The 57,671-nt window shown below is 72.0% G+C and carries 44 protein-coding genes and 2 tRNA genes (2 of these 46 cut by a window edge); 17 read left to right on the forward strand and 29 right to left on the reverse strand.

All coding sequences use genetic code 11. The annotated features are described in order from the left end of the window. Both hisN and OG432_RS09835 read left to right on the forward strand, forming a co-directional pair. Positions 1-323: the 3' portion of a histidinol-phosphatase gene (hisN, locus tag OG432_RS09830; protein ID WP_328309827.1), read on the forward strand. It extends 484 nt beyond the left edge of the window; only the last 323 of its 807 coding nucleotides appear in the window; its start codon lies beyond the left edge, outside the window; the stop codon is at positions 321-323. 291 nt (positions 324-614) lie between these two features. Next, the gene (locus OG432_RS09835) at positions 615-1,013 is read left to right on the forward strand and encodes a CBS domain-containing protein (RefSeq protein WP_328309829.1); all 399 of its coding nucleotides are present in this window, start codon (positions 615-617) and stop codon (positions 1,011-1,013) included. Between the two features lie 100 nt (positions 1,014-1,113). On the opposite strand, the gene OG432_RS09840 is transcribed toward OG432_RS09835, so the two are convergent. Then, positions 1,114-2,565 (reverse strand): catalase, encoded by a 1,452-nt coding sequence (locus OG432_RS09840; protein WP_328309831.1) that lies wholly within the window; start codon positions 2,563-2,565, stop codon positions 1,114-1,116. Between the two features lie 144 nt (positions 2,566-2,709). Here OG432_RS09840 and OG432_RS09845 point away from each other — a divergent pair, with 144 nt between their 5' ends. Continuing rightward, complete coding sequence (locus tag OG432_RS09845) at positions 2,710-3,126, forward strand: Fur family transcriptional regulator (RefSeq protein WP_328309832.1); 417 nt, start codon at positions 2,710-2,712, stop codon at positions 3,124-3,126. 206 nt (positions 3,127-3,332) lie between these two features. Here the strand turns inward: OG432_RS09845 and OG432_RS09850 are convergent. From OG432_RS09850 to OG432_RS09865, 4 genes are all read right to left on the reverse strand, one after another. Continuing rightward, positions 3,333-3,406: transfer RNA gene (locus OG432_RS09850), tRNA-Met, on the reverse strand. A gap of 123 nt (positions 3,407-3,529) precedes the next feature. Beyond that, positions 3,530-5,362, reverse strand: a complete 1,833-nt coding sequence (locus OG432_RS09855) for a tetratricopeptide repeat protein (RefSeq protein WP_328309834.1) — start codon at positions 5,360-5,362, stop codon at positions 3,530-3,532. A 266-nt stretch (positions 5,363-5,628) separates the two neighbouring features. Beyond that, a tRNA-Met gene (locus tag OG432_RS09860) sits at positions 5,629-5,702 on the reverse strand. 87 nt (positions 5,703-5,789) lie between these two features. Next, positions 5,790-8,663, reverse strand: a complete 2,874-nt coding sequence (locus OG432_RS09865; protein WP_328315055.1) for a UPF0182 family membrane protein — start codon at positions 8,661-8,663, stop codon at positions 5,790-5,792. 135 nt (positions 8,664-8,798) lie between these two features. Between OG432_RS09865 and OG432_RS09870 the strand changes: the two genes are divergently transcribed. Then, positions 8,799-9,344, forward strand: coding sequence for a PPA1309 family protein (locus tag OG432_RS09870; protein WP_328309836.1), 546 nt, complete (start codon positions 8,799-8,801; stop codon positions 9,342-9,344). A gap of 52 nt (positions 9,345-9,396) precedes the next feature. On the opposite strand, the gene OG432_RS09875 is transcribed toward OG432_RS09870, so the two are convergent. The 4 genes from OG432_RS09875 to OG432_RS09890 all read right to left on the reverse strand — a co-directional run bounded on the left by OG432_RS09875 (position 9,397) and on the right by OG432_RS09890 (position 12,589). Further along, positions 9,397-10,485 carry a YlbL family protein gene (locus OG432_RS09875; RefSeq protein WP_328309838.1) on the reverse strand — a complete coding sequence of 363 codons (1,089 nt, stop codon included), beginning with the start codon at positions 10,483-10,485 and terminating at the stop codon, positions 9,397-9,399. Positions 10,486-10,557: 72 nt separating this feature from the next. Beyond that, positions 10,558-10,779, reverse strand: a complete 222-nt coding sequence (locus tag OG432_RS09880; RefSeq protein ID WP_328309840.1) for a hypothetical protein — start codon at positions 10,777-10,779, stop codon at positions 10,558-10,560. A gap of 160 nt (positions 10,780-10,939) precedes the next feature. After that, positions 10,940-11,404: a molybdenum cofactor biosynthesis protein MoaE gene (locus OG432_RS09885; RefSeq protein WP_328309842.1), complete on the reverse strand. Its 465-nt coding sequence runs from the start codon at positions 11,402-11,404 to the stop codon at positions 10,940-10,942. Between the two features lie 78 nt (positions 11,405-11,482). Continuing rightward, on the reverse strand, positions 11,483-12,589 hold the full coding sequence (locus OG432_RS09890) for an SDR family oxidoreductase (protein WP_328309844.1): 1,107 nt from the start codon (positions 12,587-12,589) through the stop codon (positions 11,483-11,485). A 189-nt stretch (positions 12,590-12,778) separates the two neighbouring features. On the opposite strand from OG432_RS09890, the gene OG432_RS09895 reads away from it, so the two are divergent. After that, entirely contained in the window at positions 12,779-14,245 is a 1,467-nt protein-coding gene (locus OG432_RS09895; RefSeq protein WP_328309846.1) for a zinc-dependent metalloprotease, read from the forward strand. Next, on the forward strand, positions 14,242-14,763 hold the full coding sequence (locus tag OG432_RS09900) for an NUDIX hydrolase (protein WP_328309848.1): 522 nt from the start codon (positions 14,242-14,244) through the stop codon (positions 14,761-14,763). Before OG432_RS09895 ends, OG432_RS09900 begins: the two co-directional genes overlap by 4 nt. 198 nt (positions 14,764-14,961) lie before the next feature. On the opposite strand, the gene OG432_RS09905 is transcribed toward OG432_RS09900, so the two are convergent. The 4 genes from OG432_RS09905 to OG432_RS09920 all read right to left on the reverse strand — a co-directional run bounded on the left by OG432_RS09905 (position 14,962) and on the right by OG432_RS09920 (position 18,830). Further along, a complete protein-coding gene (locus OG432_RS09905; RefSeq protein ID WP_328309850.1) occupies positions 14,962-15,717 on the reverse strand; it encodes an AIM24 family protein in 756 nt (251 codons plus the stop codon). Positions 15,718-15,731: 14 nt separating this feature from the next. Beyond that, entirely contained in the window at positions 15,732-16,412 is a 681-nt protein-coding gene (locus OG432_RS09910) for an AIM24 family protein (RefSeq protein WP_328309851.1), read from the reverse strand. 14 nt (positions 16,413-16,426) lie between these two features. Beyond that, entirely contained in the window at positions 16,427-18,127 is a 1,701-nt protein-coding gene (locus tag OG432_RS09915; RefSeq protein WP_328309853.1) for a TerD family protein, read from the reverse strand. A 106-nt stretch (positions 18,128-18,233) separates the two neighbouring features. Then, positions 18,234-18,830, reverse strand: a complete 597-nt coding sequence (locus OG432_RS09920) for a M48 metallopeptidase family protein (RefSeq protein WP_328309855.1) — start codon at positions 18,828-18,830, stop codon at positions 18,234-18,236. A gap of 225 nt (positions 18,831-19,055) precedes the next feature. On the opposite strand from OG432_RS09920, the gene OG432_RS09925 reads away from it, so the two are divergent. Further along, on the forward strand, positions 19,056-20,189 hold the full coding sequence (locus OG432_RS09925) for a ThiF family adenylyltransferase (protein WP_328309857.1): 1,134 nt from the start codon (positions 19,056-19,058) through the stop codon (positions 20,187-20,189). A gap of 40 nt (positions 20,190-20,229) precedes the next feature. Next, a complete protein-coding gene (locus OG432_RS09930) occupies positions 20,230-21,666 on the forward strand; it encodes an ABC1 kinase family protein (protein WP_328309859.1) in 1,437 nt (478 codons plus the stop codon). 219 nt (positions 21,667-21,885) lie between these two features. Here the strand turns inward: OG432_RS09930 and OG432_RS09935 are convergent, their stop codons facing one another. The 5 genes from OG432_RS09935 to OG432_RS09955 form a co-directional block, all read right to left on the reverse strand. Then, positions 21,886-22,077: a hypothetical protein gene (locus tag OG432_RS09935; RefSeq protein ID WP_328315373.1), complete on the reverse strand. Its 192-nt coding sequence runs from the start codon at positions 22,075-22,077 to the stop codon at positions 21,886-21,888. Positions 22,078-22,200: 123 nt separating this feature from the next. After that, positions 22,201-22,524, reverse strand: a complete 324-nt coding sequence (locus OG432_RS09940; protein WP_328309861.1) for a hypothetical protein — start codon at positions 22,522-22,524, stop codon at positions 22,201-22,203. Beyond that, the gene (locus OG432_RS09945) at positions 22,521-22,889 is read right to left on the reverse strand and encodes a WhiB family transcriptional regulator (RefSeq protein WP_053729898.1); all 369 of its coding nucleotides are present in this window, start codon (positions 22,887-22,889) and stop codon (positions 22,521-22,523) included. The genes OG432_RS09940 and OG432_RS09945 overlap by 4 nt, the downstream gene beginning before the upstream one ends. A gap of 176 nt (positions 22,890-23,065) precedes the next feature. Beyond that, complete coding sequence (locus OG432_RS09950; protein WP_328309867.1) at positions 23,066-23,425, reverse strand: hypothetical protein; 360 nt, start codon at positions 23,423-23,425, stop codon at positions 23,066-23,068. 181 nt (positions 23,426-23,606) lie between these two features. Then, entirely contained in the window at positions 23,607-25,790 is a 2,184-nt protein-coding gene (locus OG432_RS09955) for an ATP-dependent DNA helicase UvrD2 (RefSeq protein WP_328309869.1), read from the reverse strand. Positions 25,791-25,995: 205 nt separating this feature from the next. Here OG432_RS09955 and OG432_RS09960 point away from each other — a divergent pair, with 205 nt between their 5' ends. Then, complete coding sequence (locus OG432_RS09960) at positions 25,996-26,238, forward strand: mycoredoxin (RefSeq protein ID WP_328309871.1); 243 nt, start codon at positions 25,996-25,998, stop codon at positions 26,236-26,238. A gap of 186 nt (positions 26,239-26,424) precedes the next feature. Here the strand turns inward: OG432_RS09960 and nudC are convergent, their stop codons facing one another. The 5 genes from nudC to OG432_RS09985 form a co-directional block, all read right to left on the reverse strand. Further along, positions 26,425-27,405 carry an NAD(+) diphosphatase gene (gene nudC / locus OG432_RS09965; RefSeq protein WP_328309873.1) on the reverse strand — a complete coding sequence of 327 codons (981 nt, stop codon included), beginning with the start codon at positions 27,403-27,405 and terminating at the stop codon, positions 26,425-26,427. Positions 27,406-27,504: 99 nt separating this feature from the next. Then, positions 27,505-28,965, reverse strand: a complete 1,461-nt coding sequence (locus tag OG432_RS09970; protein ID WP_328309875.1) for a dipeptidase — start codon at positions 28,963-28,965, stop codon at positions 27,505-27,507. A gap of 10 nt (positions 28,966-28,975) precedes the next feature. Then, positions 28,976-32,476 carry a UvrD-helicase domain-containing protein gene (locus OG432_RS09975; protein WP_328309877.1) on the reverse strand — a complete coding sequence of 1,167 codons (3,501 nt, stop codon included), beginning with the start codon at positions 32,474-32,476 and terminating at the stop codon, positions 28,976-28,978. 468 nt (positions 32,477-32,944) lie between these two features. Continuing rightward, positions 32,945-36,298: an ATP-dependent helicase gene (locus tag OG432_RS09980; RefSeq protein ID WP_328309879.1), complete on the reverse strand. Its 3,354-nt coding sequence runs from the start codon at positions 36,296-36,298 to the stop codon at positions 32,945-32,947. A gap of 161 nt (positions 36,299-36,459) precedes the next feature. Then, complete coding sequence (locus OG432_RS09985) at positions 36,460-36,873, reverse strand: MGMT family protein (RefSeq protein ID WP_443058360.1); 414 nt, start codon at positions 36,871-36,873, stop codon at positions 36,460-36,462. A gap of 209 nt (positions 36,874-37,082) precedes the next feature. On the opposite strand from OG432_RS09985, the gene OG432_RS09990 reads away from it, so the two are divergent. Then, positions 37,083-40,103, forward strand: a complete 3,021-nt coding sequence (locus OG432_RS09990; protein WP_328309882.1) for a lysylphosphatidylglycerol synthase domain-containing protein — start codon at positions 37,083-37,085, stop codon at positions 40,101-40,103. 398 nt (positions 40,104-40,501) lie between these two features. Here the strand turns inward: OG432_RS09990 and OG432_RS09995 are convergent, their stop codons facing one another. Next, positions 40,502-41,236 (reverse strand): YwiC-like family protein, encoded by a 735-nt coding sequence (locus OG432_RS09995; protein WP_328309884.1) that lies wholly within the window; start codon positions 41,234-41,236, stop codon positions 40,502-40,504. A 394-nt stretch (positions 41,237-41,630) separates the two neighbouring features. Between OG432_RS09995 and OG432_RS10000 the strand changes: the two genes are divergently transcribed. The 7 genes from OG432_RS10000 (at position 41,631) to OG432_RS10030 (ending at position 52,348) form a co-directional block, all read left to right on the forward strand. Next, on the forward strand, positions 41,631-45,248 hold the full coding sequence (locus tag OG432_RS10000) for a nitrate reductase subunit alpha (protein ID WP_328315056.1): 3,618 nt from the start codon (positions 41,631-41,633) through the stop codon (positions 45,246-45,248). Position 45,249: 1 nt separating this feature from the next. Continuing rightward, the gene (gene narH, locus OG432_RS10005) at positions 45,250-46,770 is read left to right on the forward strand and encodes a nitrate reductase subunit beta (RefSeq protein ID WP_328309886.1); all 1,521 of its coding nucleotides are present in this window, start codon (positions 45,250-45,252) and stop codon (positions 46,768-46,770) included. Beyond that, complete coding sequence (gene narJ, locus OG432_RS10010; RefSeq protein WP_328309888.1) at positions 46,767-47,408, forward strand: nitrate reductase molybdenum cofactor assembly chaperone; 642 nt, start codon at positions 46,767-46,769, stop codon at positions 47,406-47,408. Before narH ends, narJ begins: the two co-directional genes overlap by 4 nt. Then, entirely contained in the window at positions 47,408-48,133 is a 726-nt protein-coding gene (gene narI / locus OG432_RS10015; protein ID WP_328309890.1) for a respiratory nitrate reductase subunit gamma, read from the forward strand. The genes narJ and narI overlap by 1 nt, the downstream gene beginning before the upstream one ends. Next, entirely contained in the window at positions 48,130-49,308 is a 1,179-nt protein-coding gene (locus OG432_RS10020) for a TIGR04053 family radical SAM/SPASM domain-containing protein (RefSeq protein WP_328309892.1), read from the forward strand. The genes narI and OG432_RS10020 overlap by 4 nt, the downstream gene beginning before the upstream one ends. Then, positions 49,305-50,681, forward strand: a complete 1,377-nt coding sequence (hemG, locus tag OG432_RS10025; protein ID WP_328309894.1) for a protoporphyrinogen oxidase — start codon at positions 49,305-49,307, stop codon at positions 50,679-50,681. Before OG432_RS10020 ends, hemG begins: the two co-directional genes overlap by 4 nt. 80 nt (positions 50,682-50,761) lie before the next feature. Continuing rightward, positions 50,762-52,348: an alpha/beta hydrolase gene (locus OG432_RS10030; RefSeq protein ID WP_328309896.1), complete on the forward strand. Its 1,587-nt coding sequence runs from the start codon at positions 50,762-50,764 to the stop codon at positions 52,346-52,348. 143 nt (positions 52,349-52,491) lie between these two features. Here the strand turns inward: OG432_RS10030 and moeZ are convergent, their stop codons facing one another. From moeZ to OG432_RS10055, 5 genes are all read right to left on the reverse strand, one after another. Next, positions 52,492-53,670, reverse strand: coding sequence for an adenylyltransferase/sulfurtransferase MoeZ (gene moeZ, locus OG432_RS10035; protein ID WP_328309898.1), 1,179 nt, complete (start codon positions 53,668-53,670; stop codon positions 52,492-52,494). Positions 53,671-53,733: 63 nt separating this feature from the next. Next, positions 53,734-54,510, reverse strand: a complete 777-nt coding sequence (locus OG432_RS10040; protein ID WP_328309900.1) for a spherulation-specific family 4 protein — start codon at positions 54,508-54,510, stop codon at positions 53,734-53,736. Further along, positions 54,498-55,463, reverse strand: a complete 966-nt coding sequence (locus tag OG432_RS10045) for an NAD-dependent epimerase/dehydratase family protein (protein WP_328309902.1) — start codon at positions 55,461-55,463, stop codon at positions 54,498-54,500. Before OG432_RS10045 ends, OG432_RS10040 begins: the two co-directional genes overlap by 13 nt. Positions 55,464-55,608: 145 nt before the next feature. Next, positions 55,609-56,778 carry a hypothetical protein gene (locus OG432_RS10050; protein WP_328309904.1) on the reverse strand — a complete coding sequence of 390 codons (1,170 nt, stop codon included), beginning with the start codon at positions 56,776-56,778 and terminating at the stop codon, positions 55,609-55,611. Further along, a protein-coding gene (locus OG432_RS10055) for a DUF3492 domain-containing protein (protein WP_328309906.1) crosses the window boundary here: on the reverse strand, positions 56,775-57,671 show its 3' portion. Its footprint extends 870 nt past the window's final position; 897 of the gene's 1,767 nt are visible here — the last part of the coding sequence; its start codon lies beyond the right edge, outside the window — the gene reads right to left on this strand; the stop codon is at positions 56,775-56,777. Before OG432_RS10055 ends, OG432_RS10050 begins: the two co-directional genes overlap by 4 nt.

The raw sequence follows: 57,671 nt of genomic DNA on the forward strand, positions 1-57,671 counted from the left end.
TCTCGTACTCCTCGCTGAGCGGCTGGGAGGAGCGGGGCAAGCTCGACGACTTCCTCGACCTGACCCGGGAGTGCTGGCGCACCCGGGCGTACGGCGACTTCTGGCCGTACATGATGGTCGCCGAGGGCTCGGTGGACTTCTGCGCGGAGCCCGAGCTGTCGATGTGGGACATGGCGGCCAATGTGATCGTGGTGCAGGAGGCCGGGGGCGTCTTCACCGGCCTCGACGGTCGGGCCGGCCCGCACAGCGGCAACGCGGCGGCGTCCAACGGCCTGCTCCACGAGGAGCTGCTCGGCTACCTGGGCGACGCGCCGCAGTCCTGACGGAGGACGGCACGGGAGCGGCCGTGGGTGGAGCGGCCGTGGGTGGAGCGGCTGTGGGTGGAGCCGACGGAAGCCGTCGGGAGCGGGCGGGCGCGTGTCACGGCTGAGGTCCCGGAGGGGCGTGAGTCGTACTTTTACGCGCCCCTCAACTGACCTCTACTCAGCCCTTGTTGACGGCCGGTCGTGATGCGACTCTAGGAGTTCCCCCACTTGTGAACGTGTGAATTCCTTTCGGAGCGGGCTCCGTTCGCCGCGCCGGAAGTCGAATCCACCCAGGAGGTGGCTCCTTTCATGCTCGTCCGTGACGCCATGAGCACGATGGTCCTCACCATCGGTCCCGCCCACTCTCTCCGCCAGGCGGCCCGCCTGATGTCCGCGCGCCGGGTCGGCGCGGCCATCGTCCTCGACCCCGACACCAGCGGCCTCGGCATCCTCACCGAACGCGACATCCTCAACTCCGTCGGTCTGGGGCAGGACCCCGACCACGAGACGGCCGGCACGCACACCACCACCGACGTCGTCTTCGCGGCGCCGGCCTGGACGCTGATCGAGGCGGCCGAGGCCATGACGCACGGCGGTTTCCGTCATCTCATCGTCCTCGACGGTCACGGCCCGGTCGGCATCGTCTCGGTCCGCGACATCATCCGCTGCTGGGCCCCGGCACGCCGCGAGAGCGCGCTGACCGGCTGAGACCCCTCCACTCGGCCCAGGCAGCGCGCCGGCGTACGCCAGAAGGCCGGACCCCCAAGGGAATCCGGCCTTCTGTTCACCCTCGGCAGGCGAGCGCGAATCAGCCGCGAAGGGCCTGGACCGCGGCTTCGAGCCGCTTGCCGAAGTCGGCGTCCGCCTGGCGGAAGTTGTTGATCGCGCGCTCGGCGATGTCGTCGCGCGACACCTTGGCGATGAATCCGGCCAGGTTGTCGATCAGCCGGGCCTTCTCGTCCTCGGAGTAGAGCCGGTAGAGGTTTCCGGCCTGCACGAAGTCGTTGTCCTCGGCGTGCACCGGCGCGACCGTACTGCCGGTGACACCGGTGACCTGGCTGCCCTGCCACAGCGGGCGGTCGGTCTGGAAGGGGCCGCCGAAGCTGTTGGGCTCGTAGTTCTTCGCGCCCTTGTGGCGGCCGTCGTACAGGTGGCCGTCACGGGAGTTGGTGCGCGCCTCGGTGGCGTGCGGGCGGTTCACCGGCAGGTGGTCGGCGTTGATGCCGACGCGGTAGCGGTGGGCGTCTCCGTAGGCGAAGAGCCGGCCCTGGAGCATCTTGTCCGGCGAGGGGCCGATGCCGGGCACGAAGTGCGCGGGGCTGAAGACCGACTGCTCGACCTCGGCGAAGATGTTCTCCGGGTTGCGGTTGAGCTCCAGCTTGCCGATCTCGATCAGCGGATAGTCCGCGTGCGGCCACACCTTGGTGAGGTCGAACGGGTTGAAGCGGTACGTCGCCGCGTCCGCCTCCGGCATGATCTGCACCTGCACGGTCCACGACGGGAAGTCCCCGCGTTCGATGGCCTCGCGCAGATCGCGCTGGTGGCTGTCCGGGTCCTCGCCGGCGAGCTTGTTGGCCTCGTCCTGGGTGAGGTTCTTGATCCCCTGGTCGGTCTTGAAGTGGTACTTGACCCAGAAGACCTCGCCGGCCTCGTTGGTCCACTGGAACGTGTGCGAGCCGAAGCCGTTCATGTGCCGCAGCGTCGCCGGGATGCCGCGGTCGCCGAAGAGCCACGTCACCTGGTGGGTGCTCTCGGGGCTCAGGCCCCAGAAGTCCCACACGTTGTCGGCTTCCTGGCTGCCCGTGTACGGGTCGCGCTTCTGCGTGTGGATGAAGTCGGGGAACTTGATGGCGTCCTTGATGAAGAAGACGGGCGTGTTGTTGCCGACCAGGTCGTAGTTCCCCTCCTCCGTGTAGAACTTCAGCGCGAAGCCGCGGGGATCGCGCACGGCGTCGGCCGAGCCGAGGTTGCCGGCCACGGTGGAGAAACGCAGGAAGGTCTCGGTCTGCTTGCCGACCTCGGAGAGGAACGCGGCGCGCGTCCACTGCGATACGTCACGGGTGACGGTGAAGGTGCCGTACGCACCGGCGCCACGGGCGTGCACGATGCGCTCCGGGATGCGCTCGCGGTTGAAGTGGGCGAGCTTCTCCAGAAGCGACTGGTCCTGGATCAGGACCGGGCCGCCGACGCCCGCGGTCGCGCTGTTCTGGTTGTCGGCGACCGGCGCTCCGGCCTCCGTCGTAAGCGGTCCCTGTGTCACGTGCGCCTCCTGCGTCATGTCCTGCGTGTCCTGTCCCTCGGGTCTACCGGAATCGATCCTACAATGGACATTGTCTAAGTCAAACAATGATCCAAACCCACACCTGTTCGGAACTGGGCCTCTCCCCCTGTTAGGCTGGTGTCCATGAGTGACCTGTTGGAGCGATTGCGTGGCCGCGGCTGGCGGATGACCGCACAGCGGCGCGTCGTGGCCGAGGTCCTGAACGGCGACCACGTCCACCTGACGGCCGACGAAGTGCACGCGCGCGCGGTGAAGCGACTGCCCGAGATCTCCCGGGCCACGGTCTACAACACGCTGGGCGAGCTGGTGACGCTCGGCGAGATCCTCGAGGTCTCCACCGACCGCCGCGCCAAGCGCTACGACCCGAACGCGCACCGCCCCCACCAGCACCTGGTGTGCGCCCAGTGCGGCGCGATCCGCGACGTCCACCCGCAGGGCAACCCGCTGGCGGACCTTCCCGACAGCGAGCGCTTCGGCTTCACGATCGCGGCGGTCGAGGTCACCTACCGCGGCACCTGCCCCAACTGCGCCGCGGCCTGACCGCGAGGGACCGGAACGGACCAGAACACAGGAGAAGCCCTCCGGCCGTCGGCCGGAGGGCTTCTTTCCTGTGCCCCCCGGCGCCCGTCGCCCCGCACCCGCGACGCGCCCACACACGACGGGGCGGCACACGACGGAGAGCACACGATGGGGCGGCACACGACTGAGGCCCGAATCCTCAAAGGATTCGGGCCTCAGTCTGCAAGTAGCGGGGACAGGATTTGAACCTGCGACCTCTGGGTTATGAGCCCAGCGAGCTACCGAGCTGCTCCACCCCGCGTCGGTGAACCCAACCTTACGGGACGGCACCGACCAGCGCAAATCTGTTCCCCTGGGGCCGGCGGAGATCCCAGGGAGAGCCGGAGAGAGTCCGCCGAGGGTGCGTCCATCGGCCGGGCAATCGCTAGGCCGTGAGCTCCTGGTGCAGTGCCTCGCGCAGCCGCGCCGCACGCTCAGCGACCTCCGCGGGACCGAGCTCGACCGCCCTCGCGCACCACCGCTGCCCCTCGGTCAGCTCGCCGTGGCGGGCGGCGAGCAGGGCGAGGCGCAGCGCCGCCCTGCCGTGTCCGGCGTGGGCGGCGCGGGTCCACCACAGGGCCGCCTCGCGCTCGCGGCCCTCGCGGGCGAGCAGAAGCCCGAGGTTGAACGCGCCGTTGCGGCTGCCCGCCTCGGCCGCCTCCCCGTACCAGCGCGCGGCCGCCTCCAGGTCTCCCCTCGCAGCGGCCAGCATGCCGACCCGCACCTGGGCGCGGCGGTGCCCCTGCTGCGCGGCGCGCTCGTACCACTCCTCGCACTCGGTCTTCTCGGCCATCGGCTCGCCGAGCGCGGGCGGGCCGGGCGGCGGCTGGCGCGCGTCGAGGACGGTGGCGAGCCGGAAGGCGGCCTCGGCGCTGCCGCCGCCCGCCGCGCACCGCAGATGCCGCTCGGCGGCCTGCTCCTCCCCGTCCCGCAGCAGTGCGATGCCGACCTGGAGGGCGGCGTCGGTGTGCCCGGCGGCCGCGGCACGCTCGTACCACTTCAGGGCCGTGCGGTCGTCGTCGCGGCCCGCGAAGAGGATGCCGAGGTTGAAGGCGGCGTCCACACTGCCGGCCTCGGCCGCCTTGGAGAACCAGGGCTCCGCGCCGGTCGCGTCGCCGGCCTGGAGCAGCAGGATCGCGAGCGCGTTGGCGGCCTCCCGGTGCCCGCTGTAGGCGGCCCTGCGGTACCACTGCTCGGCCTGGGCCGTGCGGTTCTGGGCGGCGCAGAGCAGCCCCAGGTTGTACGCCCCGTTGACATCGCCCGCGGTCATGGCGGCCCGGTACCACCGCTCGGCGGTCTGCTGCTCCCCGCGGGCGGCGTGCAGCGCGCCGAGCGCGTTGGCGGCGTTGCCGTCGCCGTCCTGGGCGGCGCGCAGCCACCACACGGCGGCGCTCTCCTCGTCGCCCGCGTCGCGCAGCAGGAAGCCGAGCGCGCAGGCGGCCTTCGCCTCGCCGTCCTTGGCGGAGGTCAGGTACCAGCGGCCCGCTTCCTTCAGCTCGCCGCGCTTCTCCAGGATCGCGCCGAGGTGCAGGGCGGCGCGGCGGTGTCCGCGCGCGGCGGCCTGCCGGTACCAGGGCTCGGCCTCGTCACCGGCGCTCTCGCCCTCCGGCGCCGGGGCGACAGCGATGTCACCGGGCCCCTCGCCGGCCGGTTCGGCCTCGCCGCGCCGGTCGATGAGCCGCGCCAGGCGGTACGCGGCCTCGCGGTGCCCCTGCTCGGCCGCGGCGCGCAGCCAGCGCTCGGCGCCCACGTCGCTGCGGTGCTCCAGGAGGTCGGCGAGCGCGTACGCGCCGAGCGCGTGGCCCTGCTCCGCGGACTGGCGCAGCCAGTATTCGGCGGCCGGCTCGTCGCCCCGCTCGCGGTAGTGGCGGCCGAGCGCGTGCGCCGCCGCGGCGGATCCCGCGACGGCGGCGATGCGCCACCAGCCGGCCGCCTCGTCCGTATAGCCGCGCTGGTGGAGCAGGACGCCCAGGTTGTTGGCCGCGGCCCGGTCGCCCTCGGCGGTGGCGCCGCGCAGATAGGGCTCGGCGCTGTCGAGGTCGCCGCGGCGCAGCAGCAGGGAGCCGAGGACGCTCATGGACTCGGCATCGCCGCCGTCGGCCGCACGCCGGTGCCGCGCCTCGGTCTCGGCGTCAGCGGTGTCAGCATCCTCATCGGAGCGTGTCTGCACAAACCGCCCTGTTTCCAACAGAGTTGCCCTGTCCCCCATAAATACCATCGTCGCACCACCCGCAACCGGCGTACACCTGGTATACCGCAGCTCGTGAGGTCACTTCAGCGTTTTGTCGACATGCCCACAGAGAGACACACCAAACCCCGTGTACCCCAACTCCCCCCGACAAGACAAGATTTCACGCCATCGGGTTCCAGCCACCGGTTGTCGGACGCCGAACAACGAACAAACGTCGGACTTCCTGGGCGGCACGGGGCCCGGACGCGACGAGGGCCCGGATCCTTGAAAGGATCCGGGCCCTCGTCAGTGAGTAGCGGGGACAGGATTTGAACCTGCGACCTCTGGGTTATGAGCCCAGCGAGCTACCGAGCTGCTCCACCCCGCGTCGGTAAACACCACGCTACCACGGGGGCGGGGCCGCTCCCGACCGGAGCCGACCTCGTCTGCGCAGGTCAGCTCCGGTCCGGCCGGGTCAGCTCGCGGGCTTGGCCGCGTCGGCCGCCTTCTGCAGGGCGTCCTGGAGCGCCTTCTGGCTGTCGCCGTAGGCCTTCCAGTCGCCCTTGGCGAGCGCCTTCTGGCCGTCCTCGTACGCCTTCTGGGCGTCCTGGATGGCCTGGTCGACCGTGGCGTTGCCGGTGGGCGGTGGCGTGGTCGGCGGGTTCGTCGTCGGCGGGGTGGTCGTGGACGGTGGTGTCGCCCCGTCCGCCCCGAAGACCGCGTTCAGCGCGTCCGCCAGGTTGTTCTTGAAGTAGGTGTTGTCCCCGTAGGAGACGCCGACCTTCTTCAGGAGCGGATAGTTGGCGCTGCCGCCGCGCGCGTACACCGGCTCGATGTAGAGGAAGCCCCCGCCGAGCGGCACCGTCAGCAGGTTGCCGTAGTCGATCTCGGAGTCGGTGCCTCTCAGGTTCCGTACGAACTCGGCGACTTCCGGCGAGCCGTTCAGCTTGCTCTGCACCTGTTGCGGGCCCTGCACGTTGTCCGTGACCCGCAGCAGTCTGATCTTGCCGTAGTCCGGGCTCGCGGCATCGGCGTCTACCGCCATGAACCCGCCCAGGTTGGGCCGGCCGTTGGGCGTGAACGTCGTCGTCAGCGAGAACTTCGCGCCCTCCTTCTCGGCGCCCGGCACCTTCAGGGACAGGTAGTACGGCGGAACCGCGCTGTTGTCCTTGTTGGTCGGGTCGTCCGGCACCTGCCAGGCGTCACTGCCGCTGTAGAACTGCGCGGGGCTGGTGACGTGGTAGCGGGTGAGCAGCTCGCGCTGGACCTTGAACATGTCCTGCGGGTACCGCAGGTGGGCGAGCAGGTCCTTCGGGATCGACGCCTTGGTTTTCACCGTGCCGGGGAACGCCTTCATCCACGTCTTGAGGACGGGGTCCTTGTCGTCCCACTGGTACAGCGTGACCGTGCCGTCGTACGCGTCGACGGTCGCCTTCACCGAGTTGCGGATGTAGTTGACCTGGTTCTGCTGGGCCACCACCGCGCGCTGTTTGTCGGTCAGCGAGTCCGTGGTGGTCTCGCCGAGCGTGGTGCGCGAGGCGTAGGGATAGCCGTTGGTCGTCGTGTACGCGTCGACGACCCACTGGATGCGCTTGCCGACGACCGCCGGGTAGGCGTCGCCGTCGATGGTCAGCCAGGGGGCGACCGCCTCGACGCGCTCCTTCGGCGTGCGGTTGTAGAGGATCTTCGATCCCTTGCCGATGGCACCCGAGTACAGGATCTGCGGCTCGTTGAGGGTGACGGCGTACGCGGCCCGGTTGAAGGGGTTGGACAGGCTCACGCCGCCCTTGCCCTTGAAGCTCGTGGTGACCTGGGCCTTGCCGTCGCTCTCGTAGTCGAGCTCCTTCTGGGGCCCGCCGACGATCGAGTACTGGTCGGTCTTCTCGCCGTAGTAGACGCGCTGCTCGTAGTCCGAGGGGAGCTGGCCGGTGGTGGGCAGCCCCGACTCGGTGAAGTCCGGCGCGCCGTTGGCGTCCACGCTGGTGCCCTTGGCCGCGATCGCGCCGAAGCCGTGGGTGTAGGTGAAGTGGTCGTTGATCCAGTTGCGCTTGTCGATGCCCTTGAGGTCGAGCTCGCGCAGACCGATGACGGTGTCCTGCTCCTTGCCGTCCTTGTCCTGGTAGCGGTCCACGTCGAGGGTCGAGGGGAACTGGTAGTACTTGCGCTCCTGCTGGAGCTGCTGGAACGCGGGCGAGACGACGTTGGGGTCGATGATGCGGTAGCTGGCCGCCGAGTCTGCGTCCGCGCGGAGCTTCGCGTTGTCCTTGGTGTCGGCCGTGCCCTTGTAGTTGGTCACGGCCGCGTCGTCGATGCCGTACGCCTTGCGGGTGGCGTCGATGTTCTTCTGGATGTACGGCGCTTCCTTGGCCTGCTCGTTGGGCTGGACCTGGAACTTCTGCACGATCGCCGGGTAGAGCCCGCCGATCAGGATCGCCGAGAGCACCATCAGGCCGAAGCCGATGACGGGCAACTGCCAGGTGCGGCGCCACAGCGTCGCGAAGAACAGCACGGCGCAGATGACCGCGATGCAGAACAGGATCGTCTTGGCCGGCAGATACGCGTTGGCGTCGACGTAGCGAAGGCCCGTCCAGTTGTTGGTCGCCTTGAAGTCGCTGGACTTCACCGCCAGGCCGTACCGGTCGAGCCAGTACGCCACGGCCTTCAGGACCACGAAGACGCCGAGCAGCACCGAGAGGTGTCCGGTGGCGGCTCCCGTGGCGCGCGCGCCGGGGCTCGTGATGCGCAGCCCGCCGTACAGGTAGTGCGTGAGCGCGGCGGCGATGAGCGAGAGGACGGCCGCGGCGAAGCCGAAGCCGAGCAGGAAGCGGTACCAGGGCAGGTCGAAGGCGTAGAACGACACGTCCAGCTTGAACTGCGGGTCCTTCTGGCCGAACGGCACCCCGTTGACCCACATCAGCCAGGTGCGCCACTGGCCGGAGGCGGAGGCGCCGGCGATGAGGCCGATGAGCGCGGTGATCCCGAGCAGCATCCACTTCTTGTACGGCGCGATGCCCATCCGGTAGCGGTCGAGGCTCTGCTGCTCCAGGGACATCGCGCTGAGCGGCGGCCTGAGCCGGTGCGCCAGCCAGATGTTGAGGCCGACGGCGAGGGCCATCAGGAGCCCGAACACGAGGAAGAGTCCGACCTTCGTCCACAGCTGGGTGGTGAAGACCGACGAGTAGTGGACCGAGCGGTACCACAGCCAGTCGGTCCAGAACCCCGCGAACATGACGAAGGCCATGGCGAGCACGGCCAGAATGCCCAGTGTCATCAGCAGGGTCCGGACCCGGCGGGACGGCCGGCCGACTCTGATCCGTGGCCCGGACGGGCCTGAGCCGCGGTCCGGCATCTGGAAAGCCAAGGTGCGCACCTCGAAGTTCGCTGTCGTATGGGCGGGCCCAGCGATCGTAGAGCCCACTCATGCAACTTACTGAGGCTTTACTCAGTTCCCGATCGGGGGGTGAAAGAGGGCAGGATGTTGTCCATGTCCAACGTTTCTCCCTCAGGCCCCCCGATGGCCGCGAGCCCGCTCACCCGCGCGGTGCTCGAAATCGACGAGTACGCATCCGGTCTCGGCTGGGACAAGCCGGCCCGGCTCTTCGCCCTCGTCGACACCGCCAAGCTCCGTGCCCAGGCCCCGAACCTGGTCTCCGCCGACGACGACGCGCCGGTCTCCGGGCTGACCCCGATCGAGCAGGAGGAGATTCCGCGCAACAAGCCGCTGGACAAATTCCTCGGCACCATCGAGTGGCCCGACACGGTCGCCGGCTGCGCGCTCACGGTCGAGCGCCTGATGCTGCCGCCGTCCGCCGAGACGTCCGTGCCGGAAGGGCTCAGCGACAAGGAGCTCGCCACGTGGGTGGCCGCCCACCCCGACCGCCAGGAGGTGCGGATGACGGTGGCGGTCCTGCGCGGCGGTGCCCGCGAGTCGGCGATCCGGCTGCGCGAGAAGGACTCCGCCACGGAGGTCCTGACCGGCCCCGACCTGGTGCCGGGCCTCGCCGAGGCGCTGGCCGCGACCTTCGCCTAGGCCGGACAGAAGGACGGGCGGGGCGCGGGCGGGGGCGCGGGCGCGGGCGGCGTCAGTTGGCCGAGCAGCTCGGCAGGCCGGCCGTGTCCCCCGTACGGATCTTGTCGAGCGCCTGCCGGGCGTCGTGAATGGTGTCGACCTTCACCAGGGTGAGGCCCGAGGGGATGTCGCTCGCGGCGGCCGCACAGTTGTCCTTGGGCGTCAGGAAGTAGCGGGCGCCCGCCTGGCGGGCGCCGATCAGCTTCATCTCGATGCCGCCGATCGGGCCGACCGCGCCGGTGTCGTCGATCGTGCCGGTGCCGGCGACGAACTTTCCGCCGGTCAGGTCCTCGGGCGTCAGCTTGTCGACGATGCCGAGCGAGAACATCAGGCCGGCGCTGGGTCCGCCGACGTCGGCGAGCTTGATGTCGACCGTGAACGGGAACGCGTGGTCGCTCCCGGCCTGGATGCCGACGATGGCGCGGTCGCTGTCCGGTGCCTTCTCCGTGGTGATGGTGATCTTCTCGCCGCCCTCGGGCGCCTTGCCCGCCTTCTTGGCGGTCTCGGCCTCCTTGGCGGGCGCGATCGTGAAGACGACGTTCTGGCCGGGCTTGTGCTTGGTGACGAGCGTCGCGACATCGGCCGCCTTGGTGACCTTGGTGCCGTCGACGGCCTGGATGGCGTCACCGGCGTGCAGCTTGCCCTCGGCGGGGCTGCCCTTGACCACGGAGGAGACGACGACCCAGCTCTTCACCGGGATCTTCAGCTCGTTCAGGGCCGCCACCTTGGCGCTCTCCTGCGACTGGCTGAACTCCTCGGCGTTCTCCTGGTTCGACTGCTCGTCGGTCTTGCCGTCCGGGTAGAGCGTGTCGTGCGGGACGACCACGTTGTCGTGTGCCAGCCAGCCGTAGACCGCCTCGAAGAGGTTCATCCGGTAGTCCGCACCGGTGACCCTGACCGTCGTCATGTTGAGGTGCCCGGTCGTCGGGTACGTCTGGTGGCCGGAGATCTGGAGCACCGGCTCGCCGCCGGCGTCGCCGAGCGTGTTCACGGTGGGCCCGGGAGACATCTCCGCGTACGGCACTTTGATGAGTACCCCGGCGCAGAGCAGCGCGATCAGCACGAGGGTGGAGGCGAGCATCGTCGCGGTGCGGCGTGGCATGGAACGACAGTACGGGACCGTCCTGTGCGCCCACCCCTGGGGCCGGTCCGTACGGGGCCCTCGCAGGGCCTGCTACGAACGGACGGCGGTGTGTTGCGCGGGGGCGCACTCGGGGGGCGTCGCCGTGTCGGCGTCGGCTCCCACGTGGGACCGCTCCATCGCTTCACGGAACCGGCTGTAGCCGGCGAGTTCGGACACATCTCCGCTGGTGCGGTTACGGGCTGCCCAACGCGCCCATATCGCCGCACCGACAGCAGCGAAAAGCGGAATCAGCAGCCATGCGAGTGCAGCCATTCCGTCCTCCCGTCCCCTCATAGGCGACCGCAAACCGGCAGACCGCGAACCGACAGATCAGCGGACTGGTCATCCGCCGGTTCAACGCTCGTGCCCGGGGGGCGGTTACGCAAATCGGGGCGCATGCATCCGACGGGGTTTCAGATTTCGCGGGCCCCGGTCAGCAGGCGCCGACCCACTCCTCCGTACCGTCCGAGAACCGCTGGTGTTTCCAGATGGGAACCTCGTGCTTGAGGTCGTCGATCAGCTTGCGGCAGGCCTCGAAGGCCTCCGCCCGGTGCGGGCAGGACACCGCGACGACGACCGCGACATCTCCCACCGCGAGATCACCCACACGGTGGACGGCGGCGAGCGCCCGGACCGGATGGTCGGCGACGACCTTCTCGGCCACTCGGCGCATCTCGGCCTCGGCGCTCGGATGGCAGGAGTATCCGAGCGTGTCGACGTCGGCGCCGCCGTCGTGGTTGCGCACGGTGCCGACGAAGAGCGTGGTGCCGCCCGCCGCGAAGTCCCCCGACGCCGCGAGGACCTCGTCGACGGAGAGCGGGGTGTCACGGATCGCGAGGAGACGGATCGGGTCGTGCGCCGCCTGCTCGCCGGGATGGTCGGGATACGTGCGTGCCATGGTTCCATCGTGCCGCACGGGAGTGACATCCCGGAATAGCTCTTTCGACCGGGTGGCCGCGACCGTCGTAGGAGGGTTCTACAGGCCCCGCCGTTTGCGGGCCCTGCGCACCACGGCGGCCGCGCCGAGCAGGGCGACGGTGGCGCCCGCGGCTCCCGCGGCGGTGGCGTCCTTGCGGCCGAGCCTGCGTCCTGCGACGGTGTGCCGTCCCGCGACCTCTTCGAGGAGTTCGGCGAGGACCTCCTCGTTGGTCCACTGCGGCCGCCAGCCCGCGTCGTGCAGCCGCCCGACACTGACCACCCACGGGTGCATCGTGTACGCGAGGTCACCGGCGGGCGAGGGGGTGAGCCCGATCCGGTGCAGCCGGGCCGCGGCGCCGAGGGCGACGGCCGAGGGCAGTTCCATGCGGCGGATGCCGCTGAGCTCCTCGACCTCCTCCTGTTCGAGCCAGCCGTCGCAGCCGACCGCGAACTCCCCCTCGGCCTTCTCCAGAGCGGCGTACTCCAGGGCGCTGCACAGGTCGTCGACGTGACAGAACTGCCAGGTCGGCCGGGATCCGGCGACGACCAGGAGGCGCGGCGACTCGAAGTACCGGGTGAGCGCGGTGTCGGTGCCGCCGACCAGGACGGCGGGGCGCACCACGGTCACGTTGAGCCCGGGGTGGGCCCGCGGGGCCCGCCGTCCCAGGCGTTCGATCTCCAGGAGGTCGCCGACGCCGGTCGCCTCCGCGGTGGCCCGCAGCTCGGCGTCCTCGGACAGCGGGATGTCGTTGTCGGGCAGCGCCCCGTAGACCATCGCCGAGGTGCAGAGCACCACCCGGTGCACGCCGGCGGCGGCCGCGGCCGTCAGGACGGTCTGGGTGCCGCGCACGTTGTAGGCGGAGCGGGCCGCCGGGTCCGTCTCCAGGTCGAGGTCGAGCGCGAGGTGCACGACGACGTCGGCGCCGCGCAGCTTCTCGGCGATCGCCGGGTCCCGTACGTCCAGGATGTGCCAGGTCGCCTCGGACACGTCACCTCGCCGCTCGTCGATGGCGACGACCTGCTTGACCTCCTCGGACGCGGCGAGGCGCGCGGTCAGCAGGGCGCCGATCCCGGAGGCGGCACCGGTCACGGCGACGACGGGGCCGCGCGATGTTGAGGCGGAGAGGTTTCGCGCTGCGCGAACCTTCGGATCTGGGGAACTCACCGGGCGTCTCCAGCGGTTGTCTTCAGTACGTACGTTAATGACGCGTACGTACCAGGTGGCGTCCATCCTGCCGCAGGCCGCGAGGCAGCGGAGCACCGAGCCCCAATCCCGTTCGGATGTCTACGCTGGTGGTGTTGTGGGCCAGCCGCCGTCGGCACGAGCCGGCGGCCTAACGAGCCGAGGAAACCCGTGAGTGACACCCCATTCGGATTCGGCCTTCCGCCGGAGGAGCCGGAAGACGGCGACGGCAAGAAGAAGGACCCTGCCGGAGGCGGTCAGGGTGCCGGTGGCCAGGGCGGCAATCCCCTCGGCTTCGGCGGCCAGGGCGGCGCGGACAATCCGTTCGCCGCGATGTTCGGTTCGATGAACCCGAACGACCTGGGTGCCGCCTTCCAGCAGCTCGGGCAGATGCTCAGCTACGAGGGCGGTCCCGTGAACTGGGACATGGCCAAGCAGATCGCGCGCCAGACGGTCGCCCAGGGCACCGCCGACGGCACCAAGGACGAGAGCATCGGCCCGGCCGAGCGCGCCGCGGTCCAGGAAGCCGTGCGCCTGGCCGACCTGTGGCTCGACGACGCGACGTCGCTGCCTTCGGGCTCCACCACCGCGGTGGCCTGGAGCCGCGCGGAGTGGGTCGAGGCGACCCAGCCGGCCTGGAAGGAGCTGGTCGACCCGGTCGCCGAGCGTGTCGGCGCGGCCATGGGCGGCGTGCTGCCCGAGGAGATGCAGGCCATGGCGGGCCCGCTGCTCGGCATGATGCGCTCCATGGGCGGCGCCATGTTCGGCCAGCAGATCGGTCAGGCCATCGGTGTGCTGGCGGGCGAGGTGGTCGGTTCGACCGACATCGGGCTGCCGCTCGGCCCGGCGGGCAAGGCCGCGCTGCTCCCGCTGAACATCGCGGCCTTCAGCAAGGACCTGGGCGTCCCGCAGGACGAGATCCGGCTCTACCTGGCGCTGCGCGAGGCCGCCCACCAGCGGCTCTTCGCCCATGTGCCGTGGCTGCGCTCGCATCTGTTCGGCGCGGTCGAGGGCTATGCGCGCGGCATCACGGTCGACACGGCCAAGCTGGAGGACGCCGTCGGCCAGCTCGACATGTCCAACCCCGAACAGCTTCAGGAGGCTCTTCAGCAGGGCATGTTCCAGCCGGAGGACACCCCGCAGCAGAAGGTCGCCCTGGCGCGTCTGGAGACGGCCCTCGCGCTGGTCGAGGGCTGGGTCGACGCGGTGGTCCACGCGGCCGCCAAGCCCCGGCTCACCTCGGCCGACGCGCTGCGCGAGACACTCCGCAGGCGCCGGGCCACCGGTGGCCCGGCCGAGCAGACCTTCGCCACCCTGATCGGCCTTGAGCTCCGCCCGCGCCGGCTGCGCGACGCCTCCCGCCTGTGGGCCTCGCTCACCGACGCCCGCGGCGTGGACGGCAGGGACGACCTGTGGGAGCACCCGGACATGCTGCCGACCGCGTCCGACCTCGACGACCCGGACGGTTTCGTGCACCGCGAGCACCTGGACTTCTCGGAGCTGGACAAGATGCTGGGCGAGGCCGCCGAGCAGAACGGGCCCTCCCTGAAGAAGGACGAGCCGAAGGACGAGCCCAAGGCCGAGCCGAAGGACGGTAAGGGCGACGACAGCGACACCGAGGGCGAGTCCGGCAAGTGACCCTGCACGATGACGCGGTCCTCGTCCTGAAGGCGTACGAGGACCAGCCGGAGCTGCGCCAGGCCTACCTGGACCATCTCTCGCTGCACCCCGACGGGATGTGGAAGGCCTGTGAGGCGGGGCATCTGACGGCGAGCGCGCTCGTCATCGACCCCACGCACGGCCGTGTCCTGCTCACGCTGCACAAGAAGCTCGGCATGTGGCTCCAGATGGGCGGCCACTGCGAGCCGGGCGACGCCACGGTGGCGGCCGCCGCGCTGCGCGAGGCCGAGGAGGAGTCCGGGGTGGCCGGTCTCAGCCTGCTGCCCGGCGGTCCTGTGCGGCTCGACCGGCATCCGATCCCGGCGCCCTGCCACTGGCACCTGGACGTCCAGTACGCGGCGCTGGCCCCGCCCGGCGCCGTGGAGGCGATCAGCGACGAGTCGCTGGACCTGCGCTGGTTCGGCTACGACGAGGTGGCCGCGGTCGCCGACACGTCGGTGGTCCGGCTGGTCGAAGCGACGCGCGCGCGGTTGTAGCGGGAGGCGGCCAGGCTCCAACTGGCATACGGGTGAGGGGCGTTCGCCACGGCGAACGCCCCTCACCCATGTCCCGGACGTACCCATGTCCCGGACGTACCCATGTCCCGGACGTTACCGATGTCCCGGACGTTACCGATGTCCCGGACGTTACCGATGTCCCGGACGTTACCGATGTCCTGAAGCCCAGCGGAGCGCCTAGCTCCAGGCGTTGCCCTGGTTCTGCGCGTGGACGCCCTGCTGGCCCATGCCGTACTGGCCCCGAAGGCCCTGGGCGATCACCGCGTTCTGCGGCGGCAGCACCTCGCTGGGCTGCACGAGGGCGAAGCCCTGGCCCAGGAAGCTCAGCTCCCAGCCCTCGCCGGTGTTGCCACGGCGCCGCCACACGCCCGTGGAGTGCGTCTGCGCCTGCATCTGGACCCGGAGCGAGGTCGACCAGGCGACGATCGCGTCCGCGTCCGCGTTGACGTACTTGTCGGGCGTGACCTGGAGCATCAGCGGCTGGCCCGAGGTCATCAGGACGACCTTGCCGGTGCCGGTGATGTTGAGCTGGTACTTGCCGGTGCCGGACACCCCGTACTGGCTGTCCACGGCGATGACCTCGTGGTGCAGCGAGGAGTCCATCGCGAGGACGTAGCCGCTGTCCACGGTCAGCCCGTCCCGGTCGACGTCCACCACGTGGACGTGCTGGGCCAGGTTGGCGAGGTAGACCGTGCCCTGGCCCGAGACGCGCATCAGGTCGAGGCCCTCGCCGGTGCGGGCGCGGGCGTTGCGCTGCCCGTTCGACTGGTACTCCCCGTCGAACTCCAGCAGGCCCTGGTAGGCGACCATCGACCCCTTGCGGGCCAGCAGGTCGTCGTGGCCGGTGAGCACGGCACGCAGCAGCTGCGCGTTCTGCGGCGTGTAGCGCTCCTGGGACTGCTGCTCGGTGTAGCTGAAAAGCGGGCTCTGCATGATGTCTCTCCCCCTCAGCCCCGGGCCCGCAGGCGGTCCGTGCTGTCCTCACTCGGCTGTACGACGACGATGCCCTTGCCCGAGAAGGCCATCTGGTAGGCCTCTCCGCTGCCCCGGCCGATCAGCGAGGACGCCTTGAAGCTGCGCTTGCCCTTCACCTTCAGGTTCGGGGACCAGGCGACCAGCGCGTCGGGGTCGACGTACGTCTCGTCCTCGCCGCTTCCGCAGTCGACGACGACCGGGGTGCCGCGCGAGGTCAGGGCGACCCAGCCGGTGCCGGAGATCTTCACGTTGAACAGGCCCTGGCCCGCGAACTTGGCGAGGCCCTTGACCCGCTCGACACCCCATTGGAGGCTCGCGTCGAAGGCGAGCACATTGGTGCCGTTGACCGAGAGAGCGTCGTTGTCGAGGTTGACGATCACGACGTTGGCCCCGTAGTCGGCGAGGTAGAGCAGGCCGTCGCCGGTGCACTTCATGAGGGGCGCGCCCTCGCCGGTGATCCAGTCCCGCGCCATCTGGCGCACGGCGGGCGGGTTGGGCTCGTACTGGATGAAGCCCTCGTAGGCGACCATCGAGCCGACCCGGGCGAACAGGTCCTGCCCGGTGGCCATGGCGACCTTGAGCATGGCGCTGCCGTGGTTCTCCATGCGGGCCGCGACGGGGGTCGGGGCATAGCCCGCGAGTTGCTGATTCATGTCTTCGGGCTCCCTCAGACCTCGTACGGCTGGACGACGATGAAGTTGCCGGGGGCGCCCCGGAACTGGAGATTGACGGACTCGCCGCTGTCTCCCGGATAGGCGTTGCGGCGCAGCCGGACCTGGCTGGAGACGATCACCTGGGACGCGGCGGACCAGGCGACGATCGCGTCGCTGTCGGCGAACGTGGTCGGGGTGACCGGCAGCACCACCGGGGTGCCGTGCGTCATCACGACGACGGTGCCGGTGCCCTGGAACAGCATCGTGAACAGGGCGCCGCCGGGGATGCCGTGGCCCTCGATGCGGCGGACCTCGTACTGAAGCGACTCGTCGAAGGCCAGAACGTGCTCCGCGGAGACGCAGATGCCGTCGCCCTGGAGCTCGATGGGGTGCAGATGGGCGCTGTTCTCGGCGAGGAAGACCTGGCCGCGGCCGGTGCAGCGCATCAGCTGCATTTCCTGGCCGGTGGCGTTGCCGACGATACGGCCGGCGAATCCGGCGCCCTTGTAGCCGAAGTCGACCTTGCCCTGGTACATGACCATGCTGCCCTGGCGGGCGAGGACGGGCTGACCGTCGGCCCCGAGGTCGACGCGGACCAGCTGCTTGTTCTGCGCGGTCCAGCGCTGGCCGGTGGGCACTTCCTTGTACGTCTGGATGGCGGCCTGCAGCCCGCCGCCCTGGGGCACGCCCTGCATGCCCTGCGGCTGGCCGTACGGCGCGGACTGGCCATAGGCCGCCGGCTGTCCGTAGGGAGCGGGCTGGCCGTACGGAGCGGGGGCGCCCGGCGGCGGCGTCTGGCCCGGGATATGGCCGGGGCCCTGCCCGAACTGCGGCGGCTGCGGCGGCTGGCCGTACGCGGGCTGCGGCGGCTGCCCGTACGGCGCCGGCGCGGGCGGCGGCACGGCGCCCGGGACGAGGTGCATCGGAGCGGCGATGGTGGGCGCCGCGTGGATCTGCGGGCTGGGCGCCGGAGGCGGCGGCGGTGTCGACCCTTGCGGCGGCGCGTAGTGCTGCGGTGCGGCCGGAGCCGGGGCGGGCGGCGGCACGGGCGCACCGAAGGAGGGCGCGGGCTGCGGCGCCTGCGCCGGGCCGCCGAACTGCGGGGCGGGCGCGCCGGCTTGGGGCGGCGGAGCGAAACCCGGGGCGGCGCCCTGGGGCTCGGGCTGCTGCGGGGCGGCGGGCTCCTCGTCGAGGACCTCGCCGCCGAAGTTCTTCAGGAGGGCTTCGAGGCCGCCGTCGAAACCCTGGCCCACCGCGGCGAAGCGCCAGACGTCCTTCAAGTAGAAGTCGCCGAGCATGACGGCCCGCTCGGTGCTGAACTCCGCGCCGGTGAAGGCATAGCGGACCACTTCCTGACCGCCGGCCACGACCCGGATGTAGCCGGGGCCCACCTGCGACATCTGGCCCGCGCCGTCGAGGGTCGCGGTGAAGGACAGCTTGTGGATGTGGGGCGGAACGCGGTCCAGGGTGACGCGGAACGACTCGCTGTCACCGGACTGGGCGCCGAGGAGCTGGATCGACTCCTCGGGAGACTTCGGCTGGTTGAAGAACACGAAGTAACGGTCGTCGGACAGCTGCTCGTTGGCGTCGAGCCCGAAGCAGCTGATGTCGAAGGTCAGCCCCGGGCCGGCGATCTGCACACCGACGTACAGATCCGTCCCCGCCGTGAGATCACTGACCTTGGCCTTGTGGCCGCGCTGGAATTCCCTGGCCATGCGTACCGACCGTCCCCCATCCCGAGGTGATTGCGTCGCGCCAGGCTAACGGCTGCCTCGGACAATCGACGAAGTCGCTACACATTCGGTACACAACCGTCGAGCCCTACTCCTCGCGGGCTCCCGGCAGGTGCGGAAGGCGGTCGGCGGCGACCACGCCCTCCAGATAGCCCCGGGCCCGCTCGGTGCGCGGATAGGCGTCGAGCAGCCGCCAGAACCGGGGTCCGTGGCCGGGAACCAGCAGGTGCGCCAGCTCGTGCAGGAGCACGTAGTCGACGACGTACTCGGGCATGCCCTGCAGCCGGTGCGAAAGCCGGATGCTTCCCTCGGCCGGGGTGCAGGAGCCCCAGCGGGTGTTCTGATTGGTCACCCAGCGCACCGACGCGGGGCGGGCCCGGCCCGCGAAGTACTGCTCCGAAAGCCGCTCGGCGCGCTCGGTCAGCTCCGCGTCGCCCAGCATCCGCTTGCTCTCCTGCGCGGCCAGCTTGTCGAGCATCACCGTGACCCACCGCTGCTCCTCGGCCTCGGACATCCGGGCCGGGATCAAAACGATGGTGCGGTCACCCTCACGGTAGGCGGAGACCGTTCGGCTGCGCCGGGCGCTGCGGCGCACCTCGACCGCGCTCGTGGCCGGCCCGCGCGGCGGCAGGCCGGTCGGGCGGCGCGGCGGGCTTCCGGCACTCTGCAGTGGGTCGGCGGGCACGCCCCGACGTTACCCGCTGTCAGTGGGGGAAGTCCCGCCTCCGGGGCGGTTGAGCCATGATCCATCCGCTGAGGTGCACCATTTGAATGACTAATACCCCCTGCCTGTGGACAACTTTTCACGCCCTCCGCCACGACCGGGCAGGGTTGTCCCACGGCGCGCGACGGCCCGCGATCGAGCAGCCGCCGCAGGCGCGCGAAGAGACACGACAACAGGGGTGGAACCATGCATCCGATGCTGAAGCCGGCACTGCGCCGGGCCTGGCGGGACCGTGCGACCGTGCAGTTCGGGATCACTCCCGCACAGGCCGTGGTCCTCGCGCCGGTCGACCCGGCGACGGGCCATTTCCTGGACCTGCTCGACGGCACCCAGGGCCTGCCGCTCCTGTACGAGCGGGCACGCGCCCTGGACCTGCCGCCGGCTCAGGTCGACGCGCTGTTGACTCGCCTGACGGCGGCCGGCGTGGTCGACGATCCGACGGCCGGCGGCCCGGAGGCGGAGGCGTTACGGTCCCGGACCGGCGCCCATGAGCGACTACGGCCGGATCTGGCGTCCCTCTCCCTTCTGCACCCCGGGCCGGGCGACGCGGCGAAGACGCTCGCGGCCCGCAGGGCCATACGGGTCCAGGTGCGCGGAGCCGGCCGGGTGGGCGCGGCGATCGCCGCGGTGCTCTCCGGCTCCGGGGTGGGCCGGGTCGACGTCCTGGACGGAGGCGTGACGCAGCCAGGCGATGTAACGCCGGGCGGGCTGCCCGGTCAGGCCGTCGGCGAGCGTCGGGCCGCGGCGGCCGCCCAGCTGGTGCGGCGCGCGGCGCCCGGGGGCCCGCCGCGCCACCAGCGGGACGGGGAGCAGCCGGGGCTGTCCCTGATCGTGGTCGCCCCGCGCGAGGCGCTCGACGTGCACGCGCCGAACGCGATGGACGCCGAGGACTGGATCCGTGCCGGAATCCCCCACCTGTACGCGGGAGTCGTGGAGACGACGGGGGTGGTGGGACCGCTCGTCCTGCCGGGCGGCACCGGGTGCGCGGGATGCCTGGCACTCGGCCGCACCGAGCGCGACCCGGGCTGGCCGCGGCTGCTCGCCCAGTGGCGCTCGGGCCGGCAGCGCACCGCCGTACCGGCCTGCGATCTGTCGCTCGCGACCGCCGTGGCGGGCCTGGCGGCGGCCCACGCCCTGGCCTTCCTCGACGGCGACCTGCCGACGAGCACCGGCAGCCGCTGGGAAGCGTCACTGCCCCGGCTCGACTGGCGCTCCGCCCCGATCGAGCCGCACCGTGACTGCTTCTGCGGCGCGGCCGGGAACACTCGGGGGGAGCAGGCCTCGGGGGCCGCGGGGCCACACGACACAATGGTCCGGTAGCGCCTGCGAGGGCGTGGCTGTCTGGGAATTGGAGGGGCGCATGTCTGATCTTCCCCGAAAGGCGGTCACCCGGACCGCCAAGCTGGCCGCACTGCCACTTGGCTTCGCCGGCCGGGCCACGTGGGGCCTGGGCAAGCGGATCGGCGGGAAGTCCGCCGAGCTGGTCGCCCGTGAGCTCCAGCAGCGCACCGCCGAGCAGCTCTTCAAGGTCCTGGGTGAGCTGAAGGGCGGCGCGATGAAGTTCGGGCAGGCACTGTCCGTCTTCGAGTCGGCCCTGCCGGAGGAGGTCGCGGGGCCCTACCGGGCCGCCCTGACCAAGCTCCAGGAGGCGGCGCCCCCGATGCCGAGCCGCACCGTTCACGCCGTATTGGAGGAGCGCATCGGCGCCGACTGGCGCGAGCTGTTCCTGGAGTTCGAGGAGAAGCCGGCGGCCGCCGCCTCGATCGGGCAGGTGCACCGGGCGGTGTGGCACGACGGGCGCGAGGTGGCCGTCAAGGTGCAGTACCCCGGAGCCGGGGAGGCGCTGCTCTCGGACCTCACCCAGTTGAGCCGGTTCGCCCGGCTGCTGGGCCCGCTGATTCCGGGCATGGACATCAAGCCGCTGATAGCCGAGCTGCGCGACCGGGTCTCGGAGGAGTTGGACTACGAGCTGGAGGCTCGGGCGCAGCGGGAGCACGCGGCGGAATTCGCGGGGGACGCCGATGTCCTGGTGCCCGATGTGGTGCACCAGAGCGAGCAGGTCCTGGTGACCGAGTGGATGGACGGCATACCCCTCTCGGAGGTGATCAAGGACGGGACGCCCGAACAGCGGGACCGGGCCGGGCAGTTGCTGATGCGCTTCCTCTTCTCGGGCCCGGCGAGGACCGGGCTGCTGCACGCCGATCCGCATCCGGGCAACTTCCGCCTGCTGCCGCCCGAGCGGGCGGACGGGCCCTGGCGGCTCGGCGTGATGGACTTCGGCACCGTGGACCGGCTGCCAGGCGGGCTGCCCGCGACCATCGGAGCATCCCTGCGGATGACGTTGGAAGGCGATGCCGAGGCGGTCTACGAGATGCTGCGCGAGGAGGGCTTCGTCAAGGATTCCATCGACCTCGATCCGGACGCGGTCCTCGACTACCTGTTGCCGATCATCGAGCCGGCCCAGGCGGACGAGTTCACCTTCAGCCGCGGCTGGATGCGCGGGCAGGCGGCCCGGATCGCCGACCCCCGCTCGCCCGCCCACCAGTTGGGCAAGCAGCTCAATCTGCCGCCCTCGTACCTCCTGATACATCGGGTGACGCTGTCGACGATCGGGGTGCTCTGCCAGCTGGAGGCCACCGTGCGCATGCGGGACGAACTGGAGGAGTGGCTCCCGGGATTCGTCCCCGCCAAGCCCGCGGCGACCCCGGCGGAGCAGCTGTCCGCGAGCGCTGAGGAGGCGAGCGTGGCCGGGGCGACCGCGGAAGCGAGCGTCGCCGCGGCCGCCGAGGAGGCGTAGGAGCGGGCTCGTGGCGGCGGGCGGCCAAGGGCCCAGGCCGCCGTGATCGGGGTGCGCGGGACCCGGGGCGGCAGGGCTCTGCGGGCCGGGGGGCGCGGGATTCGGGGGGCGGGGGGGGCGGGGGGGGCGGGGGCCCGGGGATGAGCCCCCGGGACGGGCCCCCGGCGCTAGGTCCCCCGGGAAGGGCCCCCGGCGGTGAGGTGGGGTGGGGTGGGCCAGCTACCACCAAGCGGCGTCGAGCCTGCCTTCGATGGCTCTGATGTTGGCTCGGGCGCAGTCGTCGCAGTAGTAGCGGCGGGTGCCGTTCTCGACCGAGTAGATCCAGGTGGGCGGCGGGCCGTCGGCCGGGGCCGCGGTTCCGCAGTGGGAGCACACGAGGGGCTCGGCCATCGGCCGATTCTGGTCGTCCACCTCGCGACGATACCGCCGCGCCCGCCGCTTTGGGGCCACAACGCACCGCGGGGGCCGGTCCGTTCGGACCGGCCCCCGCAATCGTTCGCTCACTTCACGGCTTTCGCCGTACGGCGTCGGCCGTCAGTGCATGACGGCCATCGCCAGGGCGCGGCGGGCGCGCATCGAGGCGCGTTCGGCACGCTGCTGCAGTCGCCGGGCGGCCACCAGGCGACGTGCCTGGCGTTCCGACTCGGCTTCCTGGAGGCGCTGATGCATATGCGCACGCGCCAGGGCTTCTGGCATGAGTTGCATTTCGAGGGTCCTGTTCTGGCGCGACTTGTTCGCGCCGGTGGTGGTGAAGTCTGGGGTCGCGGAGCCGGTGGGCTCGCTGGCGGACGTCGTCATCGGGGCCTGTTTCTGGGGGTCGTTCGTTCGGGGATGGTCGATGGTTCCCGGGCGGTTCATGCGGCGACCGGGTTCTTGCGCGGGCGGCCACGCGGCCGCTTGCGGGCAACGACCACACCCTGGACGAAGAGCTCTCCGCCCCAGACACCCCACGGCTCGCGCCGCTCTTTGGCACCGGCGAGGCAGGCGGCCATCAGGGGGCAGGTCTGGCAGAGGGACTTGGCGTACTCGACATCGGCCGGCGACTCGGCGAAGAAGACCTCCGGGTCGAAGGAGCGGCAGGGGACGGGTACGCCCAGGTTCTCGATGGCGTCGTCGAGCGCGGTGAGCGCGGTGAGGGGAGTCAAGGCGGGGTCCTCCGTGAGACCGGGCGGGGGGAGAGTCGGGGCGGGCGGTACCGACGGGGCGTGCGCTTCGAGTTGCACGGTGTTTTCAACCTCGTCTTGTCGGGTGTGTTCGGCTGTGTCGTTCCGGCCGGTCGGCCGGGTTTCGGCTGGTACCGAGGCCCCCCTTCGCTCCGTCCGTCCCGTTCGGGACAAACAGAAGGGCCGCGGATCCCGGGTGGGGTTCCGCGGCCCTGAAGGCGCCTGCCTGATCTGCATCAGGCTGGATCACTCCAGGGTTCGAGCCCACGGAAGGCCCACATCGTGTGGTGCTGGTACTTCTTCGTCTGCTGTGCCGCTCCTGCGCCGGTCGCCGCAAAGGCGTGGGCCAGGGCCCGTCCCTTCGCTACTGCTGCTGCCGGCGCCAGAATCGGTCGCTCATTGCGCTCATCACGCACGGGGATGATCGCCAGGGGGGCCGGAACCGTCGCGCTGAGGCCGAGCAGACCGGAGACACCGGTGGACAGACCGGTGCCCTGGAACGGAGAGCCGAGCGGGCAGGTGGCGGCGACCGAGTGGACGCTCACTTTGGTGGTGATGGAGCTGGTGCTGGTGCTGGTCTCGATGTTGCTGGCCACTGGTCTCGCCTCCTCTCGGCGTCTCGGGGACTTCGGCCTTGGGGGGCCTGGTCCCATGCGTATGGGGTTACGTACAGCTAAGTACAGCACGGAGACCCGGCTTCGGAGAAGCTCTCGTTTCCGTGGTTAAGAACCTATGGGGATCCCCGGGGCGGGCGCAAACTATTTTTTCGACGAGTTTTCAGGAACCTTCCTCGTCGGCTCCTCCAGGCTCGTCACCTGCGCAGATGGCCAGGACATCGGTGCCGAATCGGTCCAGCTTGCGGGCGCCGACTCCGGAGATCACGGCGAGCTCGTGGCCGTTGGACGGCACGGCCTCCGCGATCGCCATCAGCGTCTTGTCGGTGAAGACGACGTACGGCGGCATGCCCAGGTCCTTCGCCTGGCGGGAGCGCCATTCGCGCAGCCGCTCGTACAGCGCCTCGTCCATGTCCGACGGGCAGTCCTCGCAGCGCATCAGCTTCATCTCGCCGGCTTCGGTGAGTGTTTTCCCGCACACCCTGCACAGCACCGGTCCGCGGCGGGTGCGCTTGCGGGCGGCGGGGCCGCGTTCGACACCCGGGTTTGCGCCCGCCGTGGCACGGGCCGCGCGGGAGCCGGAGCCGGGTCGCAGCCCGTTCAGGAAGCGGCTGGGGCGGCGCGAGGCGCGGCCGCCCGGAGAGCGCGAGAGGGACCAGGAGAGCCCGAGGTGGACCCGGGCGCGGGTGACGCCGACGTACAGGAGCCGGCGTTCCTCCTCGATCTGCTCGTCCGTCTTGGCGTAGGTGATCGGCATCATGCCTTCGGTGAGGCCGACCAGGAACACGGCGTCCCATTCCAGGCCCTTCGCCGCGTGCAGCGATGCCAGCGTGACGCCCTCGACGGTCGGGGCGTGCTGGGCGGCCTCCCGCTCGCGCAGCTCGGTCACCAGGTCGGAGAGCGTCGCGCCGGGCTTGGCCCGTTCGTAGTCCTCGCCGAGCCTGACCAGGGCGGCCAGCGATTCCCATCGGTCGCGCACCGCGCCGGAGCCGGCCGGGGGTGCGGCCGTCCAGCCCTTGGTGCCGAGCACGGCCCGCACCTGGGACGGCAGGTCCACCGCGTCGTCGAGCAGCGAGTCGTTGCCGCCGGCGCGGGCCGCGCCGCCGAGGGCCACGACCGCCTCGCGGACCTCGGGGCGCTCGAAGAACCGCTCGGCGCCGCGCAGCAGATAGGGCACGCCCGCGTCGGCCAGGGCCTGTTCGTAGATCTCGGACTGGGCGTTGATGCGGTAGAGCACGGCGATTTCGCCGGCCGAGACTCCGGAGGCGATCAGGTCGCGGATGCGGCGGGCCACGCCCTCGGCTTCGGCGGGTTCGTCGCCGTATTCGGTGTAGACGGGCTCGGGGCCCGCAGCGCGCTGGGAGACCAGTTCGAGCCGGTGTTCGGCGGCCCGGCCGGTGGCCTGGCCGAGCAGTCCGTTGGCGAGGTGCACGACCTGCGGGGTGGAGCGGTAGTCGCGGACCAGCTTGACGAGCGTCGCGTTCGGGTGGCGGGTGCGGAAGTTCAGCAGGTGGTCGGGGGTGGCGCCGGTGAAGGAGTAGATGGTCTGGCTGGCGTCGCCCACCACGCACAGCGTGTCGCGGTCGCCGAGCCACAGGTCGAGGAGACGCTGCTGGAGGGGGCTGACGTCCTGGTATTCGTCGACCACGAAGTGCTGGTACTGGCGGCGGACCTGGTCGGCGATGTCGTGCCGGTCCTGGAGCACGCCGACGGTGAGGAGCAGCACGTCCTCGAAGTCGATCACCCCGCGGTCCTGCTTGAGCTGCTCGTACATGCGGTAGATCTGGGCGATCTCGGCGGTGTCGCGGGGCGCGTCCCGGTGGGACTTGGCGACCGCCGCCGGGTAGTCGCCGGGGACGGTCTGGGTGACCTTCGCCCACTCGATCTCGCCCGTCACGTCACGCAGTTCGTTGCGGTCGAGCCGCAGCCGGCAGCGGGCGGCCGCTTCGGCGACGAGCTGGACCTTGCGCTCGACGAGCCGGGGCAGCGGGCCGCCGACCGCCTTGGGCCAGAAGTACTGGAGCTGGCGCAGGGCCGCCGAGTGGAAGGTGCGGGCCTGGACGCCGCCGGCGCCGAGCTGGCGCAGCCGGCCGCGCATCTCGCCCGCCGCCCGGTTGGTGAAGGTGACGGCGAGGACGCTGGAGGGCTGGAGGATCCCGGCGCGTACCCCGTAGGCGATCCGGTGGGTGATCGCGCGGGTCTTGCCGGTGCCCGCGCCGGCCAGCACGCACACCGGGCCGTTCAGGGCCGTCGCGGCCTCGCGCTGCTCGGGGTCGAGCCCGTCGAGCACCGCGTCGGCCGTCTCGGGGACCTGCGGGAAGGGAGTGGAGTGCGTTGCTGCTGTCACCCCGCCATGCTGCCAGGTCGCGCGGGGCGGTCGCGCCGCGTTGTCCACAGGGGGCGCCGTTGGTCGTACTGATCCGCCTGATCCGGGCGGTGACGCTTCGGTCACATGCGGGAATGGCGCACGCCTTCCGTACGTTCTAGGCCGTGCGGAACCGCATTGGGCGGGGCGCGCACGCCATCGAGCGATACAGAGGAGCGCGAGAGACATGTCGGGCACTGTGACGATGTACAGCACCACCTGGTGCGGCTACTGCCAGCGGTTGAAGAAGCAGATGGACCGCGAGGGCATCGCGTACACCGAGGTCAACATCGAGCACGACCCGGCGTCGGCCGCGTTCGTGGAGAAGGCCAACGGTGGCAATCAGACCGTGCCGACCGTCCTGTTCGACGACGGTTCGACGCTGACGAACCCGTCGCTCGCGCAGGTCAAGCAGAAGATCGGCGTCTGACGCACCGGTCTCGTCCGCGCGGGTGGAAGGCCCCCGTCCGAACCCCTCGGGGTCGTGGGCGGGGGCCTTCCGCGTGTCTGGACCCGGGTCGGTGGGGTCGAGTCGGTGGACCCGGGTCGGTGGGGTCGAGTCGGTGGACCCGGGTCGGTGGGGCCAGAACAGTGGACGCGGGTCGGTGGGGCCAGGTCAGTGTGTGGGCTTCGGCAGGGGCTCGCCGTACCAGAGCTCGATGAGGCGGGCCGCGATCGAGATGCCGTACGGGGGCAGGACCTCGCCGGACGCGAAGGCGGCGGCCAGGTCCTCGCGGGAGAACCAGCGGGCTTCGTGGATCTCCTCGCCGTCGACGTTGATCTCGGACGAGATGGCCTTGGCCATGAATCCGAGCATGAGGCTGGACGGGAAGGGCCAGGGCTGGCTCGCCACGTACTCGACCGGGCCGACCGTGACGCCGGCCTCTTCGAAGACCTCGCGGCGCACGGACTGCTCGATGGACTCGCCGGGCTCCACGAAGCCCGCCAGGGTCGAGAAGCGGCCCTCGGGCCAGTGCACCTGGCGGCCGAGCAGGGCCCGGTCGTGCTCGTCGGTGACCAGCATGATCACGGCCGGGTCGGTGCGCGGGTAGTGCTCGGCGCCGCAGGCCTGGCAGCGGCGGATGTGGCCGGCCGCCGCGATCACGGTGCGCTCGCCGCAGCGGGAGCAGAAGCGGTGCAGGCGCTGCCAGTTCTCCAGGGCGACGGCGTGCGTCACCAGGCTCGCCTCGCGCGGCGAGAGCAGCAGGCCGGCCTCGCGCAGACCCGCGGGCCTGGCCGACTGGTCCATGCGGCCGGGCAGGGCGTCCTTCTGGAGGGCGAAGTAGCTCACGCCGTCCTCGTCGGTGCCCAGGAAGTAGCGGTGGGTCTCGGTGACCGGGGCTTCGAAGGCGGGCGTCATGACGAGTTCGGTGCGGCCGGGCTCGCCGTCCGCGGCGTCCGTGGGCTCGTCGATCAGGACCTGCCCGCCGGAGACGACGAAGACGCGGGTCGTGGGGTGGCTCCAGGCCGCCGCGAGCCAGGCTTCGTCCAGGCGGTGGTGGGCGGCTCGGTCGATGCCGCTCGGCTCGGTCAGGCCGATGGGCGTGGCGAGCCCGCTCGGCCGGTCCGTGAAGACGTCACTGCTGGTGGTGCTCACAGGTGCTTCCAACTCCCCCGGATGGACGGTGTGTTCAGCGATTTCGGTCAGCCGTGGCTCAGGCTGGCGGGGCTCGGGTGGCGAGCTCGGGTGGCGGGCTCAGGTCGTGGACGCGGTGGTGCTGCCTGACGCGGTTGTGCTTGACGCGGTGGTGGTGGCCGCGAGGTCGCTCCACAGGTGGGCCGCTGTCTCGACGCCCTTGAACAGGAGGTCGAGCTCGACCTTCTCGTTGGGCGCGTGCCAGCCGTCCGAAGGGACCGAGATCCCGAGGAACAGGACGGGCGCCTCCAGGACGTCCTGGAGGTCGGCGGCGGGGCCCGAGCCGCCCTCGCGGGTGAAGCGGACCTTCGTGCCGAAGGCGGTGCTCATGGCCCGCACGACGGCCTGGAGCGCCGGGTGGCCGAGGGGGGTCAGGCAGGGACGGGTGCCCGCGCTCCAGGTGATCTTGTGCCGGATCCCGGCGGGGACCTGTCCGGCGGCCCAGTCCGTGACGAGCTTCTCGATGTGCTTCGGGTCCTGGCCGGCGACCAGGCGGAACGACAGCTTCACCGTCGCCGACGACGGGATGATCGTCTTCCCGCCGGGGCCCTGGTAGCCGCCGCCGATGCCGTTGACCTCGGCGGTAGGCCGGGCCCAGATCCGCTCCAGGGTGGAGAAGCCGGCCTCGCCGTGGACCGCCCGCGACTTGGCGGTGCGCAGCCACTCGGCCTCGTCGAAGGGCAGCTCCGCGAAGAGTTCGCGCTCGGCGTCGGACAGCTCGGCGATTCCGTCGTAGAAGCCGGGGACGGTGACGTGTCCGTCCGCGTCGTGCAGGGCGGCGACCAGGCGGGCCGCGGCCGTCGCCGGGTTGGGGACGGCGCCGCCGAAGGAGCCGGAGTGGATGTCCTGGCCGGGTCCGTACAGCTGGATCTCGCACTCGGCGAGGCCGCGCATGCCGGTGCACACGGTGGGGGTGTCCTCGGACCACATGCCGGTGTCGGAGACGATCACGGCGTCCGCCGAGAGGCGCTCGGCGTGCTGCTCGACCAGGGCCCGGAAGTGCGGCGAACCGGACTCCTCCTCGCCCTCGATGAGGAGCTTCAGGTTGACGGCGGGCGCGGTGCGGCCGGTGGCGGCGAGGTGCGCGCGGACGCCGAGGGTGTGGAAGAACACCTGGCCCTTGTCGTCTGCGGCGCCGCGCCCGTACATCCGCCCGTCGGCGATCACCGGCTCGAACGGGTCGGTGTCCCAGCCGTCTTCGCGGGCGGCGGGCTGTACGTCGTGGTGGCCGTAGACCAGGACGGTCGGCGCGCCCGCGTCGCCCGAGGGCCACTCGGCGCAGACGGCGGGGGCGCCCGGGGTGTCGAGGATCTCGACGGTCGGGAAGCCGGTCTCGCGGAGCTTGGCGGCGAGCCAGTCGGCGCTGCGGCGCACGTCGGCGTCGTGGTCGGGCTGGGCCGACACCGACGGGATGCGCAGCCACTGCGCGAGGTCGTCGAGGAACGCGGCGCGGTGCTGCTCGATGTACGTGCGCACCGTGGCGGTGGCGGTCTGGACGGCGCTGTCCGGGGTCTCGCTCATGGTCTCGACCCTATCCGGCCGGGGGCGGTGACCCGTCCCCCGGTCCGCCCTGGGGACGGGGGCCGAGGAGGATCGCCTCCAGCTCGGCGCGGCCCGGCAGACGGGCGGGGCGCACCGTCTCACCTGTGCGTACGTAGACGAACGCGGCCTGGACCGACTCCGCGGGCACGCCCATCTGCTCGGCCCAGGCGACCCGGTAGACCGCCAGCTGGAGGGGGTCGGCGGTGGCCTGCCGGCCGGTCTTCCAGTCGACGATCTCGTATGTGGCGAGCGCGCCCTCGCCCTCCTTGTAGACGGCGTCGATCCGGCCCCTGATCACCCGGCCGGCCAGGGTCAGCTGGATCGGGGCCTCGGTGCGGAACGGGGTGCGCGTCGCGTACGGGGTGCGCTCGAAGGCCTCTTTGAGTGCGGCCAGGTCGTGCTCGTCCTCGATGTCGGCTTCGCTGTCGTCGGCCCCGGGCAGCTCGTCGGGGCCGAGCATGGGCAGCGGGAGCTCTTCGTAGCGGGACTCCACCCAGGCGTGGAACCGGGTGCCCCTGCGGGCGGCCGGCTGGGGGCGGCTCGGCATGGGCCGGGCCAGGTCGCGCGCGAAGCCCTCCGGGTCGGCGGCCAGTCTCAGCAGCTCGGAGGCGGTGAGCGAGGCCGGCACCGCGACGTCGCGGGTGGTGGCGCGGGCCCGGCGCAGTTCGGTGGTGAGCGCCTCCAGGTCGCGGTCCCAGGAGTGCAGGGCGCGGCGGTCCTCGGGGGTGAGGCGGGGGCCGGGGATGGCGACGGGCGGCTGGGGCGGGGTGTGGTCACGGGCGCCGGAGTCGGTGTCGGTGCCGGTGCCGGTGGGGGGTGCCGTGCGGGTGTGTTCGGCGGGGGGTACGGAGAGGGCCGGGCGCTCGGTGGGGAGGAGGTCCCAGTCGTCGTCGGCCAGGTCCTCGGGAACGCCGAACTCCTCCGCTGTGTAGGGCTCGTCCTCGTAGGGCTCGTCCCCATAAGAGGAGGGCGTTACGCCGGGAGGGGCCGGCATCACGTCGTCGTGCGGCGGCGTTGCCGCCATGTGGGCCAGGACCCGTTCCGCGGCGGCGCGGCGGCGCGCGAGGGAGGCGGGGTCGAGCGGCAGCGGCCAGGCGTGGGAGGCCGCGGATTCGTGGAGCGCGGGGTTCTCCGCGTCCTCGGCCGGTTCGTCCGCCCATGCCTCGATCTCGCCGTGGCCCGCCGCGCAGTGCTCGTACAGCGCGTGCAGGAAGGCCGAGGGCCCCCGGGGCTTCTTCTGGCTGGGGCCCCACCAGTGGCCCGAGCCGAGCAGCAGCGTCCGGGGGCGGGTGAACGTGACGTATCCCAGGCGCAGTTCCTCCGTGTGCTGATGGTCCTTCATGGCTTCCTTGAAGGACTTGAGCCCCTTGGCGTCCCACTGTTCGACGGCCGGCAGGGTCGGGGCGTCGCCGCGCAGCGCGTGCGGGAGGACCTTGGCCTGGGCGGTCCACGCCTCCCTCGCCTTGGTCGAAGGGAACGTGCCGGTGACCAGGCCGGGCACGGCCACGACGTCCCATTCCAGGCCCTTGGACTTGTGCGCGGTGAGGACCTTGACGGTGTTCTCGCCGCCGGGCAGCGCGTTGTCCAGGCCCTTCTCGTACTGGGCGGCGGTCCGCAGGAAGCCGAGGAACGCGAGCAGCGAGGCTTCGCCGTCGAGGGCGGCGAAGCTCGCCGCCGTGTCGAGGAAGCCGGAGAGCGTCTCGCGGCGTCGGGCCGCCAACGCGTGTGGGGACGCGGAGAGTTCGACTTCGAGGCCTGTGACGGTCAGGACGCGGTGCAGCACGTCCATGAGCGGATCGGCGAGCGAGCGGCGCAGGTCGCGCAGCTCGGCGGCGAGGCGGGCGAAGCGGATGCGGGCCTCGGCGGAGAAGGGCAGGCCGTCGTCCTCAGCGCCTTCGAGGAAGGTGTCGAGGGCGTCGGCGAGGGAGATCACCTCGGCGGGGTCGACGCCTTCCACGGCGTCGGCGAGACGCTGGTCGGGGTCGTCGGAACCGGTCGCGGCGCGCCGTACGAGATGGCGGGCGCGGCGGCCGAGCAGCGCCAGGTCGCGCGCGCCGATGCGCCAGCGCGGGCCGGTCAGGATCCGTACCAGGGAGGCGTTGGCGCCCGGGTCCTGGAGGACTTCGCAGACCGCGACGAGGTCGGCGACCTCGGGCAGGTGGAGCAGCCCGGAGAGCCCGACCACTTCGACGGGGATGTCGCGCGCCACGAGGGCGCCCTGGATCTGACCGAAGTCGCCGGCGGTGCGGCACAGGACCGCGATCTCACCGGGCGCCTTGCCGGTGCGCACCAGGTGGCCGATCGAGTCGGCGAGCCACTCGATCTCCTCCTCGTGGGTGTCGAGCAGGGCGATGCGCACGCCGCCGTCCCGCTCGGCGCCGGGCGCGGGGCGCAGCGCTTCCACTCCCTCGTGCATCGAACGCAGGGGCGCGGCAAGGGAGTTGGCGAGGTCGAGGAGACGGCCGCCGCTGCGGCGGTTCTCGGAGAGCGCGTAGCGGGTGGCGGGCCGGCCGTCGGCGTACGGGAAGTGGCGGGGGAAGTCGTCGAGGTTGGCGACCGAGGCGCCGCGCCAGCCGTAGATGGCCTGGCAGGGGTCGCCCACGGCGGTCACGGCGTGTCCTGTGCCGGCGCCGAAGAGCGCGGCGAGCAGGCGCCGCTGGGCGACGGAGGTGTCCTGGTACTCGTCGAGGAGCACCACCGTGAACTCCTCGCGCAGGATCCGGCCGACCTCGGGGTGGGTGAGGGCGAGCTCGGCGGACAGCGCGATCTGGTCGCCGAAGTCGAGCAGGTCGCGGCTCTTCTTGGCGGCGCGGTAGCGGGTGGTGAGGTCGAGCAGTTCGAGCCGGGCCGAGGCTGCCTCGGGCACCTTGCGCAGCTCGGCGTTGCTGAGCTTGGCGCCCTCCAGGGTGCGCAGCAGCTCGTGGTCGTACGCGGCCAGGCGCTCCGGGCGTACGAGGTGCTCGGCGAGCTCGGCGTCGAGCGCGAGCAGGTCGCTGACCAGGGAGGCGAACGACTTGGTCAGGGTCGGGTAGGGGCCCGGTGCCGCGCGCAGCACCCGGGCGGCGAGCTGAAAGCGGGTGGCGTCGGCGAGGAGGCGGGAGGTGGGCTCGAGACCTATGCGCAGGCCGTGATCGGTCAGGAGGCGGCCCGCGAAGGCGTGGTACGTGGAGATGCCGGGCTCGCCCTGCTCCGGCTCGGGGGCGTCGGGGTCGGTGATGCCGGCCCTGATCAGCGCCGTGCGTACGCGCTCGGCGAGCTCGCCGGCGGCCTTGTTGGTGAAGGTCAGGCCCAGGACCTGCTCGGGCGCGACCTGGCCGGTGCCCACCAGCCAGACGACCCTGGCCGCCATGACGGTCGTCTTGCCCGAGCCGGCTCCGGCCACGATGACCTGCGGGGCGGGCGGGGCGGTGATGCAGGCCGTCTGCTCCGGGGTGAAGGGGATGCCGAGCAGCTCTTTGAGCTGGTCGGGGTCGGTGAGGTGGGTGGGCACGTCTGGAAGGGTAGTGGGGGGTGCTGACAATGGGGGGTTTGTGCAGGTGGGGGGCGTCTGCGGCGGGCTTGACCCCCACCCCGCCCCTCCCCGAACCCCTCCGGGGGGGAAGGGGGAAGGGGGAAGGGGGTTCTCGGGGCACAGCCCCGGCCCCCACCGGGGCTGTGCCCCGGACCCCCCCCTACGGGGGCTCCGCCCCGGACCCCGCCCGGGGGCTGCGCCCCTCCACCCCCGGGGAGGCCGGCTCCCGGCTCTCCCGGACCCCGCCTTTCAGGGGCGCGGGGAACTGCGCGAGAAGCGGGCACGGTCCGCAGGCGGAAGGCGGTTTTGGGGGCGCGGGGAACTGCGCGAGAAGCGGGCACGGTCCGCACGTGAAGTCGGGGGTTTTCAAGGGGCGCGGGGAACTGCGCGAGAAGCGGGCACGGTCCGCGGCCGCAAGCGGGGGGGCCGTCGGCGGAGGGGGCCCGCTTACTCCACCACCTGCCGCCCCTCCGGCTGGGCCGTGCACGAGGCGCGGAACGTGCAGTGGGTGCAGTGGGTTCCCGGGGTCGGGGTGAAGTGTTCGTCCAGGACCTTTCCCGCCGCCGTGGCCAGCAGGTCGCCCACCCACTCCCCGGCAAGGGGTTCCTGTGTCTGCACCTTGGGGTAGGCATCGCCGCCCTCGCGCTGGGGGGCGGCCTGGCGCAGGTGGACGAGTTCGGCGCCTGCGGGGTCGGGGCGGCGGCCGTCGAAGGCCTCGTCCAGGGCGCCCTCCCTGACGGCCAGCTGGTAGACCGCCAGTTGGGGGTGGGCGGCGACCTCGGCCGCGGTGGGGGCCTGCTTGCCGGTCTTGAAGTCGACCACGTAGGCGCGGCCTTCGACGTCCTGCTCGACGCGGTCCATGGATCCCCGGATGCGGACTTCGTACTCGCCCGCCTCCAGGGTCACGTCGAAGCCGTGTTCCGTGGCGACGGGGGTGCGGCCCGCGCGGTCGAGGGTGTGCCACTGGAGGAAGCGTTCCAGGGCGGCGCGCGCGTTCTGCTTCTCCTGGAGCGACTTCCAGGGCGCGTCGAAGGCGAGCGCGTCCCAGACCGAGTCCAGGCGTTCCATCAGCACGGCCAGGTCGGCCGGCGTGCGGCCGGATGCCACCTCGTCGGCGAGTACGTGGACGACGTTGCCGAAGCCCTGGGCCGCCGTCGCGGGCGCGTCGGCCTTGACCTCGCGGCCGAGGAACCATTGCAGGGCGCAGGTGTTGGCGAGCTGGTCGAGGGCGCTGCCGGACAGGGCGAGGGGCAGGTCGCGGTCGCGCAGCGGCACGTCGGAGCGGGTGGGCTCGTACAGGCCCCACCAGCGGTGCGGGTGCGCCGCGGGGACGAGCGGCTGGCCCTCGTCGTCGCTGAGCGCGGCGAGGCGGCCCAGGCGTTCGGCGGCGGCTTCGCGCAGCGCGTCGGACGCGGCCGGGTCGACCGTGGTGGCGCGCAGCTCGGCGACGAGCGCCGCCACCGCGAGGGGGCGGCGGGGGCGGCCGGTGGTGTCGCGGGGCTCGACGCCCAGCTCGGTGAGGAAGCGGGACGGCTGGTCGCCGTCGTCGGCCGGCGCCTTCACGGCGGTCACGACGAGGCGGTCGCGGGCGCGGGTGGCCGCCACGTAGAACAGGCGCCGTTCCTCGGTGAGGAGCGCGCCGGGCGTGAGGGGTTCGGCGAGACCGTCGCGTCCGATCCGGTCGGCTTCCAGGAGCGAGCCGCGGCGGCGCAGATCGGGCCAGAGCCCTTCCTGGACTCCGGCGACCACCACCAGGCTCCACTCCAGGCCCTTGGAGCGGTGGGCGGTCATGACGCGTACCGCGTCCGGGCGGGCGGCCCCGCGGGTGAGGGTGTCGGCCGCTATGTCCTGCGCGTCGACCTCGTCCAGGAAGTTGAGGGCGCCCCGGCCGCCGGTGCGCTCCTCGGCGCGGGCCGCGGTGTCGAACAGGGCGCAGACGGCGTCGAGGTCGCGGTCGGCGGCGCGGCCGCCGGGCCCGCCGCGCAGCGCCGCGCGTTCGAGGCGGCCCGGCCAGGGGGTGCCGTTCCACAGTTCCCACAGCGCCTCGGCCGCGGTGCCGCCGCCTTCGAGGAGTTCGCGTGCCGTGCGCAGCAGCCCGGCCAGGCGCTGGGCGCCGCGGGCGTAGGCGGGGTCGTGCGCGACGAGTCGTCCGGGTTCGGCGAGGGCGCGGGCGAGCAGCACGTCCGAGGGGGCGGGGACGCGGTTGCCCGCGGCCCGCTCCTCGTCGCGCAGGGCCCGGCCGAGGCGCCGCAGGTCCGCGGTGTCCATGCCGCCGAGCGGCGAGGTGAGCAGGGTGTGCGCGGTCTCGGCGTCGAGCGGGGCGGGGGGTTGCGCGGGCTCGGCCGGCGGCGTGCGGCGCGGGTGGACGAGGCTGACCGGCGGGGGTGCGGAGCCCGCGCGGGCCTGTCCGGCGCGGGCGAGCGCCGCCTCGGCGACCACGCGCAGCGCCGTCAGAAGGGACGCCACGGCGGGCTCGTCGCGCAGCGCGGTGTCGGCGCCCGAGGTGTCCACGGGGACGCCCGCGATGGTCAGGGCGCGGCGCAGCGCGGGGATGGCGCGGGTGCCGGCGCGGACCAGGACCGCCATGTCGTGCCAGGGGACGCCCTCTTCGAGGTGGGCGCGGCGCAGGAGGTCCGCGATGTTGTCCAGCTCGGTGGAGGCCGTCGGGTAGGTGTAGGTCTCCACGCGGCCGCCGGTGCGGGTGGGCCGCAGGTCGCGGTGGGCGCGGACGTGTTGGGCGGGCAGGCGCGGCAGCGGCATGCGGCGGGTCAGCAGCCGGGTCGCGTCCAGGAGGGCGGTGCCCGAGCGGCGCGAGGTGGTGAGGACTTCGACGGGCGCCGGGCTCTTGTCGCCGCGGGGGAAGGTGTCGGGGAAGTCGAGGATGCCGTTGATGTCGGCGCCGCGGAAGGTGTAGATCGACTGGTCGGGGTCGCCGAAGGCCACCAGGGTGCGCCCGCCGCCCGCGAGCGCCTTGAGGAGGCGTACCTGCGCGGGGTCGGTGTCCTGGTACTCGTCGACGAACACCGCGTCGTAGGAGGGCAGCGGGGTGCGGTCGGCGAGCAGCACCGCGCGGTGCACGAGTTCCGCGTAGTCCAGGACGCCCTGGAGGTCGAGCACGTCGAGGTATTCGGCGAGGAAGCCCGCGGCGGCCGTCCAGTCGGGGCGCCCGGCCCGTTCGGCGAAGCGGGCGAGTTCGCGGGGGCCGAGGCCCAGTTCGCGGCTGCGGGCGAGGACCGCGCGGACTTCGTCGGCGAAGCCGCGGGTGGTGAGGCAGGCGCGCAGTTCGTCGGGCCAGCTCACGTGGGCGAGGCCGGCGCGCCGGAGGTCGATCTGGCCGGCCAGGAGGTCGCGTACGGCCACGTCCTGTTCGGGTCCCGACAGCAGGCGCAACGGCTCACGGAACAGCTCGGCGTCCTGGTGGGCTCTGACCAGGGCGTAGCAGTACGAGTGGAAGGTGGTGGCCTGCGGGCTCTTCGTGCCGGCGCCGAGCCGCAGCGCCATGCGGTCGCGGAGTTCGACGGCGGCCTTGCGGCTGAAGGTGAGCACCAGGATCCGCTCGGGGTCGGCGCCGGCCGCCACCTTGGCCGCGACGGCCTCGACGAGGGTGGTGGTCTTGCCCGTGCCGGGTCCCGCGAGCACCAGAAGAGGACCCGAGCGGTGGTCAACCACCCTGCGCTGGGGTGCGTCAAGGAGAGGGGGCTCCACCGGGTCCGGCGGTGTGCGCACCAGCCGGTACGCGCCGGGAGCCGCCCGGCGCACCTGCTGGTACGCCGTGTGCCCGGTGGAGGAGGAGGAACTCACGTGGATCGCCGGTCCTGGTGGGTGTGCTGGTCGTGATGGTGATGACGGGGCCCGCGCGTTCGGCGCGGACCCTCGACGGTACGCCCAACCGTGCCCGTGCCGCGGCGGGTCATCCGTACGGTCCTCAGGCCGCCCGGGGCGACGCGGGATGGCACAAGCTGTCAGGTATGAGCCGCCTCGCCGCCGAGCCCGCCGACCGCGCCGCCGCCGTGGCCGTCCCAGCGTGCCCGCTTCATGTCGAGCCGCGGCAGGTGCCCCTCGGCGGAGCGGCCGGCCTCGCGCAGCGGTGTGGCCTCGTCCCGGTAGTGGCCGAGGGCGCGCAGTTCGTGGCCGGGCAGCAGCGCGCCGTCCGAGCGCACCACGCGCCACCAGGGCACCGCGGCGCCGTAGAGCGACATGACCCGGCCGACCTGGCGCGGGCCTCCCTCGCCGAGCCATTCGGCGACGTCCCCGTACGTCATCACCCGGCCGGGCGGAATGCGCTCGGCCACGTCGAGCACCCGTTCCGCGTACTCGGGAACCTCGGGCAGCGGCTCGCCCGCCCGGTCCCTTCGCTGCTCGCTCATCCGCTCCATCCTGCCGTACGCCACCGACAGTGGCCCGGGGCCCGTCCCCGTCCGGTGGCCGGGTCGCGGAGCGGCAAAGGGGCGCAAGTCACACCACGCACGCCCGCGCAATACACCCTGCTGCCCCTCCGGGATCTCTGGACATGCCACCATCATGCGGGCGGTGAGCGGTGATACGAGACAGAGACAAGTCGGACGAGTCGGCGAAGGAGCGGGGCGTGCAGCCACCCGAGGCGGCGGCGAGCAGCAGCCCCGAAGCGGGGCGGCAGGCCGCCGCGTCCCAGGATCCGGCGTCCGCGGGCGAGGACGGACGGACCGCCGGCACGAGCGGAACCGCCGGCTCCGAGCACCCCGCGGGCCCGGGGGGCGACGACGGTCCGGAGCACCCGGCGGGCTCCGAGGACACCGAAGGTCTTGAGCACCCCGCGCGCTCCGAAGGAGCCGAGAACCCCGAGCACTCCGCGGGTTCCGGCGGCACCGCAGGTACTGAGCACCCCGAAGGCGCCGCTGGTCCCGCGCACCCCGCGCGCACCCCAGGCACCGAGCACCCCGAGCACCTCGACGGCGCCGCGAAGGCCGACGGCGGTGGCGTGTGCGAGGACTCGGGGTCCATCGAGCGCGTCTCCGTGGACGAACCGCTGCTGCCCGCACGCGTGCACCGTCCGTCCGATCTGCTCCGGCTGCTCACCGGTGTGCTGGCGATCGCCGTCGTCCTGGCCATCGCCGCGTTCGCGCACGGCACGACGTCCGGCCTGGAAGACGACATCACCAAGGGCACGACCGGCACCCCCGACGTCCTGATCCGTCTCGCCGGGCTCGCGTCCAGCATCGCGGTGCTCGTGCTGCCCGTCGCCTTCGCGATCGAACGGCTGATCAAACGTGACGGGCTGCGGATCGCGGACGGTGTGCTCGCCGCCGTGCTCGCGCACGGGGTGGCGCTCGCCACCGACCTGTGGGTCGCCAAGACCGCGCCCGGCTCGATCACCGAGGCGCTGACCCAGCAGTCCGCGGCCGGCACGCTCACCGACCCCGTGCACGGCTATCTCGCCCCCGTCATCGCCTACATGACGGCCGTCGGCATGGCCCGCAGGCCGCGATGGCGGGTGGCGCTGTGGGCGGTGCTGCTGCTCAACTCGTTCGCGGTCCTGGTCGGCGGCCAGACCACCCCGTTCTCGATCATCGTGACGATCCTCATCGGCTGGACCGTCGCGTACGGCACGCTCTACGCGGTCGGCTCGCCCAATGTGCGGCCCACCGGGCAGACCCTGCTCGCGGGCCTGCGCCACGTCGGCTTCAACCCGGTGACCGCGCTGCGCGCCGAGGACGTACCGGACTCGATGGATCAGGGCGAGCGGGGCCGGCGCTACCTGGTCACCCTGGAGGACGGCCCGCCGCTCGACGTCACGGTCGTCGACCGTGAACAGCAGGCGCAGGGCTTCTTCTACCGGGTGTGGCGCCGGCTCACGCTGCGTTCCATCACCACCCGCCGCTCGATCCAGTCGCTGAGGCAGGCCCTGGAGCAGGAGGCGCTCCTCGCGTACGCGGCCATCGCGGCCGGGGCGAACGCGCCCAAGCTGATCGCCACCTCCGAACTCGGCCCGGACGCCGTGATGCTGGTGTACGAGCACACCGGCGGCCGCTCCCTCGACTCCCTCGACGACCAGGAGATCACCGACGACCTGCTGCGCGAGACGTGGCGGCAGGTCGAGGCGCTCCAGTCGCGGCGGATCGCCCACCGCAGGCTGGCCGGCGACGCGATTCTGGTGGATCGTTCCGGCGGGGTGATCGTGACGGACCTGCGCGGCGGTGAGATCGCGGCCGGCGACATCGTGCTCAGGATGGACATCGCCCAGCTGCTCACCACGCTCGGCCTGCGCGTCGGCGCCGAGCGTTCGGTCGCCTCGGCCCTCGATGTGCTGGGCCCCGACGCGGTCGCCGACAGCCTGCCGCTGCTCCAGCCCATCGCGCTGAGCCGCTCCACCCGCGCGACGCTGCGCAGGCTCGGGCGCGAGCAGGCGCAGCGCGAGCGCGAGGCGGTGCTCGAGGCGTCGGACGCGGCGCGGGAGGCGAAGGCCGCGGAGGCGGCCGCCGCGAAGGAGGCCGCGGCGCACCCCGAGGCCGTGGCCGCGGACGGGGTGGTCGCCGCCGCGGACGACCGCAAGGCCGTGAAGGCCGAGAAGAAGGCCGAGAAGGTCGCCATCGACGAGGCCCTGGAGGAGGCGCACGAGGACGATCTGCTCACCCAGATCCGCCACCAGGTGCTGCTGATCCGGCCGCTGGCCCCGGTGGAGCCGGTGCGTCTCGAACGCATCAAGGTGAAGACGCTGATCAGTTTCGTGGCGGGTGCCTTCGCCGCGTACTTCCTGCTGGTCCAGCTCACCAACATCAAGTTCGGCGATCTGGTCGCGAACGCCCAGTGGGGCTGGGTCGCGGCGGCCGCGCTGTTCTCGGCGCTGTCCTATCCGGCCGCGGCGGCCAGCCTGCTCGGTTTCGTCCCCGAACGGGTGCCGTTCTGGCGGGCGGTGGTCGCCCAGGTAGCGGGCTCCTTCGTCAAGCTGGTGGCGCCCGCCGCGGTCGGCGGGGTCGCCCTCAACACGCGATTCCTCCAGCGCGCCGGGGTGCGGCCGGGGCTTGCGGTGGCGAGTGTGGGCGCGTCGCAGCTGTTCGGGCTCGCCTCGCACATCTCGCTGCTGCTGATCTTCGGCTATGTGACCGGCACCGAGCAGACGTCGGAGCTGTCGCCGTCCCGCACGGTGATCGCGGGGCTGCTGACGGCGGCCGTCCTGATCCTGGTCGTCACCGCGGTGCCGTTCCTGCGCAAGTTCGTGGTCAGCCGGGTCCGGTCGCTGTTCGCGGGGGTGGTGCCGCGCATGCTGGACGTCCTCCAGCGGCCGCAGAAGCTGGTCACGGGGATCGGCGGCATGCTGCTGCTGACCGGCGTGTTCGTGATGTGCCTCGACGCGTCGATCCGGGCGTTCGGCACGGGCAGTGACCACACGTTGAGCTACGCGAGCGTGGCGGTGGTCTTCCTGACGGCCAACGCGCTCGGCTCCGCGGCGCCGACGCCGGGTGGTGTGGGTGCGGTTGAGCTGGCGCTGTCCACGGCGCTGACGATCGCCGGCATGACGGCCGAGACCGCGACGTCGGCGGTGCTGCTGTATCGCTTGCTGACGTTCTGGCTGCCTGTCCTGCCGGGGTGGCTGTGCTTCAACTACCTGACCCGAAAGGGCCAGTTGTAGCTACCCACCACCCCCGGACGCCCCGGTCCGCTTCGCGCGGTTCCCCGCGCCCCTGAACCCGCTTTCGTCCGTCCACCGTGCGTGGCCGCTCGCGCAGTTCCCCGCGCCCCTGTAGGTGAGCCCCGCGCCCCTTGCAGGCGCCCCGGCGCCAACCCGTCGCCCCCACCGCGGCCAGGCCGCCCCGCCGGAAGGCCGACCGGCGCCACACCCAGCCCCTCGCCCGACCGGGCGCCCCCCAGGGGCGCGGGGAACTGCGCGCTCAGCCCACCGCAAGGGGCAGACCCCCCCAGGGGCGCGAGGAACTGCGCGACAAGCACCACCGCCCCGCACCGGGAGGCGGACCCAGGGCCGCGGGGAACTGCGCGACCAGCCAGCACCAACCCGCACACGACGGCCCCCTAGAACACCCCCACCACCACCCCCAGCAACACCACCGACCCCACCACCTCCACCGCACCCACAACCCCTACCCGAAGTCCCCGCCCCGGCAGGACAACCGCTCGCGTCAGGTACAGCGCGAACGGGATCGCCAGCCACGGGCTGAGCAGAGGCACCAGGGCCAGCGCCAGCGCGTGGTACGCGACCGAACCCCGGTAGTACGCCCGCGAGTTCCGCTCCCTGATCATCGTCTTCACGTACGGCACCGTCCCCGCGAAGTACAACAGGCAGGCGAGCGCGGGCGCCACGCCCGAGGCCCACGACCCGCCTCCCAGCCGCAGCGCGACCGGCACCATCGCGCACGCCGGCACGACCGCCGCAAGCCCGTTCCACAGGGCCCGCTCCCGATTGCGGTACGCATAAAGGGAGTTGACCGCGACGAACGGCACCGCGCACGCCGCCGCGAGCAGCAGCCAGGGGCGAGGGGCCGCGAGCGGAAGCCCGCACGCCAGGGCGCCCGCACCGAAAGTCAGCGCCGGGCGGACATGGCGGCGCGGTGCCTTCGGGTTCCGGGAGACGCGGGTCAGCCGCAGCCACTGCTGGCCGTGGTGCACCGCGAGGTAGCCGAGGAGCCAGGCCGCGAGCAGGGGCAGATGCGCCAAGCCCGGGTGGCCGAGGAACGTCCCCGCGAGGAACGGCACGGCGAGCATCGCCCATGCCCCGTGCTGGTTCGGCAGCCACCGGCTCCGGCTCACGCGCCCACCCCGTCCACCACGACGCCGCCGCCCACCACGTCCACGACGGCCCGCCTTTCCGTTTCCCCGAAAATGTCCAAAAGTACTAGACGCCCCGCGCATCCGGCGCCGTAATCAGTTTCTCAGCCCCGCCCCGGGACATTTGCGGGATTAGGTCACCGCCGGGTGGGACCAAAGACCCCGAGTTCCAAGAAACCCCGGGCGTAGTGTCGTTGGTGGCCGTCCGGAGGCGTCCGATTGTCCCGACAGACCGTCCGGAAAGGCCCGCTCACATTCTTTATCCGGTTCCTTTATCCGGGCCACAGGAGTTTCCGTGCAACAGGAAGCGCAGCAGAACGCGCAGAACAAAGCGCAGCAGAAGGCGCAGCACCGGCGCGACGCCGCCGACGCACTGGTGCGCGCGGGCAGCTTCTTCACCCGCGCCGAGGTCTCCGAGGATCTGCGGACCGTGCACCGCACGGGTGGCCGGCAGGCGGAATCCTTCTACCGGGACCGCTGGAGCCACGACAAGGTCGTGTACTCGACGCACGGCGTGAACTGCACCGGTTCGTGCCGGTGGAAGGTGTACGTCAAGGACGGGATCATCACCTGGGAGACCCAGGCCACCGACTACCCCTCCGTCGGCCCCGACCGCCCGGAGTACGAGCCGCGCGGCTGCCCCCGTGGCGCCTCCTTCTCCTGGTACAGCTACTCGCCGACCCGCGTCCGGTACCCGCACGTGCGCGGCGAACTCCTGACGATGTACCGCGAGGCCAAGGCGCGCCTGGGTGATCCCGTCCTGGCGTGGGCCGACATCCAGGGTGACCCCGAGCGGCGCCGCCGGTATCAGAAGGCGCGCGGCAAGGGCGGTCTGGTCCGGGCGAGCTGGGAGGAGGCCGTCGAGATCGTCGCGGCGGCCCACGTCCACACCATCAAGGAGCACGGCCCCGACCGGGTCGCCGGCTTCTCCCCCATCCCCGCGATGTCGATGGCCTCGCACGCGGCCGGCGCCCGCTTCCACTCGCTCATCGGCGCGCCGATGCTCTCCTTCTACGACTGGTACGCGGACCTGCCCGTCGCGTCCCCGCAGGTCTTCGGCGACCAGACGGACGTCCCGGAGTCCGGCGACTGGTGGGACGCGGCCTATCTGATGATGTGGGGCTCCAACGTTCCCGTGACCCGCACGCCCGACGCGCACTGGATGACCGAGGCGCGCTATCGCGGCCAGAAGGTCGTCACCGTGTCCCCGGACTACGCGGACAACACCAAATTCGCCGACGAGTGGATGCATCCGCATCCCGGAACGGACGGTGCGCTCGCCCTCGCGATGGGCCATGTCGTCCTCAAGGAATTCTTCGTCGACCGGCAGACGCCGTTCTTCACGGACTACGTGCGCAAGTACACCGATCTTCCTTTTCTGGTGTCCCTCAGGGAAACCGAGGAAGGGCTCGTTCCGCACAAGTTCGTGACCGCGGCCGACCTCGGCGAGGACACGGAGAACGCCCAGTGGAAGACCGTCCTCATCGACGACGTCACGGGTGAACCGACCGTCCCCAACGGCACGTTGGGCCACCGCTGGGGCACGACGCCCGAGTGGAACCTGGACCTGGGTGACACGGTGCCCCGGCTCACCCTCCTGGAGGAGAGCGGCGGCGAGAGCGCCGAGGTGGTCCTGCCCCGGTTCGAGGAGACCGCCGAGGGCGCCGAGGGCGTCGTACGCCGGGGCGTCCCGGTCCGGCGCATCGGCGGCCGGGCCGTCACCACCGTGTACGACCTGATGCTGGCGCAGTACGGGGTGGGCCGCGCGGGCCTGCCCGGCGCCTGGCCCACGTCGTACGAGGACACCACGACGCCCGGCACCCCCGGCTGGCAGGAGACCCTCACCTCCGTACCGGCAGCCCAAGTGACGCGCGTGGCACGGGAGTTCGCCGACACGGCCGAGAGGTCCGGCGGCCGCTGCATGATCCTCATGGGGGCCGGCACCAACCACTGGTTCCACTCCGAGACCATCTACCGCGCCTTCCTGGCCCTGCTCACCCTGACCGGCTGCCAGGGCCGCAACGGCGGCGGCTGGGGGCACTACGTCGGGCAGGAGAAGTGCCGCCCGGTCACCGGCTGGGCGACGCTCGCGAGCGCCTCCGACTGGGCCCGGCCGCCCCGGCACATGATCGGCGCGGGCTGGTTCTATCTGCACACCGACCAGTGGCGTTACGACACGCTGCCCGCCGAGGCGCTGGCATCGCCGCTCGGCGACGGCCGGTTCGAGGGGATGACCGGCGCCGACTGCCTGGCCGCATCCGCCCGCATGGGCTGGATGCCGTCGTATCCGACCTTCGACCGCAACCCCCTGGACCTCGGCGAGGCCGACGACCCCGTCCAGCACGTGGTGGACGAACTCAAGGCGGGGCGGCTCGGCTTCGCCGGCGAGGACCCGGACGCGCCGCACAACTGGCCGCGCGTCCTGAACGTGTGGCGTGCCAACCTGCTCGGCTCCAGCTCCAAGGGCAACGAGTACTTCCTCAAGCATCTGCTCGGCACGCACTCCAACCTGCCCGACGACGGCCCGCGGTGCGCCCCGCGCGATGTGACCTGGCACCAGGAGGACGTCGAGGGCAAGCTCGACCTGCTGCTCGCGATGGACTTCCGGATGACGTCCACGACGCTGCTCAGCGATGTCGTGCTGCCGGCCGCCACCTGGTACGAGAAGCACGATCTGTCCTCGACCGACATGCATCCCTTCCTGCACGCCTTCACCCCGGCCGTGGACCCGCCGTGGCAGGCCCGCTCGGACTACGACGCCTTCCACGCGATCGCCGGCCGCTTCGGTGAGCTGGCCAAGGAGCATCTCGGGGTGCGCAGGGACGTCGTCGCGAGCGCGCTCCAGCACGACACCCCGGGCGGCGAGATGGCACAGCCGGGCGGCGTGGCGCTCGACTGGTCGAAGGGCGAGTGCGAGCCCGTGCCGGGCAGGACGATGTACAACCTGACCGTCGTGGAGCGGGACTACGGCGCTGTCGGTGAGAAGTTCGCGGCGCTCGGACCCCTCGTCGACCGGCTCGGCGTCACCACCAAGGCGATCACCTTCGACGTCGCCGAGGAGATCGCGTATCTGGGTGAGAAGAACGGACTGGTGCGCTCGGGCGTGGCCGAGGGGCGGCCGCGTCTGGACACCGCTCAGCGGGCCTGCGAGGCGATCCTGTCGCTGTCCGGCACCTCCAACGGGCGCCTGGCGACCCAGGGTTTCGAGACCCTGGAGAAGAAGACCGGGCAGCACATGGCCCACCTGGCCGCCGAGGCCGAGGGCAAGCGCATCACGTTCGCGGACACCCAGGCCCGCCCCGTTCCGGTGATCACCTCGCCGGAGTGGTCGGGCAGCGAGTCCGGCGGGCGGCGCTACACCGCCTTCACCGTCAACACCGAACACCTCAAGCCCTGGCACACCTTGACGGGCCGTCAGCACTTCTTCCTGGACCACGACTGGATCCACGAGGTCGGCGAGGCACTGCCCGTCTACAAACCGCCGCTCGACATGCACCGCCTGTACGGGGAGCCCGAGTTGGGCGCCACCGACGGCAAGCAGGTGGCGGTCCGCTACCTCACCCCGCACAACAAGTGGGCGATCCACAGCCAGTACCAGGACAACCTGTACATGATGACGCTCGGCCGGGGCGGCCAGACGATCTGGATGTCGCCGCAGGACGCCGACGCGATCGGCGTGCGCGACAACGACTGGATCGAGGCGGTCAACCGCAACGGCGTGGTCACGGCCCGCGCGATCGTCTCGCACAAGATGCCCGCCGGCACCGTCTACATGAACCACGCGCAGGAGCGCACGGTCGGTGTGCCGAGGACCGAGAAGACCGGCAAGCGCGGCGGCATCCACAACTCGCTGACCCGGATCATGCTCAAGCCCACCCATCTCGTGGGCGGTTACGCCCAGTTGACGTGGGCGTTCAACTACCTCGGGCCGACCGGAAACCAGCGTGACGAGGTCACCGTCATCCGCCGCCGCGACCAGAAGGTGGAGTACTGAGATGCGCGTGATGGCCCAGATAGCCATGGTCATGAACCTCGACAAGTGCATCGGCTGCCACACCTGCTCGGTCACCTGCAAGCAGGCGTGGACCAACCGGCAGGGCACCGAGTACGTCTGGTTCAACAACGTCGAGACCCTCCCCGGCCAGGGATATCCGCGCCGCTGGGAGGACCAGGAGAAGTGGAAGGGCGGCTGGGAGCGCACCCGCTCCGGCAAGCTGCGCCTGCGCGCGGGCAGCCGCCTCAAGCGCCTCGGCACCATCTTCGCCAACCCCGAACTCCCCGGCATCGACGACTACTACCAGCCGTGGACGTACGAGTACAAGAACCTGATCGACGCCCCGGCCGGCAACGACCTGCCCGTCGCGCGGCCCGTGTCCAGCCTCACCGGTGAGCCCGTCGACACGATCGAGTGGGGCCCCAACTGGGACGACAACCTGGGCGGCGCCCCCCAGAACGCTCCGCTCGACCCCATCGTGGAGAAGATCCGCGACGAGGTCGGCGAGAAGATCCGCTTCGAGTTCGAGCAGAGCTTCATGTTCTATCTGCCGCGGGTGTGCGAGCACTGTCTCAACCCGGCGTGCGTCTCCTCGTGCCCGTCGGGCGCGATGTACAAGCGCGAGGAGGACGGCATCGTCCTGGTCGACCAGGACCAGTGCCGCGGCTGGCGCATGTGTGTGACGGGCTGCCCGTACAAGAAGGTCTACTTCAACCACGCCACCGGCAAGGCCGAGAAGTGCACGTTCTGCTTCCCCCGCATCGAGGTGGGCCTGCCGACCGTCTGCTCGGAGACCTGCGTCGGGCGGATGCGCTACCTCGGCGTGATGCTGTACGACGCCGACAAGGTGGCCCAGGCGGCCTCGGTCGAGGACGAACACGACCTGTATCCAAGCCAGTTGGAGTGCTTCCTCGACCCCACCGACCCGGCGGTCATCGCCGCGGCGCAGGCCTCGGGCATCACCCGCGAGTGGGTCGAGGCGGCCCGCCGCTCCCCCGTGTACGACCTGATCGCCACCTACCAGGTCGCGCTTCCGCTGCACCCGGAGTACCGCACGATGCCGATGGTCTGGTACGTGCCGCCGCTCTCCCCGGTCGTCGAGGCGGTCGCCGCGAGCGGCCACGACGGCGAGGACGCCGGGAACCTGTTCGGCGCGATCGACGCGATGCGGATCCCCGTGGAATACCTGGCCGAGCTCCTCACCGCGGGCGACCCCTACCCCGTGGAGGCGGTGCTGCGGCGGATGGCCGCGATGCGCGCCCACATGCGCCGCGTCAACCTCGGCGAGGAGCGCGACGAGTCCGTCGCCGCGGCCGTGGGGCTCACCGGCACCGAGATGGAGGACCTGTTCCGGCTCCTGGCGATCGCCAAGTACGAGGACCGGTACGTGGTGCCCAGCGCGGCCCGCGCCGACGCCGAGGCCCTGGCCGACGCCCATCCCCTGGACGCCGCGTGCCCGGTCGGCGACGTCGGCAAGGAACGCGTCCTGTTGAACCTCTCCCCCACCCGGAGAATCGCATGAACCCCGAGAGCTCAGCCGTCCTGCGCCTGGTCGCGGCCCGCTGCCTGCGCTACCCCGACTCCCTGTTCTTCGCCCAACTCCCCTTGTTGCGCGAGGCGTTGCGGCGCACACCCGGGTCGGCCGCCGAGCGGCTCCAGGCGTTCGTGGACACGGCGGCGGCCACCGACCCGTTGGACCTGGCGGCGCACTACACCTCCACGTTCGACACCCGTAACCGGCGCTGTCTGTATCTGACGTGGTGGACCGACGGCGACACCCGCCGCCGCGGCCTCTCGCTGGTGCGGATCAAGCGGATCTACCGCGACCACGGCCTGGAGTTCAGCCACGAGGAACTTCCCGACTTCCTGCCGGCCGCCCTGGAGTTCGCCGGGCGCCACGAGGAGTCCGGCACCCTGCTGCTCCAGGAGCACCGGGCGGGGCTCGAACTGCTGCGTCTCGCCCTGACCGAGACCGGCACCCCGTACGCCGACGTGCTCGAAGCGGTCTGCGCGACCCTGCCGGGCGCCTCGCCGACGACGAAGGCGGAAGCGAAGGCGCTGGCCAAGGCGGGACCGCCGCAGGAAACCGTGGGCCTCGAACCCTTCGGGCCCGGCGTCGAGCTGCCGTGGCCCGGCTTCCCCGAGAGGAAGGCATCCTGATGGATCTGCTCCTGTGGGGCGTGCTGCCCTACGTGTCGATCGCGCTGCTGATCGCGGGCACCTTCTGGCGGGCCCGCTACGACCGGTTCGGCTGGACCACGCACTCCACCCAGGTCCACGAGTCGAGGCTGCTGCGCATCGGCTCGCCGCTGTTCCACTTCGGGATGGCCTTCGTGGTCCTCGGCCACGTGGTGGGCCTGGTGGTCCCGCAGAGCTGGACGGACGCGGTGGGCGTGAGCGACCACACCTACCACCTGCTCGCCGTGTCGACGGGCGCCGTCGCGGGCGTCGCGGCGGCGGCCGGCATCGGCATCCTGGTGTTCCGCCGCTTCCGGGTCGCCGCGGTGCGCAGGGCGACCCTGCGCAGCGACCACCTGATGTACACGTTCCTGCTGGGCGCGATGGTGCTCGGCCTGACCGCGACCATCCTCAACTCGACCGGGGCGACCGGGGATTACAACTACCGCGAGGGCATCTCGATCTGGTTCCGCTCGCTGTTCACCTTCCAGCCCGACTACCACCTGATGGGCGCGGCGCCGCTCGCCTTCCAGCTGCACATCCTGTTCGGCTTCACGCTGTTCGCGCTGATCCCGTACTCGCGCCTGGTGCACATGTTCAGCGCGCCGGTGCAGTACCTGTTCCGCCCGTACGTCGTCTACCGGAGCCGCGACCCGAAGCTGACGGCCAACCGGGCGGAGCGGCGCGGCTGGGAGAAGGTCCGGTGAGCGGGCGCACCCTGGTGCGCAGGCCCCGGCACGCGATGGCGGAGCGGCCGTTCATCGTCATCTGGGAGGCCACCCGGGCCTGCCCGCTGGCCTGTCTGCACTGCCGGGCCGAAGCGCAGCCGGACCGGGATCCGGGCGAGCTGGACGGGATGGACGCCCGGCTGCTGATGGACCAGATCGCCGCGTTCGGGAAGCCGAGCCCGCTGTTCGTCATCACCGGCGGCGATCCCTTCCAGCGACCCGACCTCAACGACCTCGTCGCCTACGGCACTTCGCTGGGGCTCAGGGTCGCGGTGTCGCCGTCCGGCACGCCGACCCTGAACCGGGCCAATCTGACGGCGGTGCGGGACGCGGGCGCGGTGGCACTGTCGCTGTCGCTCGACGGGTCGACGGCGGAGCGCCACGACGCCTTCCGGGGCGTCGACGGCGTCTTCGACTGGACCCTGGACGGCTGGCGCACCGCTCGCGAGCTCGGCCTCAAGGTGCAGATCAACACCACCGTCACCCGCGCCGCCCTGCCCGACCTCGCCGACATCGCGGCCCTGGTGCGGCGCGAGGGCGCGATGCTGTGGTCCGGTTTCGTCCTGGTGCCGACCGGGCGCGGCGCGGACCTGGCGGCACTGACCCCGCACGAGATCGAGGACGTCCTGCACTTCCTGTACGACTGCGGCTCGGTCATCGCCACGAAGACGACCGAAGGCCACCACTTCCGGCGCGTCGCCCTCCAGCGCGCGATCCTGGCCCGCCACGGCGAACAGCCCGCCCTCGGCCCCCTGCATCGCCAACTGACGAGAAGAGCGAACGAGTTGGGATTCTTCGAGGGCGAGGGACGCGCGGTGCGCAGGCCGCCGATGGACGTGTCGTCCGGGCGGGGCTTCGTCTTCGTCTCGCACACCGGCGAGGTCCACCCGAGCGGCTTCCTGCCCGTCACCGCGGGCAATGTGAAGCACCATCCGCTGGCCGAGATCTACCGGGGTTCGGCCCTGTTCACGACGCTCCGCGACCCCGCCCTGCTGCGCGGTGCGTGCGGGCGCTGCGAGTTCAACACCGTGTGCGGCGGCTCGCGTTCACGGGCGTACGGGCTCACCGGCGACGTGCTCGCCGCCGACCCGTGGTGCGCGTACGAGCCCGGCACCTTCCCCTACGGGGACGACCTCCGAGAGCTGGTTCCATGAGATCGACACGATCGGTCATCGTCATCGGCGGGGGCATCAGCGGCCTCGCCGCCGCCTGGCAGTTGCGCGGCCGCGCCGACGTCACGGTCCTGGAGAGCGAGACGCGCGTCGGCGGCAAGCTCCGCACCGGCACGCTCGCCGGGGTGCCCGTCGACGAGGGCGCCGAATCGGTGATGGCGCTGCGGCCCGAGGCCGTCGACCTCGCCACCGCGGTCGGGCTCGGGCCCGCCCTTGCCGACCCGGCGCCCGCGCCCGTGACGGTGTGGACGCGGGGCGCGCTGCGTGCGATGCCCGCGGGACACGTGCTCGGTATCCCCTCCGACCCGGCGGCGCTCGCCGGCACGGGGCTCCTGTCGGACGGGGGCCTCGCGCGGCTGCGCGAAGAGCCGTCGCGGCCGGCCGCCCCCGTCACCGAGGACGTCCCGATCTCCGCCTACCTCACCGAACGCATCGGCCGTGAGGCGGTGGACCGCCTGGTGGAGCCGCTGCTCGGCGGTGTGTACGCGGGCAGCACCGACCGGCTGTCGCTGCGCTCGGCGATGCCGGGCGTGGCACGGATCGCCGAGCGCGGCGAACCGCTGCTTCCCGCCCTGCGCGGCCGCCCCCGCCCCCGCGGATCCTTCGTGCGGGGCATCGAGGGCGGCACCGGGCGGCTGCCGCTCGCCGTCGCCGGGGCGAGCGGGGCCCGTGTCCTGACCGGCACGACCGTACGGGGCATCGAGCGCACCGCGGCCGGCCTCTGGCGGGTCCAGGCGGCGACCGCGGACGGCCCCCTGCTGCTCTGCGCCGACGCGGTGATCCTCGCGGTACCCGCCTTCGCGGCGGCCGCGCTGCTCCGCCCGCACGCGCCGGGCGCCCACCGCGAGCTCTCGGCGATCCCGTACGCGAGCACGGCCGTCGTGACGATGGCCTTCGCGCGCGAGCGGGCCGGGTTCGCGGCGCTGCCCGCGGGCAACGGCTTCCTCGTGCCGCCCGTGGACGGCCACACCGTGAAGGCCGCCACCTTCCTGTCCACCAAGTGGGGATGGCAGACGAAGGCGGCACCGGACCGCTTCCTGCTGCGCGCCTCGGTGGGCCGCGCCGGCGAGGACCACCTCCTGGAACGCTCCGACCGCCACCTCGTGCGGGCCGCCCTGAACGACCTGCACCACGCGGCCGGCCCGATCGGCGATCCGGTCGCGGCCCGCGTCACCCGCTGGGAGCGCGGCCTGCCGCAGTACACGGTGGGCCACGCCGAGCGCCTGTCCCGGGTCCACGACGACATCGCGCGCCTGCCCGGCCTCGCCGTGTGCGGCGCCGCCTACGAGGGCGTCGGCATCGCGGCGTGCGTGGCGACGGGGCTCGCGGCGGCGCTGCGGGTGGCCGAGGGGTAGCCGGGGGCCCGGCCGGGGCGGCGCCACCCGCATGGCGCCCCGCTCGCGCAGCCCCGGTGCCCGCGCCGCAGGATGGGGGGATGGATCACCACCGTGCCCCTCGCAAGCGGACGCGCGCGACCGCGTTCGGCGCCGCCGCCCTCCTGCTCGCCGCCGCCGGCTGTTCCGGCGGAGGCAAGGACGACAACGGGCTCGGCTCCGGTGCCGCCGACCCGGCGAAGCTCGCCACGCAGAAGCTGAGCTGGAAGCCGTGCGCGGCGCCCACCGCGGCGGAAGGCACGGGCGCGGCGCCCTCGGCGCCACCCGGCGGCGGCCAGTGGAAGTGCGCCACGATGAAGGTGCCGCTCGACTACGCCGATCCCAAGGCCGGCACTCTCGATCTGGCCCTCATCCGCGCCGAGGCCACCGACAAGGCCCGGCGCATCGGCTCGCTCGTCTTCAACTTCGGCGGCCCCGGTGGCTCCGGCGTGACGACCCTGCCCGCCGCCGCGAGCGACTACAAGGCGCTGCGGGGCCGCTACGACCTGGTCAGTTTCGACCCGCGCGGGGTCGGCGCGAGCGCCCCCGTGCGCTGCGAGAACGACTCCCAGCTCGACACCTATTTCGCACAGGACGCCACCCCCGACACCCCGGCCCGGGAAAAGTCGTACGTCGACAGCCTGAAGTCGTTCGCCACGGCCTGCCAGGACAACTCCGGCACCGTCCTTCCGCACGTCGGCACCATCAACGCGGCCCGCGACATGGACCTGCTGCGCCAGGTGCTCGGCGACCAGAAGCTGAACTACATGGGGATCTCGTACGGGACCGAGCTCGGCGGCGTCTACGCCCACCTGTTCCCCAAGAACGTCGGGCGGGCCGTCTTCGACGGCGTCGTCGACCCCACGAACGACGTCGAGCAGGGCGCGCTCGGCCAGGCCAAGGGCTTCCAGCTCGCCCTCGACAACTTCGCCCAGGACTGTGTGAACCGCGGCGACAAGTGCCTGCTGCGCGGCTCCGACGTCAAGGAGGTCGAGGACGTCATCGTCGACCTCCTCGCCCAGCTCGGCAAGAAGCCCATCCCGGCCGGCAACAGCGGCCGGCAGCTCACCCAGACCCAGGCCACCAACGGCATCGCACAGGCCCTGTACTCCAAGGAGTACTGGCGGCTGCTCGAACAGGGCGTGGACGATGCGGAGGGCGGCGACGGGGCGCTGCTCCTCGTCCTGTCGGACGCCATGAACGGGCGCGCCAAGGATGGCTCGTACAGCAACATCCAGGCGGCCAACGCGGCCATCAACTGCGTTGATTTCAAGCAGCGTTACACGGTGGAGCAGGCCAAGGCGAAGCTGCCGGAGTTCCGCGGGGCGTCACGCGTCTTCGGCGACTTCATGGCCTGGGGTCTGCTCGGCTGCTCGCAGTGGCCGGTCGCCGGCCAGTGGACGACGCCCGACGTGAGCGCGCCGGGCTCGGCGCCGATCGTGGTCGTGGGCAACACCGGCGACCCCGCGACGCCGTACGCGGGCGCCAAGAACATGGTGGACAAGCTGGGTCCGGGGGTCGGCGTGGAACTCACGTACAAGGGCCAGGGGCACGGGGCGTACGACAGCGGTGACAAGTGCGTGCAGAACGCGGTGAACGCGTATCTGCTGGACGGGAAGGTGCCGGGTGCCGGCGCGGTGTGCCAATAGCGGGGTTGTTCCTCGACTGCGGGCCGTCCGTGGCTGGTCGCGCCCACGCGGCGGAGCCGCACATGTCAGTCCCCGCGCCCGCTAAGGGGCGCGGGGAACTGCGCGAACGGCCCCCACCGGTCCGCAGCCGAAGAACCCGGCGCCTAGTAGATCGGCTTCTCCGGCTCGATCTGGTTGACCCAGCCGATCACGCCGCCGCCCACGTGGACCGCGTCGGCGAACCCAGCGGCCTTGAGGACCGCGAGGACCTCCGCCGAGCGGACGCCCGTCTTGCAGTGCAGGACGATGCGCTTGTCCTGGGGCAGGGATTCGAGGGCCGAGCCCATCAGGAACTCGTTCTTCGGGATCAGCTTCGCGCCGGGGATGGAGACGATCTCGTACTCGTTCGGCTCGCGGACGTCGATGATCTCGATCTTCTCGTCCGCGTCGATCCACTCCTTGAGCTGCCGGGGAGTGATCGTGGAGCCCATGGCCGCTTCCTGGGCCTCCTCGGACACGACGCCGCAGAAGGCCTCGTAGTCGATGAGCTCGGTGACGGTCGGATTCTCGCCGCAGACCGCGCAGTTCGGATCCTTGCGGACCTTGACCTGGCGGTACTGCATCTCCAGGGCGTCGTAGATCATCAGGCGGCCGACGAGCGGCTCACCGATGCCCGCGAGGAGCTTGATGGCCTCGTTGACCTGGATGGACCCGATGGACGCGCACAGCACGCCGAGCACGCCGCCCTCGGCGCAGCTGGGGACCATGCCCGGCGGCGGGGGCTCCGGGTAGAGGCAGCGGTAGCAGGGGCCGTGCTCCGACCAGAACACCGAGGCCTGGCCGTCGAAGCGGTAGATCGAGCCCCACACGTACGGCTTGTTCAGGAGCACGCACGCGTCGTTGACCAGGTAGCGGGTCGCGAAGTTGTCCGTGCCGTCGACGATCAGGTCGTACTGGCTGAAGATGTCCATCACGTTCTCGGCTTCGAGCCGCTCTTCGTGCAGGACCACGTTCACGTACGGGTTGATGCCGAGGACGGAGTCGCGCGCGGACTCCGCCTTGGAGCGGCCGATGTCGGCCTGGCTGTGGATGATCTGGCGCTGGAGGTTCGACTCGTCGACCTCGTCGAACTCCACGATGCCGAGCGTGCCGACACCGGCCGCCGCCAGGTACATCAGGGCAGGCGAGCCGAGACCGCCGGCGCCCACGGCGAGCACCTTCGCGTTCTTCAGCCGCTTCTGCCCGTCCATCCCGACGTCGGGAATGATCAGGTGACGCGAATACCTGCGGACCTCGTCTACGGTGAGCTCAGCTGCTGGCTCGACCAGGGGTGGCAGCGACACGGAAACTCCGTTGGTCGGTATGTCAGTACGGTTGTTCTCTCCGTAACACTGCCACGCTCCCCCTCATTCCGAGATACCGGGTCCGATCCGCGAGACGATTTCGTCCCAGTAACCGGGCAGTGTCTCGAATGGGTCGATGTGTCCTTTTCCGCGCGGGGCCCGGTCGGGGCGGTCCGTGAAGTAGATCGTCCCCGCGCCCTGCCAGCGGGCGATCCGCAGCGCCTCTTCCAGATGGGTCCTCGGCACGCCGTGCACCAGGTGGCAGAAGCGCTCCTGCGGGTGGTCCGCGGTCCACTCGGCCACCTGCGACCAGCGGTATTCGCTCCACGGACCGGTGAAGGTGACCAGCTGGTCGGCCAGCTCGGCATAACCGGGACAGGGATGCGTGCCGTGCCCGAAGACCAGGTGGGCCCGCTCGCGCAGGGCCCGCAGGGCTTCCGCCGTGCGCCGCATGTCGAGAAGGTCGTCTCGTTCCGTGGGACATCGGTCCAGGTAGAAGCCGTCGACCCGGTACCAGTCGAGGTAGCGCTGGGCCTCGGAGATCTGCTCGCCGAAGGACCGGGTGCCGTGCGCCGCGTCGAGGTGGCCGAGCACCCGGATCCCGGCGTTGCGGAGTTTCCCGGCCGCTTCGAGACAGTGCGGGTCGGGCCGGCTTCCGGGACCGCCCGGGGTGCCGCCCGCGACATTGAGCACGGCCCAGTGCAACGGCGTTCCCGGGCGCGTCAGTTCGGCCCACTCGACGGGGGCGACGAGCGGATGGGCGTAGCCGGGGACCCCGAGGCCGAGCCGGCCGGCGCCGGTCGCCGCGCGCGGCCCGGCGGTCCGGGTCAGATTCGGCATGCCGCCTCCATCCAGATGTCGGCGAGTGACTCCTCCAGGTTGATCCGGGGCCGCCAGCCGAGGCGGTCGCGTGCGGTGCGCACATCGGCCTGCTGCCAGCTGCCGCAGCCGTCGGGGTACGGCGAGGGCGCGGCGAGGTGGTCGAGCGCGGCGTCGCCGGAGCGCGGGGATCCGATGAGGCCGGGGCGCATCACGGGCGGGCCGTCCAGTTCGTGCAGGGCGCCCGCGTAGCCGGCGACCCTGGCGAGGACGGCGGCCGCGTCGCGGAGCTTCACCGAGCGGCCGGTGCCGATGTTGACCACGCCCTGGGCCGCGGAGAGCGAGGCGGCGTGTACGGCTCGCGCCACATCGCGCACGTCCACGAAGTCCCGCTGCACTCCGAGCCCGCCGAGCTTCAGCTCGCCGTCCCCGGACTGCATGGCGCGGCGCATCGCCTCGGCGAGCCGGCCGAGCGGCGAACCGGCGGGGGTGCCGGGGCCGACGGGCGAGAAGACGCGGAGCACGATCGCGTCGAGCCCCGAGCCGAGGACGAGTTCGGTCGCGGCGAGCTTGGAGACGCCGTACGGTCCGCCGGGGCGCGGCACCGCGTCCTCGGCGGTCGACGAGCCGGGCTGCGAGGGCCCGTACTCGGAGGCGCAGCCGATCTGGACCAGGCGGGCGCCGCAGCCGCTGCGCCGCAGGGCCTCGCAGACGGTGGCGACGGCGACGGTGTTGTGCCGGGTCAGCTCGCGGGCGCCGCCGCGGATCGCTCCGGCGCAGTTGACGACGACTCCGGGGTGTACGGCGTCCAGGAAGCGGGTGAGGGCTCCCGGGCTGCCGGTGGCGAGGTCGAACCGTACGTCGGCGTCGTCGCCGCGCCCGAGGGCGGTGAGCTGGACGGCGGGGTCGGCGAGCAGCCGGTCGGCGACGAACCGGCCGAGGTATCCGTTGGCTCCGAGCAGCAGCACCCTCATCGCGCGGTCCTTCCGTGCGTGCGGCGGGAGGCCGGTGGCAGGGCGGTCATGTGTCTTTCTCCTTCAATGCCTTGTCGCCTGCTCCGTGACGCGGTCAGGCGGGTTCGGCGCTTCGGTGGGGTGGGCGCGTCGGTCGACGGGCGCCTCACTGGTCGCAGTGGGCCGAGGCGCGGGCGAGTACCGCGGCGGCCCTGACTAGCAGGGCGAGGGCGGCGGCGCCGCACACGGCGGCGGGCAGCGCCCCGGCGCCCCAGTTCTGGACGGCGGCCGCGACGGGCCGGCCGATGAGGGACAGACCGGGCAGGCGCCCGGCGAACACGCAGCACAGGGCGAGGAGTTCGGCGCCCGCCGCGGCAGCCAGCACTTTGGCCGCGGCGCGGGCGAACCCGTGCGCGGCGAGCAGCCGGGCGAGCCAGAGCAGCATGCCGAGCGCGACGGCGCCGCCCAACGGCTGTGCGGCCCAAGCGAACTGACAGAGGGACAGGCAGGCGGTCAGTGCGACGGCGAACAGCGCCGCGGTCGCCAGGAGCAGCGGTCTGGACCGTCCCGAGAAGTCGGCGAAGCCCCGGCTCGACGCGAGCCTTCGGCGGGTGCGCACCGAGAAGAGGTGCGCGCACCAGATGCCGGGCGCGACCGCCAGGGCGAGGCCGGTGGCCGCCGCCGGGTTCCATGACCAGCCCCCGTCGGGGCCGCCCCGCACCGCGTCGGCGAGCAGCCCGTCGCCGCCGATCGCGTACGCCGTCAGCCAGCCGGCGCAGAGCCGGACGGCCAGGCCGGCGCGGGGGACGGCGCGCAGGGGGACACGGTGCAGGACCAGGGTGAGGGCCGCGACGAAGGCCGCGGCGCCGAGAATGCCGACGGCCGGGCCGAGCCCCGCGGGGGTGGCCTCCACTCCGGTGACGGCGAGGACGCCGACGGCGCCGGGCAGCAGCGCCCACAGCGCCCACCCTGCGGGCGTGGTCTTCACCTCAGCTGCGGGCGTTGCTGGTTCGGTGTCGCGCGGTACGCGGGCGTAGAGCTCTTCGGCGAGCGAGAAGACGTCGCGGTGTCTGAAGCGGGCGGCGGTGCGGTCGGTGACGCCGTGCGCTTCGAGGCCGGCCGCGATCTCCAGCGGGTCGACGGCCCGCTCGCAGAGTTCGCGATGGCGGTGCATGAGCGCTTTGACGGGGTCGGCGGGTCCGCGCCGCTTGGTGATGCCGTGTCCTGTACCGCTCGGGGCGGGTGCGGCGGCGCGGGTCTCCTTGGCGGCGAGGGCGTCGTGCGAGCGGCCGTCCCAGGCAGTGCCGGCGGCCGGGGTGGAGGGGAGGTCGTTCACGCGCCCTCCCCTTCCGCCGCGGCGTCGCGTTCCCTCGCGGTGTCGAGACGTTCCTGCATCAGGACGGCGACCGGGCCGTCCGCCCGGCCGGGCCCGTGCTTGCCTTGCGCGGCCCGGCCGCGAGCCGCGGTCGGCGCCACCCAGCGTCCGGGCACATGGGCCTCGGCCGGGTGCGCGAAGGGCTGGGGCGCGACCGCCTCGTCGGCGCTGTCGCGGTGGACCGGATTGTGGGACATGAGCTCCAGGTAAATGCCGCGAAATGCCGCGAGGTTCTGCTCGACGGTGAACAGTTCGAGCGCGCGGGCGCGGGCGGCGGCGCCGAGGCGCGAGCGCCGCTCGGGGTCGCGCAGCAGCGCGAGGCAGGCGTCGGCGAGCGCGCGGGGGTTGCGCGGGGGCACGACGAGGCCGGTCCCGCCGATGACTTCGACGACCGCGCCGGTGTCGGTGGAGACGGTGGCCCGGCCGCAGAACATCGCTTCGACGAGGCTGAGCGGGAAGCCTTCGACGACGCTGGACAGGACGACGACGCTTCCCGCGGCGTACGCGTCGGCGAGCTCGGGTGCCTCGGGGCCGCCGATCTCCTCGAACGACACGGGGTTGTCGCCGATCGCGTGCGCGTCGGCGGCCTCGTCGGGGAAGAGCTGGGCGGCCAGCGCACGGCACTGGGCGAGGTAGCCGGCGGCCTCGGCGTCGTGCGCGGGCGCCGAGAACAGCCGTAGCCGGGCGTCCGGTTCGGCCTTGCGGACCTCGGCGAAGGCGTGCAGCAGCGCGATGAGGTCCTTGGCCGGTTCGATCCGCCCGACCCACACCAGGGTGTGCGGTTCCCCGCCGTACGCGCCCTCGCCCACCGCGTGGAACCGGTCCGCCGACATGCCGGGGTAGACGGTCCGCAG

Source organism: Streptomyces sp. NBC_00442 (assembly GCF_036014195.1).
Taxonomy (GTDB): Bacteria; Actinomycetota; Actinomycetes; order Streptomycetales; family Streptomycetaceae; genus Streptomyces.

Coding starts and splice junctions, on each gene's coding strand:
- OG432_RS09910 (WP_328309851.1), bottom strand. CDS start 16,412: ATGAATCAGCAACTCGCGGGCTATGCCCCGACCCCCGTCGCGGCCCGC.
- OG432_RS09885 (WP_328309842.1), bottom strand. CDS start 11,404: ATGGCACGCACGTATCCCGACCATCCCGGCGAGCAGGCGGCGCACGAC.
- OG432_RS09930 (WP_328309859.1), top strand. CDS start 20,230: ATGTCTGATCTTCCCCGAAAGGCGGTCACCCGGACCGCCAAGCTGGCC.
- OG432_RS09905 (WP_328309850.1), bottom strand. CDS start 15,717: ATGCAGAGCCCGCTTTTCAGCTACACCGAGCAGCAGTCCCAGGAGCGC.
- OG432_RS09845 (WP_328309832.1), top strand. CDS start 2,710: ATGAGTGACCTGTTGGAGCGATTGCGTGGCCGCGGCTGGCGGATGACC.
- OG432_RS09865 (WP_328315055.1), bottom strand. CDS start 8,663: ATGCCGGACCGCGGCTCAGGCCCGTCCGGGCCACGGATCAGAGTCGGC.
- OG432_RS09925 (WP_328309857.1), top strand. CDS start 19,056: ATGCATCCGATGCTGAAGCCGGCACTGCGCCGGGCCTGGCGGGACCGT.
- narH (WP_328309886.1), top strand. CDS start 45,250: ATGCGCGTGATGGCCCAGATAGCCATGGTCATGAACCTCGACAAGTGC.
- OG432_RS09880 (WP_328309840.1), bottom strand. CDS start 10,779: ATGGCTGCACTCGCATGGCTGCTGATTCCGCTTTTCGCTGCTGTCGGT.
- OG432_RS10030 (WP_328309896.1), top strand. CDS start 50,762: ATGGATCACCACCGTGCCCCTCGCAAGCGGACGCGCGCGACCGCGTTC.
- OG432_RS09940 (WP_328309861.1), bottom strand. CDS start 22,524: ATGAACCGCCCGGGAACCATCGACCATCCCCGAACGAACGACCCCCAG.
- OG432_RS09985 (WP_443058360.1), bottom strand. CDS start 36,873: ATGGAGCGGATGAGCGAGCAGCGAAGGGACCGGGCGGGCGAGCCGCTG.
- OG432_RS09855 (WP_328309834.1), bottom strand. CDS start 5,362: ATGGTATTTATGGGGGACAGGGCAACTCTGTTGGAAACAGGGCGGTTT.
- OG432_RS10045 (WP_328309902.1), bottom strand. CDS start 55,463: ATGAGGGTGCTGCTGCTCGGAGCCAACGGATACCTCGGCCGGTTCGTC.
- narJ (WP_328309888.1), top strand. CDS start 46,767: ATGAACCCCGAGAGCTCAGCCGTCCTGCGCCTGGTCGCGGCCCGCTGC.
- OG432_RS10040 (WP_328309900.1), bottom strand. CDS start 54,510: ATGCCGAATCTGACCCGGACCGCCGGGCCGCGCGCGGCGACCGGCGCC.
- OG432_RS09970 (WP_328309875.1), bottom strand. CDS start 28,965: ATGAGCGAGACCCCGGACAGCGCCGTCCAGACCGCCACCGCCACGGTG.
- OG432_RS09875 (WP_328309838.1), bottom strand. CDS start 10,485: ATGCCACGCCGCACCGCGACGATGCTCGCCTCCACCCTCGTGCTGATC.
- narI (WP_328309890.1), top strand. CDS start 47,408: ATGGATCTGCTCCTGTGGGGCGTGCTGCCCTACGTGTCGATCGCGCTG.
- OG432_RS09915 (WP_328309853.1), bottom strand. CDS start 18,127: ATGGCCAGGGAATTCCAGCGCGGCCACAAGGCCAAGGTCAGTGATCTC.
- OG432_RS09870 (WP_328309836.1), top strand. CDS start 8,799: ATGTCCAACGTTTCTCCCTCAGGCCCCCCGATGGCCGCGAGCCCGCTC.
- OG432_RS09960 (WP_328309871.1), top strand. CDS start 25,996: ATGTCGGGCACTGTGACGATGTACAGCACCACCTGGTGCGGCTACTGC.
- hemG (WP_328309894.1), top strand. CDS start 49,305: ATGAGATCGACACGATCGGTCATCGTCATCGGCGGGGGCATCAGCGGC.
- OG432_RS09835 (WP_328309829.1), top strand. CDS start 615: ATGCTCGTCCGTGACGCCATGAGCACGATGGTCCTCACCATCGGTCCC.